This is a genomic window from Streptomyces sp. NPDC036984 (assembly GCF_055607665.1).
The window spans coordinates 112299-168496 of sequence record NZ_JBVJRL010000017.1 but is presented as its reverse complement, the minus strand read 5'-3'; the positions used below and the strand labels follow the sequence as shown (position 1 = coordinate 168496).

General features: G+C 72.0%; 52 protein-coding genes and 1 pseudogene (2 of these 53 cut by a window edge). 23 read left to right on the top strand and 30 right to left on the bottom strand.

Annotated elements, in window-relative coordinates:
* The 4 genes from ilvD to ACZ7DL_RS28080 form a co-directional block, all read right to left on the bottom strand.
* Nucleotides 1-779 carry the beginning of a dihydroxy-acid dehydratase gene (gene ilvD, locus ACZ7DL_RS28095; RefSeq protein WP_470778211.1) on the bottom strand. The gene continues 1075 nt to the left of window position 1, outside the view, so 779 of the gene's 1854 nt are visible here — the first part of the coding sequence; its start codon is at nt 777-779; its stop codon lies beyond the left edge, outside the window.
* Nucleotides 780-890: 111 nt separating this feature from the next.
* On the bottom strand, nt 891-1496 hold the full coding sequence (locus tag ACZ7DL_RS28090) for a TetR/AcrR family transcriptional regulator (RefSeq protein ID WP_470778209.1): 606 nt from the start codon (nt 1494-1496) through the stop codon (nt 891-893).
* Complete coding sequence (locus ACZ7DL_RS28085) at nt 1493-2314, bottom strand: sugar phosphate isomerase/epimerase family protein (RefSeq protein ID WP_470778207.1); 822 nt, start codon at nt 2312-2314, stop codon at nt 1493-1495. Before ACZ7DL_RS28085 ends, ACZ7DL_RS28090 begins: the two co-directional genes overlap by 4 nt.
* A gap of 144 nt (nt 2315-2458) precedes the next feature.
* Nucleotides 2459-3391 (bottom strand): Ppx/GppA family phosphatase, encoded by a 933-nt coding sequence (locus ACZ7DL_RS28080; protein WP_470778205.1) that lies wholly within the window; start codon nt 3389-3391, stop codon nt 2459-2461.
* A gap of 72 nt (nt 3392-3463) precedes the next feature.
* Here ACZ7DL_RS28080 and ACZ7DL_RS28075 point away from each other — a divergent pair, with 72 nt between their 5' ends.
* Nucleotides 3464-4321, top strand: coding sequence for a DUF3109 family protein (locus ACZ7DL_RS28075; protein WP_470778203.1), 858 nt, complete (start codon nt 3464-3466; stop codon nt 4319-4321).
* Nucleotides 4322-4653: 332 nt separating this feature from the next.
* Here ACZ7DL_RS28075 and ACZ7DL_RS28070 read toward each other — a convergent pair whose 3' ends face one another.
* A complete protein-coding gene (locus ACZ7DL_RS28070; protein WP_470778201.1) occupies nt 4654-6474 on the bottom strand; it encodes a BACON domain-containing protein in 1821 nt (606 codons plus the stop codon).
* A gap of 240 nt (nt 6475-6714) precedes the next feature.
* Here ACZ7DL_RS28070 and radA point away from each other — a divergent pair, with 240 nt between their 5' ends.
* Both radA and disA read left to right on the top strand, forming a co-directional pair.
* Nucleotides 6715-8124, top strand: coding sequence for a DNA repair protein RadA (radA, locus tag ACZ7DL_RS28065; RefSeq protein ID WP_470778199.1), 1410 nt, complete (start codon nt 6715-6717; stop codon nt 8122-8124).
* An 80-nt stretch (nt 8125-8204) separates the two neighbouring features.
* Nucleotides 8205-9329 carry a DNA integrity scanning diadenylate cyclase DisA gene (gene disA, locus ACZ7DL_RS28060; protein WP_470778197.1) on the top strand — a complete coding sequence of 375 codons (1125 nt, stop codon included), beginning with the start codon at nt 8205-8207 and terminating at the stop codon, nt 9327-9329.
* A 178-nt stretch (nt 9330-9507) separates the two neighbouring features.
* On the opposite strand, the gene ACZ7DL_RS28055 is transcribed toward disA, so the two are convergent.
* Nucleotides 9508-10323: a hypothetical protein gene (locus ACZ7DL_RS28055; protein WP_470778195.1), complete on the bottom strand. Its 816-nt coding sequence runs from the start codon at nt 10321-10323 to the stop codon at nt 9508-9510.
* A 181-nt stretch (nt 10324-10504) separates the two neighbouring features.
* Here ACZ7DL_RS28055 and ACZ7DL_RS28050 point away from each other — a divergent pair, with 181 nt between their 5' ends.
* The 5 genes from ACZ7DL_RS28050 to cseC all read left to right on the top strand — a co-directional run bounded on the left by ACZ7DL_RS28050 (nt 10505) and on the right by cseC (nt 14938).
* Complete coding sequence (locus tag ACZ7DL_RS28050) at nt 10505-11380, top strand: HhH-GPD family protein (protein WP_470778193.1); 876 nt, start codon at nt 10505-10507, stop codon at nt 11378-11380.
* 273 nt (nt 11381-11653) lie between these two features.
* Nucleotides 11654-12193 carry a SigE family RNA polymerase sigma factor gene (locus tag ACZ7DL_RS28045; protein WP_470778191.1) on the top strand — a complete coding sequence of 180 codons (540 nt, stop codon included), beginning with the start codon at nt 11654-11656 and terminating at the stop codon, nt 12191-12193.
* Nucleotides 12181-12834, top strand: a complete 654-nt coding sequence (locus ACZ7DL_RS28040; protein WP_470778189.1) for a hypothetical protein — start codon at nt 12181-12183, stop codon at nt 12832-12834. The genes ACZ7DL_RS28045 and ACZ7DL_RS28040 overlap by 13 nt, the downstream gene beginning before the upstream one ends.
* 36 nt (nt 12835-12870) lie before the next feature.
* Nucleotides 12871-13572 carry a two-component system response regulator CseB gene (gene cseB, locus ACZ7DL_RS28035; RefSeq protein ID WP_470778187.1) on the top strand — a complete coding sequence of 234 codons (702 nt, stop codon included), beginning with the start codon at nt 12871-12873 and terminating at the stop codon, nt 13570-13572.
* Nucleotides 13573-13585: 13 nt separating this feature from the next.
* The gene (gene cseC, locus ACZ7DL_RS28030) at nt 13586-14938 is read left to right on the top strand and encodes a two-component system sensor histidine kinase CseC (RefSeq protein WP_470778185.1); all 1353 of its coding nucleotides are present in this window, start codon (nt 13586-13588) and stop codon (nt 14936-14938) included.
* A 44-nt stretch (nt 14939-14982) separates the two neighbouring features.
* Here cseC and ACZ7DL_RS28025 read toward each other — a convergent pair whose 3' ends face one another.
* From ACZ7DL_RS28025 to ACZ7DL_RS28010, 4 genes and pseudogenes are all read right to left on the bottom strand, one after another.
* Nucleotides 14983-15834 carry a class I SAM-dependent methyltransferase gene (locus tag ACZ7DL_RS28025; protein ID WP_470778183.1) on the bottom strand — a complete coding sequence of 284 codons (852 nt, stop codon included), beginning with the start codon at nt 15832-15834 and terminating at the stop codon, nt 14983-14985.
* The gene (locus tag ACZ7DL_RS28020) at nt 15831-16265 is read right to left on the bottom strand and encodes a VOC family protein (protein WP_470778181.1); all 435 of its coding nucleotides are present in this window, start codon (nt 16263-16265) and stop codon (nt 15831-15833) included. The genes ACZ7DL_RS28025 and ACZ7DL_RS28020 overlap by 4 nt, the downstream gene beginning before the upstream one ends.
* 10 nt (nt 16266-16275) lie before the next feature.
* Nucleotides 16276-16737: pseudogene (locus tag ACZ7DL_RS28015) on the bottom strand (helix-turn-helix transcriptional regulator); the annotation flags it as partial.
* Nucleotides 16738-16904: 167 nt separating this feature from the next.
* Nucleotides 16905-18479 carry an MDR family MFS transporter gene (locus tag ACZ7DL_RS28010; RefSeq protein ID WP_470778179.1) on the bottom strand — a complete coding sequence of 525 codons (1575 nt, stop codon included), beginning with the start codon at nt 18477-18479 and terminating at the stop codon, nt 16905-16907.
* A 128-nt stretch (nt 18480-18607) separates the two neighbouring features.
* On the opposite strand from ACZ7DL_RS28010, the gene ACZ7DL_RS28005 reads away from it, so the two are divergent.
* A complete protein-coding gene (locus tag ACZ7DL_RS28005) occupies nt 18608-19207 on the top strand; it encodes a TetR/AcrR family transcriptional regulator (RefSeq protein ID WP_470778177.1) in 600 nt (199 codons plus the stop codon).
* A gap of 1 nt (nt 19208) precedes the next feature.
* Here ACZ7DL_RS28005 and ACZ7DL_RS28000 read toward each other — a convergent pair whose 3' ends face one another.
* Nucleotides 19209-19760, bottom strand: coding sequence for a M23 family metallopeptidase (locus tag ACZ7DL_RS28000; protein WP_470778175.1), 552 nt, complete (start codon nt 19758-19760; stop codon nt 19209-19211).
* A gap of 468 nt (nt 19761-20228) precedes the next feature.
* On the opposite strand from ACZ7DL_RS28000, the gene ACZ7DL_RS27995 reads away from it, so the two are divergent.
* Nucleotides 20229-20843, top strand: a complete 615-nt coding sequence (locus ACZ7DL_RS27995) for an HAD family acid phosphatase (RefSeq protein ID WP_470778174.1) — start codon at nt 20229-20231, stop codon at nt 20841-20843.
* Nucleotides 20844-20903: 60 nt separating this feature from the next.
* Nucleotides 20904-23945 carry an NACHT domain-containing protein gene (locus ACZ7DL_RS27990; protein ID WP_470778172.1) on the top strand — a complete coding sequence of 1014 codons (3042 nt, stop codon included), beginning with the start codon at nt 20904-20906 and terminating at the stop codon, nt 23943-23945.
* Between the two features lie 64 nt (nt 23946-24009).
* Here ACZ7DL_RS27990 and ACZ7DL_RS27985 read toward each other — a convergent pair whose 3' ends face one another.
* Nucleotides 24010-26535 carry an ATP-dependent Clp protease ATP-binding subunit gene (locus tag ACZ7DL_RS27985; protein WP_470778171.1) on the bottom strand — a complete coding sequence of 842 codons (2526 nt, stop codon included), beginning with the start codon at nt 26533-26535 and terminating at the stop codon, nt 24010-24012.
* Between the two features lie 430 nt (nt 26536-26965).
* On the opposite strand from ACZ7DL_RS27985, the gene ACZ7DL_RS27980 reads away from it, so the two are divergent.
* On the top strand, nt 26966-27715 hold the full coding sequence (locus tag ACZ7DL_RS27980; protein WP_470778170.1) for an SCO3374 family protein: 750 nt from the start codon (nt 26966-26968) through the stop codon (nt 27713-27715).
* On the opposite strand, the gene ACZ7DL_RS27975 is transcribed toward ACZ7DL_RS27980, so the two are convergent.
* From ACZ7DL_RS27975 to ACZ7DL_RS27930, 10 genes are all read right to left on the bottom strand, one after another.
* Nucleotides 27694-28029, bottom strand: a complete 336-nt coding sequence (locus tag ACZ7DL_RS27975; RefSeq protein ID WP_059251614.1) for a histone-like nucleoid-structuring protein Lsr2 — start codon at nt 28027-28029, stop codon at nt 27694-27696. The genes ACZ7DL_RS27980 and ACZ7DL_RS27975 overlap by 22 nt on opposite strands.
* A 203-nt stretch (nt 28030-28232) precedes the next feature.
* Nucleotides 28233-28766: an amino-acid N-acetyltransferase gene (locus tag ACZ7DL_RS27970; RefSeq protein WP_361694271.1), complete on the bottom strand. Its 534-nt coding sequence runs from the start codon at nt 28764-28766 to the stop codon at nt 28233-28235.
* Nucleotides 28767-28775: 9 nt separating this feature from the next.
* A complete protein-coding gene (locus ACZ7DL_RS27965) occupies nt 28776-29192 on the bottom strand; it encodes a BlaI/MecI/CopY family transcriptional regulator (RefSeq protein WP_470778168.1) in 417 nt (138 codons plus the stop codon).
* Nucleotides 29193-29399: 207 nt separating this feature from the next.
* Complete coding sequence (locus tag ACZ7DL_RS27960; protein ID WP_470778167.1) at nt 29400-29564, bottom strand: hypothetical protein; 165 nt, start codon at nt 29562-29564, stop codon at nt 29400-29402.
* Nucleotides 29565-29899: 335 nt separating this feature from the next.
* On the bottom strand, nt 29900-30565 hold the full coding sequence (locus ACZ7DL_RS27955; RefSeq protein ID WP_470778242.1) for a hypothetical protein: 666 nt from the start codon (nt 30563-30565) through the stop codon (nt 29900-29902).
* Nucleotides 30566-30723: 158 nt separating this feature from the next.
* Nucleotides 30724-31521 carry a type III pantothenate kinase gene (locus ACZ7DL_RS27950; RefSeq protein WP_470778166.1) on the bottom strand — a complete coding sequence of 266 codons (798 nt, stop codon included), beginning with the start codon at nt 31519-31521 and terminating at the stop codon, nt 30724-30726.
* A gap of 5 nt (nt 31522-31526) precedes the next feature.
* The gene (gene nadC / locus ACZ7DL_RS27945; RefSeq protein WP_470778164.1) at nt 31527-32504 is read right to left on the bottom strand and encodes a carboxylating nicotinate-nucleotide diphosphorylase; all 978 of its coding nucleotides are present in this window, start codon (nt 32502-32504) and stop codon (nt 31527-31529) included.
* Nucleotides 32505-32530: 26 nt separating this feature from the next.
* Nucleotides 32531-34228 (bottom strand): L-aspartate oxidase, encoded by a 1698-nt coding sequence (locus ACZ7DL_RS27940; protein ID WP_470778163.1) that lies wholly within the window; start codon nt 34226-34228, stop codon nt 32531-32533.
* Nucleotides 34225-35226 (bottom strand): pantoate--beta-alanine ligase, encoded by a 1002-nt coding sequence (gene panC, locus ACZ7DL_RS27935; protein ID WP_470778161.1) that lies wholly within the window; start codon nt 35224-35226, stop codon nt 34225-34227. Before panC ends, ACZ7DL_RS27940 begins: the two co-directional genes overlap by 4 nt.
* Nucleotides 35223-36188, bottom strand: a complete 966-nt coding sequence (locus ACZ7DL_RS27930; protein ID WP_470778159.1) for a Rossmann-like and DUF2520 domain-containing protein — start codon at nt 36186-36188, stop codon at nt 35223-35225. The genes panC and ACZ7DL_RS27930 overlap by 4 nt, the downstream gene beginning before the upstream one ends.
* 183 nt (nt 36189-36371) lie before the next feature.
* Here ACZ7DL_RS27930 and ACZ7DL_RS27925 point away from each other — a divergent pair, with 183 nt between their 5' ends.
* Nucleotides 36372-37529, top strand: a complete 1158-nt coding sequence (locus ACZ7DL_RS27925) for a threonine aldolase family protein (protein WP_470778157.1) — start codon at nt 36372-36374, stop codon at nt 37527-37529.
* 52 nt (nt 37530-37581) lie between these two features.
* On the opposite strand, the gene ACZ7DL_RS27920 is transcribed toward ACZ7DL_RS27925, so the two are convergent.
* Nucleotides 37582-37788, bottom strand: coding sequence for a hypothetical protein (locus ACZ7DL_RS27920; RefSeq protein WP_470778155.1), 207 nt, complete (start codon nt 37786-37788; stop codon nt 37582-37584).
* Between the two features lie 195 nt (nt 37789-37983).
* Between ACZ7DL_RS27920 and ACZ7DL_RS27915 the strand changes: the two genes are divergently transcribed.
* Entirely contained in the window at nt 37984-39087 is a 1104-nt protein-coding gene (locus ACZ7DL_RS27915; protein WP_470778153.1) for a DUF5937 family protein, read from the top strand.
* A gap of 51 nt (nt 39088-39138) precedes the next feature.
* On the opposite strand, the gene ACZ7DL_RS27910 is transcribed toward ACZ7DL_RS27915, so the two are convergent.
* Both ACZ7DL_RS27910 and ACZ7DL_RS27905 read right to left on the bottom strand, forming a co-directional pair.
* The gene (locus tag ACZ7DL_RS27910) at nt 39139-39810 is read right to left on the bottom strand and encodes a response regulator (protein WP_470778151.1); all 672 of its coding nucleotides are present in this window, start codon (nt 39808-39810) and stop codon (nt 39139-39141) included.
* A gap of 95 nt (nt 39811-39905) precedes the next feature.
* Nucleotides 39906-41111: a sensor histidine kinase gene (locus ACZ7DL_RS27905; protein WP_470778149.1), complete on the bottom strand. Its 1206-nt coding sequence runs from the start codon at nt 41109-41111 to the stop codon at nt 39906-39908.
* A 118-nt stretch (nt 41112-41229) separates the two neighbouring features.
* On the opposite strand from ACZ7DL_RS27905, the gene ACZ7DL_RS27900 reads away from it, so the two are divergent.
* Nucleotides 41230-42546 (top strand): SAM-dependent methyltransferase, encoded by a 1317-nt coding sequence (locus ACZ7DL_RS27900; RefSeq protein ID WP_470778148.1) that lies wholly within the window; start codon nt 41230-41232, stop codon nt 42544-42546.
* Between the two features lie 23 nt (nt 42547-42569).
* Here ACZ7DL_RS27900 and ACZ7DL_RS27895 read toward each other — a convergent pair whose 3' ends face one another.
* Entirely contained in the window at nt 42570-43721 is a 1152-nt protein-coding gene (locus ACZ7DL_RS27895; protein ID WP_470778147.1) for an NADH-quinone oxidoreductase subunit D, read from the bottom strand.
* 31 nt (nt 43722-43752) lie between these two features.
* Here ACZ7DL_RS27895 and ACZ7DL_RS27890 point away from each other — a divergent pair, with 31 nt between their 5' ends.
* Both ACZ7DL_RS27890 and ACZ7DL_RS27885 read left to right on the top strand, forming a co-directional pair.
* Nucleotides 43753-44256 carry a PH domain-containing protein gene (locus ACZ7DL_RS27890; RefSeq protein WP_470778145.1) on the top strand — a complete coding sequence of 168 codons (504 nt, stop codon included), beginning with the start codon at nt 43753-43755 and terminating at the stop codon, nt 44254-44256.
* A gap of 101 nt (nt 44257-44357) precedes the next feature.
* On the top strand, nt 44358-45710 hold the full coding sequence (locus ACZ7DL_RS27885) for a PH domain-containing protein (RefSeq protein ID WP_470778240.1): 1353 nt from the start codon (nt 44358-44360) through the stop codon (nt 45708-45710).
* A gap of 255 nt (nt 45711-45965) precedes the next feature.
* Here the strand turns inward: ACZ7DL_RS27885 and ACZ7DL_RS27880 are convergent, their stop codons facing one another.
* Both ACZ7DL_RS27880 and ACZ7DL_RS27875 read right to left on the bottom strand, forming a co-directional pair.
* Complete coding sequence (locus ACZ7DL_RS27880; protein WP_470778144.1) at nt 45966-47294, bottom strand: hypothetical protein; 1329 nt, start codon at nt 47292-47294, stop codon at nt 45966-45968.
* A 97-nt stretch (nt 47295-47391) separates the two neighbouring features.
* Nucleotides 47392-48519: an alpha/beta hydrolase gene (locus ACZ7DL_RS27875; RefSeq protein ID WP_470778142.1), complete on the bottom strand. Its 1128-nt coding sequence runs from the start codon at nt 48517-48519 to the stop codon at nt 47392-47394.
* A 226-nt stretch (nt 48520-48745) separates the two neighbouring features.
* Here ACZ7DL_RS27875 and ACZ7DL_RS27870 point away from each other — a divergent pair, with 226 nt between their 5' ends.
* From ACZ7DL_RS27870 to ACZ7DL_RS27845, 6 genes are all read left to right on the top strand, one after another.
* On the top strand, nt 48746-50572 hold the full coding sequence (locus ACZ7DL_RS27870) for a phosphatidylglycerol lysyltransferase domain-containing protein (RefSeq protein WP_470778140.1): 1827 nt from the start codon (nt 48746-48748) through the stop codon (nt 50570-50572).
* Nucleotides 50573-50750: 178 nt separating this feature from the next.
* The gene (gene folP, locus ACZ7DL_RS27865; protein WP_470778138.1) at nt 50751-51755 is read left to right on the top strand and encodes a dihydropteroate synthase; all 1005 of its coding nucleotides are present in this window, start codon (nt 50751-50753) and stop codon (nt 51753-51755) included.
* Nucleotides 51752-52297, top strand: a complete 546-nt coding sequence (locus tag ACZ7DL_RS27860) for a nuclear transport factor 2 family protein (RefSeq protein WP_470778136.1) — start codon at nt 51752-51754, stop codon at nt 52295-52297. Before folP ends, ACZ7DL_RS27860 begins: the two co-directional genes overlap by 4 nt.
* A gap of 270 nt (nt 52298-52567) precedes the next feature.
* Complete coding sequence (gene folB, locus ACZ7DL_RS27855; RefSeq protein ID WP_360153914.1) at nt 52568-52927, top strand: dihydroneopterin aldolase; 360 nt, start codon at nt 52568-52570, stop codon at nt 52925-52927.
* Nucleotides 52924-53535 (top strand): 2-amino-4-hydroxy-6-hydroxymethyldihydropteridine diphosphokinase, encoded by a 612-nt coding sequence (gene folK / locus ACZ7DL_RS27850; protein WP_470778135.1) that lies wholly within the window; start codon nt 52924-52926, stop codon nt 53533-53535. Before folB ends, folK begins: the two co-directional genes overlap by 4 nt.
* A gap of 78 nt (nt 53536-53613) precedes the next feature.
* Nucleotides 53614-54102 (top strand): DUF3180 domain-containing protein, encoded by a 489-nt coding sequence (locus tag ACZ7DL_RS27845; protein ID WP_470778133.1) that lies wholly within the window; start codon nt 53614-53616, stop codon nt 54100-54102.
* 25 nt (nt 54103-54127) lie between these two features.
* On the opposite strand, the gene folE is transcribed toward ACZ7DL_RS27845, so the two are convergent.
* Nucleotides 54128-54733 (bottom strand): GTP cyclohydrolase I FolE, encoded by a 606-nt coding sequence (gene folE / locus ACZ7DL_RS27840; protein ID WP_470778131.1) that lies wholly within the window; start codon nt 54731-54733, stop codon nt 54128-54130.
* Between the two features lie 131 nt (nt 54734-54864).
* Nucleotides 54865-56198 carry the 3' portion of an ATP-dependent zinc metalloprotease FtsH gene (gene ftsH, locus ACZ7DL_RS27835; protein ID WP_470778128.1) on the bottom strand. 706 nt of this gene lie beyond the right edge of the window, so only the last 1334 of its 2040 coding nucleotides appear in the window; its start codon lies off the right edge, out of view — the gene reads right to left on this strand; the stop codon is at nt 54865-54867.

Below are 56198 nucleotides of genomic sequence, written 5' to 3'. Positions count from 1 at the left end.
GAGCGGGGCAGGACCGTGTCGTCGTCCTGCTCGTAGTAGCGGCGGGTGATGTCCATCACCGTGCGGGCCGCGTCGACGTAGAGCTGCTTGCGCGCGGTGTGGGTGGCCAGGACCGAGCCGTTGCCGGGGAGGGAGAGGCCGATGGCCTCCGTCAGGCAGTTCATCGAGTTGGCCGTGAACATGCCGGAACAGCTGCCGCAGGTCGGGCAGGCGTTCTCCTCGATCCGGAGCATGTCCTCGTCGGAGATCTTGTCGTTCACGGCGTCGGACATCGCGTCGACCAGGTCGAGCGTGCGGACCGTGCCGTCGACGAGGGTGGCGCGGCCGGACTCCATCGGGCCACCGGAGACGAAGACCGTGGGGATGTTCAGCCGCAGGGCGGCGTTCAGCATGCCCGGGGTGATCTTGTCGCAGTTGGAGATGCAGATCAGGGCGTCGGCGCAGTGGGCCTCGACCATGTACTCGACCGAGTCCGCGATCAGGTCGCGGGAGGGCAGGGAGTACAGCATGCCGCCGTGGCCCATGGCGATGCCGTCGTCCACGGCGATCGTGTTGAACTCGCGCGGGATGCCGCCCGCCTCGCGGATCGCCTCGCTGACGATCCGGCCGACCGGCTGGAGGTGGGTGTGGCCCGGCACGAACTCGGTGAAGGAGTTCGCGACGGCGATGATGGGCTTCCGGCCGATGTCCGCGCCGGGTACACCGGAGGCGCGCATAAGGGCGCGGGCGCCCGCCATGTTGCGGCCGTGGGTGACAGTGCGGGACCTCAGCTCGGGCATCGTCGCTCGCTCCTTCAGACAGATAGGGCTGCTATCGAGCGTACGCCGGTCATCCAGGGTGCGGGACGGAGTGTCCGGAATGCGGGATGCCCGTCTCGTGCGCAGGAGGGCTCAGGCGCGGGTCAGATGCCCCTGTACGACCGGTGCGACCCGCGCGATGATCTGCTCCAGGTCCGCCGAGGCCAGCGGCTCCAGCTTGATCACGTAGCGCATCATCGCCGTCCCCACCAGCTGTGCGGCCGCCAGCTCGGCCCGCAGCTCGGCGTCCGGCAGGTCCAGCTGGGCGGCGATTCGGCGCAGCAGCTGGGCGGCGACCAGACGGCGGAAGACAGCGGCCGCGGTCTCGTTGTTCACGGCGGACCGCAGGATCGCGAGGAGGGGCGCGCGGGTCGTGGGGTTGTCCCAGACACCGAAGACGAAGCGGGTCAGCCGCTCGCCGACCCCGTCCAGGGGTCCGTCGGCCAGCGCGTTCGGCGCGTTCAGCGCGGGCGCGAAGGCGACCTCGACGGCCGCCTCGAAGACCTGCTCCTTGGTGCCGAAGTAGTGGTGGACCAGCGCGGAGTCCACGCCGGCGGCCTTGGCGATGCCGCGTACCGACGTCTTCTCGTATCCGCGCGCGGAGAACTCCTCGCGGGCGGCGTCGAGGATGCGGTCGCGGGTGCCGGCGGACTCGGTGCGCGGGGGACGGCCGCGGCGGCGGGGGGCGGGCTGGGTCATGGCCGGGGCACCCGGACCGCCGAGGCGAGGTGCTTGCGCGTGAACTCCAGGGCCTCGGCGAGGTCGGCCTCGCGCTCGGCGCCGGACATCGCCCGCCGGGTGTTGACCTCGATCACGACGTGGCCGTCGAAGCCGGTGCTCACCAGGCGCTCCAGGAGTTCGGCGCAGGGCTGGGTGCCGCGGCCGGGGACCAGGTGCTCGTCCTTGGCCGAGCCCCGGCCGTCGGCGAGGTGGACGTGCCCGAGCCGGTCCCCCATGCGGTCGACCATGTCCAGGGCGTCGGTGCGGGCCGTCGCCGTGTGGCTGAGGTCGATCGTGAAGTGCCGGTAGTCGTCGTTGGTGACGTCCCAGTCGGGGGCGTAGGCGAGCATCTCGCGGTCGCGGTAGCGCCAGGGGTACATGTTCTCGACGGCGAACCGTACGTCCGTCTCGTTCGCCATCCGCCAGATGCCGTCGACGAAGTCCCGGGCGTACTGCCGCTGCCACCGGAACGGCGGATGGACGACGACGGTGGAGGCGCCCAGCTTCTCCGCCGCCGCCCGGGCCCGCTGGAGCTTCACCCAGGGATCGGTGGACCAGACCCGCTGGGTGATCAGCAGACAGGGGGCGTGGACGGCCAGGATCGGGACGCCGTGGTAGTCCGACAGGCGGCGCAGCGCCTCGATGTCCTGGCTGACCGGGTCGGTCCACACCATGACCTCGACTCCGTCGTAGCCGAGGCGCGCGGCGATCTCGAAGGCAGTCGCTGTCGACTCCGGGTAGACCGAGGCGGTCGACAGCGCGATGCGCACGTCCGTTGGTTCAGCCACGTCCGTCACCTTACGGCGTGGAGTGGTGCCGGTGTTGGGTGCCTATTCGCCGTTGTGACTTTCGCCATTTGCGCGGGCGCGGGTGCGTGGTCGTTCCTCGCGCACACCCGGCGGAGCCGCATAGCGATACAGCCCCGCGCCCCTTGCGGGACGCTAAGCGGAAACCATGTGATCAAGGCGCCGAAGGATCACGCCTTCCCTCAGGGCCCAGGGGCATATCTCCAGGCTCTCCACGCCGAAAAGATCCATCGCGCCCTCGGCGACCAGTGCGCCCGCGAGAAGCTGGCCGGCCCTGCCCTCCGACACTCCGGGGAGCTCGGCGCGCTGGTCGGCCGTCATGGCGGACAGGCGCGGGACCCAGGCCTCCAGGGACTCGCGCTTGAGCTCGCGCTGGACGTAGAGGCCGTCGGCGCTGCGGGCGGCGCCGGCGATGCGGGCGAGCTGCTTGAAGGTCTTGGAGGTGGCGACCACGTGGTCGGGGGCGCCGAAGCGGCTGAATTCGCCGACCGTGCGGGCGATCTGCGCGCGGACGTGCCGGCGCAGGGCGCGGACGTCCTCCGGGTCGGGCGGGTCGCCGGGCAGCCAGCCGGCGGTGAGGCGGCCGGCGCCGAGCGGGAGGGAGACGGCCGCGTCCGGCTCCTCGTCTATACCGAAGGCGATCTCCAGGGAGCCGCCGCCGATGTCCAGGACCAGCAGCTTTCCGGCGGACCAGCCGAACCAGCGGCGTACGGCGAGGAAGGTGAGCCGGGCCTCCTCCGCGCCGGCGAGGACCTGGAGGCGTACGCCGGTCTCGTCGGCCACGCGCGCGAGAACCTCGTCGGCGTTGGTGGCCTCGCGGACGGCCGAGGTCGCGAACGGCAGCAGGTCCTCGACGCCCTTGTCCTCGGCGGCCTGGAGCGCGTCCCGTACGACGGCGATCAGCTTGTCGATGCCGTCGTCGCCGATGGCACCGCTGTCGTCGAGGAGTTGGGCGAGCCGAAGGTCGGCCTTGTGCGAATGCGCGGGCAGCGGGCGCGCGCCGGGGTGGGCGTCCACCACCAGCAGATGCACCGTGTTCGAACCCACGTCCAGGACACCGAGTCTCATGAACGGAAACGCTACTGCCAGATCGTCCGTCCTCGGTCCCCGGAGCGGTCCTGGGCCACTTACCCTGGACGCGTGCCAAAGACGAAAAAGGCGAAATCCGACAAGGCAGCCAAGACGACCAAGGCAGCCAAGGCGGATAAAGGTCGTAAGTCCGCCAAAACATCCAAGGAGGCGAAGATGAGCGACGAGAAGGGACTCGACTTCGCACGCGCCTGGGTGGAGTTTCCCGATCCGGCGGACGACGAGCAGGTCTTCCGCTGCGATCTGACATGGCTGACCTCTCGCTGGAACTGCATCTTCGGCAGTGGCTGCCAGGGCATTCAGCCGGGCCGGGCGGCCGACGGGTGCTGCACGCTGGGGGCGCACTTCTCCGACGAGGACGACGAGAAGCGGGTCGCCGGGCATGTGGCACGGCTCACGCCGGAGATCTGGCAGCACCACGACGAGGGCACGCGGGGCGGCTGGGTCTCCGAGGACGACGAGGGTTCCCGGCAGACCCGGCCCTTCCAGGGGTCCTGCATCTTCCAGAACCGGCCGGGGTTCGCGGGTGGCGCGGGCTGCTCGCTGCACATCCTGGCGCTGAAGGAGGGGCGGGAGCCGCTGGAGACCAAGCCGGACGTGTGCTGGCAGCTGCCGATCCGGCGGACGTACGACTGGATCGACCGGCCGGACGACACACGGGTGCTCCAGGTGTCGATCGGGGAGTACGACCGGCGGGGCTGGGGTCCTGGCGGTCATGACCTGCACTGGTGGTGCACCTCGGCGACGTCGGCGCACGGCGCCGGGGAGCCGGTGTACGTCTCTTACCGGGCCGAGCTGACGGAGCTGATGGGCAAGGCGGGATACGACCGTCTGGTCGAGCTCTGCGAACAGCGACTGGCGTCGCAGCTGCCCCTGCTGGCCCCGCATCCGGCGGACCCGGCACCGTAAGGAACATCCCCTTTCCCGCCCTCCCGTCCCGCCCGGTCGCGAGGTCACCCGAAGCCGCCCCGCACCACCCGGCATCCCAGCGGCCAACGGCATGCGTCCGGGCGGCTTCCACCCACCCGTCTCGCCCGTGAGCGGCAGCGGGCCGGCGCCCGCCCCGGACGACAGGGCCTAGGGGGTTTCGTTTGGATCAGCCCGGGTCCGCGACGCCCGGCACGGCACCTCGCCGCGTTGTCGGACCACCCGAGTACGCCCAGTACGCGGGTGATCCTCCGCCTTGCGATGCACCGCACCATGCGCCGCGGCCTGATCCGACCTGATCCAAACGAAACCCCCTAGCTGCCCGACGGACTCGGCGTCTCCGTGTCCGAGGGCGTCGGGGTCGGCGTCGGGGAGTCCGAGGACGGTGGGGTCGTCGAGGTGGGCGTGGGATCCGTGGGCGAAGGGGGCGGGGTGCTCGGCGGGGCCGTGGGGGGTGTGCTCGGCGGGGCCGTGGGGGGTGTGGAGGACGGGTGGGGGGCCGGGCGGGTGGGGGCCGTGCCGTAGCCGTCGATGGAGACCACCGCGCCCGCCGGGGCCACCGCCACCCGCGCGTGCCACCGGCCGGACGGCTCGCGCAGGTGGTCGACGTACACCTTGATCGTAAGCGTCTGGCCGGGCTCAAGGGTTCCCCCGGACCGGCTGAAGTAGAGCCACGCGGCCGCCGTGGACGCCGACCAGCGGACCGCTGCATCACCGGAGGCCGTCAGGGTGATCAGGGTCGTGTCGCCGTCGTTGGCGGCGCTGACCGCCAGCCGCCCGGCGCCCTGACGGTCCCCTCCGCCGACGCTGACGACTTCCACGGAGACGTCCGCCTTGCCGTCCTTGCCGGTGCGGGCGCCCGGCTTCACGCTCGCGTTGCCCGCGTTCTGGTAGCCACCGGCCGTGTCGCTGCCCAGCGCGTCGGGGCCCTGCGCCTCGCGCGCGGTAGCGGAGCGGCCGTCGTCGTCCCCGGCCGGCCCGCCCCGGTAGGCGGCCCAGAGGGCGATCACCGGCGCGGCGACGACCGTGGCGACGACCGTCGTCGTGACGGCACGCGCGCGGAGACGGTCGCGGCGGGCGGCCCGGTCCTTGGGGTCCATCGGGAAGCCGCGCCGGTCGAAGCGTGGTACGGCCGTGCCCCGCGCGCGTGGATGATGCGCGAGGGCCACATGGAGGGCCGCGCGCGGGGCCTCCAGGACGGGCAGCTCGGCGGGGGTGACCGTGGCCCCGGGCCAGCGGCCGGGGACCGCGCGGGCGGCGGTGCGGCGGCAGCGCGGGCAGTCGTCGACGTGCCGGACCAGCTCGCGGCGCAGGGCCGTACTGAGGACCAGCCGGCTGTCGCCGGTGAGGTGGGCCACGCTCGGGCAGCCGCCGGTCTCGACCACGGCGAGGGCCGCACGGGTGCGCTCGACCTCGCACGCGGCGGACGCGAGCAGCTCGCGCGCGGCGGCGGGTTCCATGCCGAGGACGGCGGCGACCTCGTGGGCGGCGAGGTGGTGGCGGACGGCGAGCTCCAGGGCCTCGCGCTGCTCGGGGGTGGTGCCGGCCGCCTCCGGCCAGGCCAGCAGGGCGAGTTCGCGGCGCCGCTGCTCCTCGGCCTCCGGGACGAGGGGCGGTGCGGGCACCTCGGCCCCGCCGCCGCTGCCGGGTCGCGTCGCGGAGTCTTTCCCCGGTCCGGTCCCCGGTCCTTTGCCGGGTCCGTCTCCGGCCGCTCTGCCGGCCGCTCTGCCGGCGCCGGAGCGGCCCGCCGCGTGCGTGGCCTGACGTTTCTGCTTGGCCTCGGCCAGCTTCCGCAGGCACGCCCAGCGGGCCAGCGCGTACAGCCAGGCCCTGCGGTCGCCGGCGGCCTCCGGGACCCGCTGGCCGCGCCGCTCGGCCAGGGCGAGGACGTCGCCGAGGGCGGCGGTGGCCGCGTCGTGGTCGCACAGGACCGACAGGCAGTAGGTGAACAGGCCGTCCAGGTACGGCTCGTAGCGCGCCGGCGGGCGCTGGGCGAGGGTGCGGGCGGCGGCGCGGTCGCGCGCCTCTCGTGCCTCACGGGCCTCGCGGCGTGCTTCACGCACCTCACGCGCATCGCGGTGCGCCCGATGCGCTCCGGCCGTGCGGGTGGTGGTCTCCGGACTGCTGCTCGTCACCCGTGCGACCGTAGGCGGCTGTGGAGTGCCGCTTCACGAACCTTGAGCACTTTTAATCCGTACGGGTGAAACGATCCCTCATAAGGGGACAGGAACCCTTTCTTCCGCGGCCGGATCCCGCTGAATGGTGGCCGAGACCGAGCCACTCGTACGCGGCCCCCGCGCTCCCGGCACGCGGCTCCCGGCCCCTCGTGCCCGGCCCCCGCCCCCGTTGTCAGTGCCGCGGGCTACGGTTTCCGCATGGCTGCCCGTACCAAGACCACCAAGGACCGCCCGTCCTACCGCTGCACCGAGTGCGGCTGGCAGACGGCCAAGTGGCTCGGCCGCTGCCCCGAGTGCCAGGCCTGGGGCACGGTCGAGGAGTACGGCGCGCCAGCGGTCCGGACGACGGCGCCGGGCCGTGTGAGCAGCTCCGCGCTGCCCATCGGTCAGGTCGACGGCCGGCAGGCCACCGCCCGCCCGACCGGCGTGCCCGAGCTGGACCGGGTGCTCGGCGGCGGCCTGGTGCCGGGCGCGGTCGTCCTGCTCGCGGGCGAGCCCGGCGTCGGCAAGTCCACCCTGCTGCTGGACGTGGCCGCCAAGTCCGCCAGCAGCGAGCACCGCACCCTCTATGTCACCGGCGAGGAGTCGGCGAGCCAGGTGCGGCTGCGCGCCGACCGCATCGGCGCCCTCGACGACCATCTGTATCTGGCGGCCGAGACCGACCTGTCCGCCGTCCTCGGCCACTTGGACGAGGTCAAGCCGTCCCTGCTGATCCTCGACTCGGTGCAGACGGTGGCCTCCCCGGAAATCGAGGGCGCGCCCGGCGGTATGGCCCAGGTCAGGGAGGTCGCCGGCGCCCTGATCCGCGCCTCCAAGGAGCGCGGTATGTCCACGCTGCTGGTGGGCCATGTCACCAAGGACGGCGCCATCGCCGGGCCCCGGCTGCTGGAGCACCTGGTGGACGTCGTTCTGCACTTCGAGGGCGACCGGCACGCACGCCTGCGCCTGGTGCGCGGCGTGAAGAACCGCTACGGAGCGACGGACGAGGTCGGCTGCTTCGAGCTGCACGACGAGGGCATCACGGGCCTCGCCGACCCCAGCGGCCTGTTCCTGACCCGCCGCGCCGAACCGGTCCCGGGCACCTGCCTGACCGTCACCCTGGAGGGCCGCCGCCCGCTGGTGGCCGAGGTGCAGGCGCTGACCGTCGACTCCCAGATCCCCTCCCCCCGCCGTACGACGTCCGGCCTGGAGACCTCACGGGTGTCGATGATGCTGGCCGTGCTGGAGCAGCGCGGCCGGATCAGCGCGCTCGGCAAGCGGGACATCTACTCGGCGACGGTCGGTGGCGTGAAGCTCTCGGAGCCGGCCGCCGACCTCGCCATCGCGCTCGCCCTCGCCTCCGCCGCCAGCGACACCCCGCTGCCGAAGAACCTGGTGGCCATCGGCGAGGTGGGACTCGCGGGCGAGGTCAGACGGGTCACGGGCGTGCAGCGCAGGCTCGCCGAGGCGCACCGGCTCGGCTTCACGCACGCCCTCGTACCGACCGATCCGGGCAAGGTGCCGGCCGGCATGAAGGTCCTGGAAGTCGCCGACATGGGGGACGCCCTCCGGGTCCTGCCGCGCTCCCGTCGCCGAGAGGCCCCACGGGAGGCGGAGGACCGCCGGTAGACTTTGCCCAGGTCTCGCCCGTCCGTACGAACCGCGTGCCGGAACGGGAGCGCGTCAGAACCTGCGACCGGAGGAGTGCAGTGGCAGCCAACGACCGGGCAGCAGCTCCCGGAAAGTCCGGTGGGAGTGCCGGTACCGATGGCCTGATGCGCGCCTCACTGAGCGCCGTGGCTCCGGGCACGCCCCTGCGTGACGGCCTGGAGCGGGTCCTGCGCGGCAACACCGGCGGGCTCATCGTCCTCGGCTCCGACAAGACGGTCGAGGCGATGTGTACGGGCGGTTTCGTCCTGGATGTCGAGTTCACCGCCACCCGGCTGCGGGAGCTGTGCAAGCTGGACGGCGGCATCGTGCTGTCCTCGGACCTGTCGAAGATCCTGCGCGCGGGCGTCCAGCTGGTCCCGGACCCGACGATCCCCACGGAGGAGACGGGCACCCGGCACCGTACGGCGGACCGGGTGAGCAAGCAGGTCGGCTTCCCGGTGGTCTCGGTCTCCCAGTCGATGCGCCTGATCGCCCTGTACGTCGACGGTCAGCGCCGGGTCCTGGAGGACTCGGCGGCGATCCTCTCCCGTGCGAACCAGGCGCTGGCCACGCTGGAGCGGTACAAGCTCCGGCTGGACGAGGTCGCGGGCACGCTGTCCGCCCTGGAGATCGAGGACCTGGTGACGGTCCGGGACGTCTCGGCGGTCGCGCAGCGGCTGGAGATGGTTCGCCGCATCGCCACCGAAATCGCCGAGTATGTGGTCGAACTGGGCACGGACGGCCGTCTCCTCGCCCTCCAGCTGGAGGAGTTGATCGCCGGGGTCGAGCCCGACCGCGAGCTGGTCGTGCGGGACTACGTCCCCGAGCCGACGGCGAAGCGGTCCCGCACGGTCGAGGAGGCGCTCTTCGAACTGGACGCCCTCAGCCACGCGGAGCTGCTGGAAATGGGCACGGTGGCGCGGGCGCTGGGTTACACGGGCTCGCCCGAGACGCTCGACTCGGCGGTGTCCCCGCGGGGCTTCCGCCTGCTGGCGAAGGTTCCGCGGCTGCCGGGCGCCATCATCGACCGGCTGGTGGAGCATTTCGGCGGCCTGCAGAAGCTGCTGGCCGCGAGTGTCGACGACCTTCAGACCGTGGACGGCGTGGGCGAGGCCCGGGCGCGGAGCGTGCGGGAAGGTCTGTCGCGGCTGGCGGAGTCTTCCATCCTGGAGCGGTACGTCTGAGTTCGGCCGGGCGCCTCACGACCCGGGGCGCGTTGCGGTCCGGCGGCCGCGGATCCGTCGTGGCTTGTCGCGCAGTTCCCCGGGCCGCCTGAGGCGGGCGAGCCCCAGCCGGCTCAAGCGGCCCGGGGAGCTGCGCGCACCATGCGGCACCCGAGGACGAACCGCGCCGCCCCGCTCCTCAGTCCGCCGACAGCACGAACGACGTCTGCACCTTGCCGTACCCCGGAGCCTTGGCCTCCAGCAGGTAGGTGCCCGCCTTCGCCGAACCGCCGGACGGCGTCCCGCAGTGCGGAGCGCTCGGCTTTCGGTCCCACTTCACGGTGTAGGTGATGGTGTGCCCGGCCGGCACCCGGAACAGCAGGCTCTCCGCGCCCTTGGGGCAGTCGGCCGACGACCAGTACGTGTCGTCGCCGTCCGCCGGCGTGATCGTCAACACCGCGTTCTTCGGACCGAGATCGACCTTGCAGTCACCCGACGAGCCGTTTTTCGCGGTGAGTTCGAACGTCGGCGTCTGGTCCGGCGAGTAGGTGTTGTGCACGCTGCGCAGGTTCAACGCCACTGCGCCCGAGGTGCAGTTGGGGAGGCTGGAGGAGGCCGGGAGCGTGTCGCCCGTACCGACGCCGCCGGCGCCGGAGCCCGCGCCCGAGTCGTCGCCGGAGCCGTTGGAGCCGTCGGTCGATCCGTTCCCCGAGCCGCTGCCCGCGCCGGAGCCGGAGCCGGAGCCGCTCCCGCCGGTGTCCCCGCCGCCCGACTCGTCGCGTCCGCCGGGGCGTTGGCTGATCGCGGAGCCGGACGGGCTCGGCCCCGGCGTGATGGTGTGGGTGGGATTCTTGCCGTTCGACCCGTCGGCGTTCTTCTTGCCACCCCCGCCGCCGGCGGTGACGATCCACGTGATCACCAGCGCCAACAGGGCGACCACGGACAGCAGTACGACCCTCCGACGCCAGTAGATGGTGGAGGGAAGCGGCCCGACCGGATTGCGCAGAGATCCCACGGCGCAAACTGTACGAGAGATCCACGCGCTTGCTTGCGCCACCCGCCGCGCCGGTGCCAACTTTTCCGGATCATCATCCCGGCAACTTCCCCGGCAGCCATGCTTCTTCATGTTCCGCCACGCTGGGTGACCGCGCTATCACCCGTCATGCCCGCCAACCCATGGCAGGATCGGAAAGGCCATGACTGAGAAGCTGCACGCCCCCGTGATCGCCTGGTTCGACGCCCACGCCCGCGACCTCCCCTGGCGCCGCCCGGAGGCGGGCCCGTGGGGCGTCATGGTCAGCGAGTTCATGCTCCAGCAGACCCCGGTGAACCGGGTGCTGCCCGTCTACGAGGAGTGGCTGGCCCGCTGGCCGCGGCCCGCCGATCTCGCGAAGGACGCGCCGGGCGAGGCGGTGCGCGCCTGGGGCCGGCTCGGCTACCCGCGCCGGGCCCTGCGGCTGCACGGCGCCGCGGTCGCCATAACGGAACGGCACGGCGGTGACGTACCGACGGATCACGGGCAGCTGCTGGCGCTGCCCGGCATCGGTGAGTACACGGCCGCCGCGGTGGCCTCGTTCGCGTACGGGCAGCGGCACGCGGTGCTGGACACCAATGTCCGCCGGGTCCTCGCGCGGGCGGTGACGGGCGTGCAGTATCCGCCGAACGCGACCACGGCCGCCGAGCGGCGCCTCGCCCGGGAGCTGCTGCCGAAGGACGAGAAGATGGCCGCGCAGTGGGCCGCCGCCTCCATGGAGCTGGGCGCGCTGGTCTGCACGGCGAAGAACGAGGAGTGCCGGCGGTGCCCGATCGCCGCGCAGTGCGCGTGGCGGCTCGCGGGCAAGCCGGAGCACGCGGGGCCGCCGCGCCGCGGGCAGACGTACGCGGGTACGGACCGGCAGGTGCGCGGCAAGCTGCTGGCCGTGCTGCGTGAGGCGCACGGGCCGGTGCCGCAGGCGGCGCTGGACCGGGTGTGGCACGAGCCGGTGCAGCGGGCCCGCGCACTGGACGGGCTGGTCGCGGACGGTCTGGTGGAGCCGCTGGCGGGCGGTCTGTACCGGCTGCCGCTGGGCTGACGGACAGCCAGTTCACAGCGGGCGGACGTCCGTTACGAAGGGCCAGGACAGGCGAATCTCGCCATAACGGGACAGAGGGCCCGTTCCCCTTACCCCGTTCCGGCTTCCGTTACACAACCGACGGATAGCCGATTGCCAGCCGCAGGCTGGTGCGCACAGCTCCGTGACAACCACTCCGTAGCTTCTCTTCCGTGCCCGGCAGACCACGGGACACGGGGACAGCGGGACTTCCGGACACACCGGAAGAACAACGGGGAACGGAGGCGGTTGATCATGGCGCACGGCGAGGTGCTCGAGTTCGAGGAGTACGTCCGCACACGGCAGGACGCGCTGCTGCGCAGTGCCCGCCGGCTGGTCCCGGACCCGGTCGACGCCCAGGACCTGCTCCAGACCGCGCTGGTCCGGACGTACGGCCGCTGGGAGGGCATAGCCGACAAGCGGCTCGCGGACGCCTATCTGCGCCGGGTGATGATCAACACGCGGACCGAGTGGTGGCGGGCGCGCAAGCTGGAGGAAGTGCCCACCGAGCAGCTGCCGGACGCCTCCGTGGAGGACTCCACCGAGCAGCACGCCGACCGGGCCCTGCTGATGGACGTCATGAAGGTGCTCGCACCGAAGCAGCGCAGTGTCGTGGTGCTGCGACACTGGGAGCAGATGTCCACAGAGGAGACGGCCGCGGCCCTCGGCATGTCGGCCGGTACGGTCAAGAGCACGCTGCACCGGGCGCTCGCCCGGCTCCGTGAGGAGCTGGAGGCCCGCGATCTGGACGCACGCGCGCTGGAGCGTGAGGAGCGGGAGCGTTGCGCGGCCTGACCAAGGCCGGGCCCGACCGGGTCCGAGGGAGTACACAGGCGGTGATCGCGGTGGGGGCCGCGCTCGCCGCCCTCGCCCTTTTGGTCGCCGCGTGCGGCAGCGGGGGCACGGGCGCCCGGGACGAGGGCCCGGCGCACGCCTCGGCGCTGAAGGGCGTCGGCGCCTCCCCGTCCCCCCGCGCCTCCGGGAGATACCGGAAGGTGGATCCCATCGCACTGCTCAGGAGCGATCCGCAGGTGTCGGCGGCGGTGAAACGGGAGCTGAAGCCGTGCGACGGCGACGAGTACCAGGTCGACGTCTCCTACGGCGACCTGACCGGCGCCCCGGTGGACGATGTCGTCATCAACGTGATGACCTGTGCGGACTGGGTCGGCATCGGCTCGTACGTGTACCGGGACGAGGACGGCGTGTTCAAGAACGTCTTCAAGACCGAGGAGTCCCCGGTCTACGCGGAGATCGACCAGGGCACCCTGTCGGTCACCCGGCAGTACTACGAGCAGGACGACACGATCGCCAGCCCCTCCGGTGACACCGTGACCCCCTACACCTGGAAGGCGGGCCGCTTCGTGCCGGGGAAACCCACCCGCAACGAGTACAGCAACTCCGCCGGCGGGGCCCCGACGCCCGTGCCGGACAACTGATCGCCCACACGACCCACAAGGACTGAGAGCACCGGGATGGCAGACCAGACCCACGTCCTGTTCGTCGAGGACGACGACGTCATCCGCGAGGCCACCCAGCTCGCCCTGGAGCGGGACGGCTTCGCGGTCACCGCGATGCCCGACGGCCTGTCGGGCCTTGAGGCGTTCCGGGCCGACCGCCCCGACATCGCGCTGTTGGACGTCATGGTGCCCGGCCTGGACGGCGTCAGCCTGTGCCGCCGGATCCGGGACGAGTCGACCGTGCCGGTGATCATGCTGTCGGCGCGTGCCGACTCCATCGACGTCGTCCTCGGCCTGGAGGCGGGCGCCGACGACTACGTGACGAAGCCGTTCGACGGTGCCGTGCTGGTGGCCCGGATCCGTGCGGTGCTGCGCCGTTTCGGGCACGCCGGCGGGACCGCGCAGGCGGAGGAGGCCGCGTCCGCCGTCACCGGCACGCTGGCCTTCGGGGATCTGGAGATCGACACCGACGGCATGGAGGTGCGCCGGGCCGGCCGGCCGGTGGCGCTCACCCCGACCGAGATGCGGCTGCTGCTGGAGTTCTCCTCGGCACCGGGCACCGTGCTCTCCCGCGACAAGCTGCTGGAGCGCGTGTGGGACTACGGCTGGGGCGGGGATACCCGGGTCGTCGACGTGCATGTGCAGCGGCTGCGGCAGAAGATCGGCCAGGACCGGATCGACACGGTCCGCGGCTTCGGTTACAAGCTGAAGGCCTGAGCGGAGCGGCGGTATGCGGGGGATCCTTCGGAAGCCGGTCCGGCGCATGGAGCGCGCGGGCCTGCGCACGGGGCTCAGATGGAAGCTGAGCGCGGCGATCGCGCTGGTGGCCGGTCTGGTGGCGATCGTGCTGAGCCTGGTGGTGCACAACGCGGCTCGCGTCTCGATGCTGGACAACACGCGCGAACTGGCCAACGACCGGCTTCTGCTGGCCCAGCGCAACTACGAGCTGAACCGGGGGCCGATCTTCCCCTACATCAAGATCGACGATCCGGAGCTGCCGGCCGCGCTGCGCGAGAAGGTCGAGCAGGGCCGCCGGGCCAGTGACGTCTCCGAGCACGGCGGGGTGCCGGACATCTGGGCGGCCGTACCGATGAAGGACGGGCATGTGCTGTCCGTGCACCTCCATATGCCGGACCGCAGCACCGACATGATGAGGGACCTGGACCAGGCCCTGGTCATCGGCTCGGTCGCGGTCGTGCTCGGCGGCAGCGCGCTGGGCGTGCTGATCGGCGGCCAGCTGTCCCGCCGGCTGCGCAAGGCGGCGGCCGCCGCGAACCAGGTCGCCAAGGGCGAGACGGACGTGCGGGTGCGGGAGGCCATCGGCGGGGTCGTACGGGACGAGACCGACGATCTCGCGCGCGCGGTGGACGCGATGGCGGACGCGCTGCGGCAGCGCCTGGAGGCCGAGCGGCGGGTCACCGCCGACATCGCGCACGAGCTGCGCACCCCGGTGACGGGCCTGCTGACGGCCGCCGAACTGCTGCCGGCCGGCCGGCCCACGGAACTGGTGCTGGACCGGGCGAAGGCGATGCGCACGCTGGTCGAGGACGTCCTGGAGGTGGCCCGGCTCGACGGAGCCTCCGAGCGGGCCGAGCTCCAGGACATCATGCTGGGCGAGTTCGTCGCGCGCCGGGTGGCGGCCAAGGATCCGGACATCGCCGTGCGGGTGGTGCACGAGTCGGAGGTCACCACCGACCCACGGCGGCTGGAGCGGGTGCTGTTCAACCTGCTCGCCAACGCCGCCCGGCACGGCCGGCCACCCATCGAGGTCACCGTGGAGGGGCGGGTCATCCGGGTCCGCGACCACGGCCCCGGCTTCCCCGAGGAGCTGCTCGCCGAGGGCCCGAGCCGCTTCCGCACCGGCAGCAAGGACCGCGCCGGTCAGGGCCACGGCCTGGGCCTGACCATCGCGGCCGGCCAGGCGCGCGTGCTGGGCGCCCGGCTGACCTTCCGCAACGTACGGCCCGCGGGCGCGCCCGCCCACATTCCCGCGGAGGGCGCGGTGGCCGTCCTGTGGCTCCCGGAGCACGCCCCGACGAGCACGGGCAGCTATCCGATGCTGCCGCTGTCCGGGGGCAAGTAGCGGAGCAGCGCGTCGGCGGGCCCGTGAGGGCGGCCGGCGCGCCCTCAGGTGACCGCCACCACCAGCTCCTCCGCTCTCGACGGCCGCAGCCCGTCCGTCCTGTCCGCGAAGTAGCGCCGGGTGAGTTCCTCCGCCGGTATGTGGCGGGCGTCGCGGAAGCCGGACTCCCGGGTCAGGGCCAGCATCTGCGGGGGCGTGAAGTAGCTGAGGAACGGCGTGCCGGAGGCGCGCGCGCCCCGTTCCGCCGCCTGTTGGAAGGGCCGCAGCTCGGGCTCGACGTCGTCGGCCGGCCGCAGGAACGTGGTGGCGAGCAGTGAGCCGGGGGCGAGCGTCGCCAGTCGCCGGAAGCTCGCCGCGATGGCCTCCCGGGTGAGGTACATGGTGACGCCGGTGCAGGCCACGACCGCCGGGCGGCCCGGGTCGAGGCCGGCCGCGAGCAGCCGTCCCCACCAGTCCCCCTCGAAGTCGACCGGCACCAGCCGCAGCCAGTCGGGGACGCCGTACCCCAGCTCGGTGAGCCGCCGCCGCTTCCACTCCTGCGGGCCGGGCCGGTCCGCCTCGAACACCCGCAGGCCCGCGGCGATCTCCGGCCGGCGCTGGGCGAAGGTGTCCAGCCCGGCGCCGAGGACGACGTACTGGTCCACGCCGTGCGCGGCCTGCTCCACGACGAGGTCCTCGACGAAGCGGGCGCGGGCCGCGATGGACGCCCGCACGGGCCGGGTGTCCCGCTCGTCCATGTCCGGGCGGGCGCGCCAGCCGGCGTCGGGGTCCGCGAGCCGCAGCCCGACCTCGTCCTGGATGACGTGCGGCGGCGGATCGGCCTGGACGTGCAGCGCGCGCCACAGGGCCACCCGGACCGCCGTGTGGTCCGGCAGCACGGCGGCCTCCCCGCTCACCCGAAGTCCTTGGAGAAGTCCAGCTCCTCGCTGCGCTCGGTCAGCGAGTACCAGTTGCCGTTGTCGTCGCGGAAGATCGCCTCGATGCCGTACGGCCGCTCCTTCGGCTCCTGGATGAACTCCACTCCGCGGGCCGTGAAGGTCGCGTAGTCACCCCGGCAGTCGTCCGTGTGGAACGCGCCGGCGCCCAGCACCCCCTTGGCGACCAGCTTCTTCAGCGCCTCGGCGGACTCGGGGTCCAGGCCGGGGCCGTCCAGGCTCATCAGCGCCAGCTCCACGCCGGGCTGATCCTTGGCGCCGACGGTGACCCAGCGCATGTCGCCCACGGCCAGATCACTGCGCACCTCGAAGCCCAGCTTCTCGGTGAAGAACGCCTTCGTCCGCTGCTGGTCGGTGGTCCATACGGTGCTGATGCCCAAGCCCTTGATCATGGCTCCGCTCTCCTGTCGCGAGGCTGTCGTCCTGCTCGTCACCGTAGGCAGGGCCGGGCTCGGCGCGCTTCTTCGATGTTGCGGTGTTGAAGCCGCCGGCCCAGAGCATGGCGTAGCAGCCGGGTATGAGGGCGGCGCCGCGGCCCACGTGCTCGGTCCGGTACTCGCTCGGGGTGAGGCCGGTACGCGCCTTGAAGCGGGCGGAGAACGTGCCGAGGCTGCTGAAGCCGACCAGGGTGCAGATCTCGGTCACGGTGAGGTTGGCACCGCGCAGCATCTCCTCGGCGCGCTCGATGCGCCGGTGGGTCAGATACTGGCCGGGCGTCTCGCCGTACGCCTCCTTGAAGGCGCGCAGGAAGTGATACCGCGAGTACCCGGCGTGGGCCGCCACCGCGTCCAGGTCGAGGCCGGGGTCGGCCCAGTCCCGGTCCATGGCGTCCTTGGCCAGACGCAGGCGGCGGAGTTTGTCCATGGGCCGATGGTGGCAGGTGGCACTGACATCGGTGCCGAACCGGCAGGGATCAGCGCCGACAGCCCAGGGGCCGGCCTTGCGGTCGAGAGCTTCGGGCGGGCGGGTGGAAAAAGGCCGAAGGCCCCGTGCGGCGGACACGCACCGGGGCCTTCGAACGCAGGGGAACCTCAGACGGTCTCGGCCACAGCCGCCGGCATCACATCGTCACCGCCGTCCGCGGGAGTCGTCTGCGGCCCGCCCTTCAGCGGCACCTCCTTGACGAACAGCGACGCGATCAGCACCGGCACCGCGATGACCGCGCCGAGCAGGAACGCGGAGTGGGTCCCCGAGGAGACCGCGTGCTGATACGCCTCGCGCGCCACCGCCGGCAGCTTCTCCAGGCTCTTCGCGTCCAGCTGCGCCGACTTCTCGGTGATGTTCTTGCCCAGCGCGCCGGCCCGCTCGGCCATGACGTCCTGGACCCGGTGGTTGAACAGCGCGCCCATGATGGCCACACCGAAGGAGGAGCCGAGCGTACGGAAGAGGGTGGTGGACGAGGAGGCCACGCCCATGTCCTTCATCTCCACGCTGTTCTGCGCGACCAGCATGGTGATCTGCATCAGGCAGCCCATGCCCGCGCCGAGCACGGCCATGTAGATGCCGGAGGTCAGCCGGGTGGTGCCGGTGTCCATCAGGGACAGCAGGTACAGGCCGACGATCATCAGGACCCCGCCGGCGATCGGGAAGACCTTGTAGCGGCCGCTGTTGGTGGTGACCCGCCCGGCGACCATCGAGGTCACGAGCATCGCGCCGAGCATCGGCAGGAGCAGCAGACCGGAGTTGGTCGCGGAGGCGCCCTGCACCGACTGCTGGTAGAGCGGCAGGAACAGCGTGGCGCCGAACATCACGAAGCCGGTGATGAAGCCGATGACCGACATCAGGGTGAAGTTGCGGCTCTTGAAGATGTGCAGCGGCAGCACCGGCTCGGCGGCCTTGGTCTGCCAGAAGACGAACCCGACCAGCGTGGCCACGCCGATGCCGATCAGCTCCATGATCCGCGCGGATGTCCAGGCGTACTCGGTGCCGCCCCAGGTGGTGACCAGCACGATGGAGGTGATGCCGACGGTCAGCAGGATGACGCCGAGGTAGTCGATGCCCGCCTTGGCCCGCTTCTTGGGCAGGTGCAGCACGGCGGTGACCAGCCCGAGCGCGACCGCGCCGAGCGGCAGGTTGATGTAGAAGGCCCAGCGCCAGCCCCAGTTGTCGGTGATGGTGCCGCCGACCAGCGGGCCGCCGATCATCGCCAGCGCCATGACGCCGGCCATCATGCCCTGGTACTTGCCCCGCTCCCGCGGCGGCACGAGGTCACCGATGATCGCCATGACGCCGACCATCAGACCGCCGGCGCCCAGACCCTGCACGGCCCGGAACCCGATCAGCTGGCCCATGTCCTGGGCCATGCCGCTCAGCGCCGAGCCGATCAGGAAGATCACGATCGAACTGAGGAAGGCGCCCTTGCGCCCGAACATGTCACCGAGCTTGCCCCAGATCGGGGTGGAGGCCGCGGTGGCCAGGGTGTAGCCGGTGACGACCCAGGAGAGGTGCTCCAAGCCGCCCAGTTCGCCCACGATGGTGGGCATCGCCGTGCCGACGATCATGTTGTCGAGCATCGCGAGCATCATCGCGATCATGAGCGCGAGCAGCACCACCCGCACGCTTTTGGGCTGTTTGCCCTCTATGAGGTTTTCGACCCTGTCCGCCATCGTCTTCCCGTTTCCCCCTGCGGCGGCTACTTACTTGCCGCCCGGCTAGTTATCACTACACTGGGAAGGTAGACGCGCAACTAGCCGGGCGTCAAGTAAGTTTCCGCGGGAGCGCGAGGAGTACGAGGATGGGCGTCACCATGGACGGCACCAAGCAGCAGCGCCGCGGCAACACCCGCCAGCGCATCCAGGACGTGGCACTCGAACTCTTCGCGGAGCAGGGCTACGAGAAGACCTCCCTGCGGGAGATCGCCGAGCATCTCGACGTCACCAAGGCAGCCCTGTACTACCACTTCAAGACGAAGGAAGAGATCATCGTCAGCCTCTTCGAGGACCTGACGAAGCCGATCGAGGACCTGATCGAGTGGGGCAGGCAGCAGCCGCAGACCCTGGAGACGAGGCAGGAGATCGTCCGCCGCTACAGCGAGGCGCTCGCGGGCGCGGAACCGCTCTTCCGCTTCATGCAGGAGAACCAGGCGACGGTACGGGAGTTGCGCATCGGCGACACCTTCAAGGACCGGATGCGCGGCCTGCGGGACATCCTCATCGATCCGGAGGCGGAGCTGGTGGACCAGGTGCGCTCGGTCAGCGCGCTGTTCACGCTGCACGCCGGGATGTTCTTCATGCAGGACCTGGAAGGCGACTCCGAGAGGAAGCGCGAGGCCGTTCTCGAAGTCGCCCTGGACCTGGTCAGGCAGGCGCACGAGCACACCCGCGAGCGGGACTAGATCAGACGGTCACGCCCTTGGCGCGCAGGAACGCGACCGGGTCGACGGCGGAGCCGTAGTTCGGGGTCGTACGGATCTCGAAGTGCAGGTGGGGGCCCGTGGAGTTGCCGGTGGAGCCGGACAGGGCGATGTGCTGGCCGGTCTTGACGATCTGGCCGATCTTGACATCGATCCGCGACAGGTGCGCGTACTGCGAGTACGTGCCGTTGCCGTGCTTGACGACGACGGCGTTGCCGTACGCCGGACCGTCGCCGGCGCCGTTGGAGCCGGCCTTGACGACGGTGCCGCCGTGCGCGGCGACGACCTCGGTGCCGGTCGGGACGGCGAAGTCCTGGCCGCTGTGCTTGGCGACCCAGTGGCTGCCGGCCTGCGCGAAGCTGGCGGAGAGCGTGTACTTCTTCACCGGGTCGACCCAGGAGGCGGCGGACGCGGTGGCGGCGCTCGCGACCCCGGTCCCCAGTACGGCCGTGGCGCCGATGCCGGCAGCCAGGACGGCCACGCGGTTGCGGTGCGAGGACGGACGGGCGGAGCGGGACGTGAAGCGTCGGAACATGGGGACCTCGTGAGCTCGGGGACAGTCGGCCACCCGGCGCACAGACGTCCAACACAGACGTTCGCCGCAGCGGCCATCCCTTGGTAACCGAACACCCCGGAAGCGCTCAAAGGGCCTATCTACGGCGTCAGATAGTAAGTGCTGGCAAAATCGGGCACTTCTTGACAGATCTCTCGCAGGGCGGACACCGCCTCTGACGACGCGTTTTACCTGCGCCGCATTCAGGAGCAAAAGTCCCTTTTATCCGTCTATTTCCACTCACTATCCCCTTTAGTATGTGACGTAGGTCCTGTGCGGCTTATCACCGGCCGGCCAAACCGGCGAACACGGAAATGTGACGCAGACCTCTAGTCACCTACCGTTCAGTAACCCTACGGTTCCCCTCGCGCCACCCTCGTCGCAGATCATGCCCCTGACACTTCAGGACGCGTACGGACGCGCGTACGGACGTGAGAGGAACCCCCACCGATGACCACACGCCCCTGGGCGCGCCGCATCGCCGTCACCGCCGTCTCCGCGGCCGCCCTGGCCGCGCCGGCCGTCCCGGCCCAGGCCGCGGACACGACGAGCTCCGCCACGGCGGCCGCCAAGGTCGACTACGCCACCTGGCAGCAGGACTGCCGGGCGGTCATGGACCAGGCCCTGCCGTACCTGAAGGGCCGCATCGCCGCCGCCCGGCCCGGCGAGAAGCAGGCCATCGTCTTCGACATCGACAACACCACCCTGGAGACCGACTTCGGCTTCAGCTACCCCCAGCCGGCCAACAAGCCCGTCCTGGACGTCGCCCGGTACGCCCAGGACCACGGCGTCTCTCTCTTCTTCGTCACCGCCCGCCCCGGCGTCCTCTACTGGCCCACCGAGTACAACCTCGAACACGACGGCTACAACGTCTCCGACCTCCGCGTGCGCGGCCTGTTCGACCTCTTCAAGGACGTCGCCGCCTACAAGACCGCCCAGCGCGTCGACATCGAGAACGACGGCTACACGATCATCGCCAACATCGGCAACAGCGCCACGGACCTCTCCGGCGGCCACGCCGAGAAGACCTTCAAGCTGCCGGACTACGACGGGCAGTTGTCGTAACACGAACCGCACGCCCTGGTTAGGCTCCATCCGTACGTCGTACGCACACGGGGGTGGCGGATGGAGCCGGCCGTACTGGGCAGCAAGCTGGCCTCCAGCTTGCTCGGCCCGCTGGTGAAGAGACTGTTCGTCCAGGGCGGACCGGGCGCGGGACTGGTCGACCGGCCGGTGCGGCTTTCGGCGCTGGTGTCGTTCCGGGGTGAGAAGCGGACCCTGGCCGAGAAGGACGTGCACCGGCTGGCCGAGCGGATCGTGGCGCAGGCGGTGGCGTCGCCGGGCGAGCCCCCGTTCCCCGCCGACGAACAGGGGGCCGTGGCCGATGCACTGGCCCGCAGGCTGCTCGCCCTGGGCGACCTGGACATGGACGACGTACAGGCCGTACGCCTGGGCCACCAGGAGCTGGCCAAGCGGCTGAACTACGGCTCCCCCGCCGCCGACGGCCTGTCCGCCGACGCCTGCTACTTCCTCGACTCGGCCACCGAGTGGGCGTGCGTGCAGATACTGGAGTTCTTCACCCGCCGCTCCTCCTTCGTGGCACGCACGCTCGTCGAACAGAGCCGCTACTACGCCGAGCTCATCTCCAAGGTCGATGAGTTGATCTCCCGTGTCCCGCGGCCCGACGCCCGGGACACCGACTTCGAGCGCCGCTACCTGCCCTACGTCGCCGCCCAGCACGACCACATCACCATCTACGGCATCGACCTGCGCGACTCCCCCGACCGCTGGCCGCTGGAGGTCGCGTACCTCAGCCTGGAGGCGACCACCGCGCAGGAGGCTCCGCCGGAGGAACTGCCGGATGAGCGCCCGGCCGTCACCGCAGGTCGGCTGCCCGCCGAGGAAGCGCTGCTGACGGACTCCCGCGTCCTGCTGCGCGGCGACGCGGGGTCCGGCAAGACGACGCTGGTGCAGTGGCTGGCGGTCACGGCGGCCAGGCACAGCGGCCGCATCCCCTACGTGCTGCCCCTGCGCACCCTGATCCGCACGGGTCCCCTCCCGCCACCATCCGACTTCCTCAAGGCGGTGAGCTGCCCGCTGACGCCGCCGGACGGCTGGGCGGAACGCGTTCTGACGGCGGGACGTGGGCTGGTCCTGGTGGACGGCCTGGACGAGATCCCGGCCGCCGACCGCCACCACACCCGCGGCTGGCTCCGCTCCCTGCTCCAGGCCTACCCCGGCAACCGCTGGCTCCTGACCTCCCGCCCCACCGCCGTACGCCCCGACTGGCTGGCCCAGGAGGGCTTCCGGGAACTCACCCTGGCCCCGATGCGCCGCACCGACGTGGCGACGTTCGTCCACCGCTGGCACCAGGCGGCGCGGGCACCGGAGTACGAGCAGCCGCTCCTGGACTCCCTGCGCACCAAGCGGGACTTGGCCCGCCTGGCCACCAACCCCCTGATGTGCGGCCTGATCTGCGCCCTGCACCGGGAACGCCGGGGCTATCTGCCCACCGGCCGCAAGGAGCTGTACGACGCCGCCCTGTCGATGCTGCTCGCCCGGCGGGACCGGGAGCGGGGGATGGGGGTCGAGCCGGGTGAGGAAGTACAGCTGGAGCTGCTCCAGCGGCTGGCGTACGCGCTGGTGCTGAGCGGCCGCACGGAGATGGACGTCGACACGGCCGAGGGGATCGTGGAGCGCTGCCTGCCCGCGGTCGCATCGGCGCAGGGGGACGCGGCGACGGTGCTGCGGGACCTGCTCCTGCGCAGCGGCCTGCTGCGCCAGCCGGCCGAGGGGGTGGTCGACTTCGTCCACCGCACCTTTCAGGACTACCTGGGCGCCCGGTACGCGGTCGAGGAGGGCCACCTGGACGTCCTGGTCGGCCATGCCGACGACACGCAGTGGGAGGACGTCATCCGCATGGCGGTGGCGCACGCCCGGCCTCGCGAACGGGCCGTCGTCCTACGACGGTTGCTGGAGCGGGACACTCCTCGCCTGACCCTGCTGGCGCTGGCCTGCCTGGAGCATGCGGCGGCTTTGCAGCCAGGCGTGCGAGCGGAGGTGGAGTCACGAGCCGCCGCGCTGATCCCACCGCACACGGTGGAAGACGCCCGGGCTCTGGCCGAGGCCGGTCCGCTGGTGCTGGAACTGCTGCCGGGGCCGGAGGGGCTCACGGACGAGGAGGCGCAGGGCGTCGCGATCACCGCCTCACTGCTCGGCGAGGAGGAGCCGGAGGGAGCGATGGCGGTACTGCGGCGGTTCCGCGAGCATCCTGATCTGGACGTGCGGCGACAGCTCGTCGGAACATGGGGCCGGTTTCCCGCCGAGGAATACGCGGCCGAGGTGCTGGACCACCTCTCCCGGGCGGAACTGCGGATGACCTGCGAGTCGGAGGAGCAGCGCGCGGCTCTGGCCCGGATGCGGCCGTGGCCCGACCTCACGATCCGGGGCGCACACCGGTTGGAGGACATCCTGGCCGGGACGCCGACGCCCGAGGGGGTGAGGTCGCTGACCCTTACGGAGAACCCTCACCTCACCGATCTCAGCGCTCTCTTGCCGTTCAGCTCGCTGACCCAGCTGTGGATCGACGACTGCCCGGCGGCATACGGCGTGGAAAACCTTCGTGCTCTGCCGCTCACGCTGTTCGGCTGCTCGGGTCTCACCGATCTGACAGGGCTGCGCTTCCTGCGGTCGCTCACCACGATCACTGTGAGCCAGGAGCTGCCGGGCGACAGTCTCACCGACACCTTGCCGGTCGACGCACCGCTGGAATTCCTCTTCCTCGGCGCGCACAGCACCGATCGAACAGGGTTGCGAGGGCTGCAGAACCTGACGAGTCTGCAAGCGCTGAGCCTCGGGCCGCTGACGAGGCCACTGACGGCCGGCGACTGGCGGGAGACCGCCCGGCTTCCGGAACTGACCGACCTCTACCTGAACGCGAAGATCGTCCGGGATTTCCCCGACTCCTTCGCACAGATGCCGGATCTACCCGGTATCGAGACACTCCGCGTATCCATGATGCTCGGTACCGAGAACCTTTCCGACCTTGCGTCCCGGTTGCCGGGATTGCGCCAGGTGATTCTGACGAACCGGCACGGGCACACCTTCCCGCTCTCCCGTTTCGCCCCCTTCTTCCCCGGAGCGGACGTCACCCTGGACCGCCTCTGAGGACGGCGAAAGGGGCCGGCGCCCAAAGGCACCGGCCCCTTCACTCGGCTGAACCGCCGGAGGCTTACGCGTCCTTGCTCAGGTTGGGCCCAGCCCCACCCGCGGCCTGCTCGATCGGCGGGACATCGGGCAGCGCCGACTTCTCCTCACCCCGGAAGGTGAAGGTCTGGGCGTCGCCCTCGCCCTCGGTGTCCACGACCACGATGTGACCGGGGCGCAGCTCGCCGAAGAGGATCTTCTCCGAGAGCGTGTCCTCGATCTCGCGCTGGATCGTGCGGCGCAGCGGCCGCGCGCCCAGCACCGGGTCGTAACCCTTCTTGGCCAGCAGCTCCTTGGCGGACTGGGAGAGCTCGATGCCCATGTCCCGGTCCTTCAGGCGCTCGTCCACCTTGCCGACCATCAGGTCGACGATCCGCAGGATGTCCGCCTGCGTCAGCTGCGGGAAGACGACCACGTCGTCGACGCGGTTGAGGAACTCGGGGCGGAAGTGCTGCTTCAGCTCGTCCGACACCTTGTTCTTCATGCGCTCGTAGTTGGTCTTCGTGTCACCCGAGGCCGCGAAGCCCAGGTTGAAGCCCTTGGAGATGTCCCGGGTGCCGAGGTTGGTCGTCATGATGATGACCGTGTTCTTGAAGTCCACGACCCGGCCCTGGGAGTCGGTCAGGCGACCGTCCTCCAGGATCTGGAGCAGCGAGTTGAAGATGTCCGGGTGGGCCTTCTCGACCTCGTCGAAGAGGACGACGGAGAACGGCTTGCGGCGGACCTTCTCGGTCAGCTGGCCGCCCTCTTCGTAACCCACGTATCCGGGCGGGGAACCGAAGAGACGCGACACCGTGTGCTTCTCGCTGAACTCCGACATGTCGAGGGAGATCAGCGCGTCCTCGTCACCGAAGAGGAACTCGGCGAGCGCCTTGGACAGCTCGGTCTTACCGACACCGGACGGGCCGGCGAAGATGAACGAACCACCCGGACGCTTCGGGTCCTTCAGACCGGCACGCGTACGGCGGATCGCCTTCGACAGCGCCTTGACGGCGTCGTTCTGGCCGATGACCCGCTTGTGGAGCTCGTCCTCCATGCGCAGCAGGCGGGACGACTCCTCCTCCGTGAGCTTGAAGACGGGGATGCCCGTCGCCGTGGCGAGGACCTCGGCGATCAGCTCGCCGTCGACCTCGGCGACGACGTCCATGTCGCCGGCCTTCCACTCCTTCTCGCGCTTGGCCTTGGCGGCCAGGAGCTGCTTCTCCTTGTCGCGCAGCGAGGCGGCCTTCTCGAAGTCCTGCGAGTCGATCGCGGACTCCTTGTCCCGGCGGACGGCGGCGATCTTCTCGTCGAACTCGCGCAGGTCCGGCGGAGCGGTCATCCGGCGGATGCGCATCCGGGAACCGGCCTCGTCGATCAGGTCGATCGCCTTGTCCGGCAGGAAGCGGTCCGAGATGTACCGGTCGGCCAGGGTGGCGGCCTGGACCAGGGCCTCGTCCGTGATGGAGACGCGGTGGTGCGCCTCGTACCGGTCGCGCAGACCCTTGAGGATCTCGATCGTGTGCGGCAGGGACGGCTCGGCGACCTGGATGGGCTGGAAGCGGCGCTCCAGGGCCGCGTCCTTCTCCAGGTGCTTGCGGTACTCGTCCAGGGTGGTCGCACCGATGGTCTGGAGCTCACCGCGGGCCAGCATCGGCTTGAGGATGCTCGCCGCGTCGATGGCGCCCTCGGCGGCACCCGCACCGACCAGCGTGTGCAGCTCGTCGATGAACAGGATGATGTCGCCGCGGGTGCGGATCTCCTTGAGCACCTTCTTCAGGCGCTCCTCGAAGTCACCGCGGTAGCGGGAGCCGGCGACCAGGGCGCCGAGGTCCAGCGTGTAGAGGTGCTTGTCCTTGAGCGTCTCGGGCACCTCGCCCTTGACGATGGCCTGGGCGAGGCCCTCGACGACGGCGGTCTTGCCGACGCCGGGCTCACCGATCAGCACCGGGTTGTTCTTCGTACGGCGGGACAGCACCTGCATGACCCGCTCGATCTCCTTCTCGCGCCCGATGACCGGGTCGAGCTTGGATTCACGAGCGGCCTGGGTGAGGTTCCGGCCGAACTGGTCCAGGACGAGAGAGGTCGAGGGGGTGCCCTCGGCCGGGCCGCCCGCGGTGGCGGTCTCCTTGCCCTGGTAACCGGAGAGCAGCTGGATGACCTGCTGCCGCACCCGGTTGAGGTCTGCGCCCAGCTTGACCAGGACCTGGGCGGCGACGCCCTCGCCCTCGCGGATCAGGCCGAGCAGGATGTGCTCCGTGCCGATGTAGTTGTGGCCCAGCTGAAGGGCCTCGCGGAGCGACAGCTCCAGGACCTTCTTGGCACGGGGGGTGAAGGGGATGTGCCCGGACGGGGCCTGCTGGCCCTGGCCGATGATCTCCTCCACCTGCTGACGGACCGCCTCAAGCGAAATGCCGAGGCTCTCCAGGGCCTTAGCGGCGACACCTTCGCCCTCGTGGATGAGACCCAGGAGGATGTGCTCGGTGCCGATGTAGTTGTGGTTGAGCATCCGGGCTTCTTCCTGAGCCAGGACGACAACCCGCCGCGCGCGGTCGGTGAACCTCTCGAACATCGTTAATCGCTCCTCAGAGCGGTCAGGCAGTGGGGGGAACTTCCCCTCCCTGTCCTTCCGCAGCTTAGTCCCGCAAGCGGGGACCGCTCATTCCAACTGCCGACACCGTCGATGGCCTCCTGACCCCGAACGCCGACATCTGCTCCAACCCGATGGTGCGAGACGATGTTCCCGCAGGCCAGGCAGTTACCCCAGTCGCCAGTACGCCGATGGCGAACGTGAGACGGCCTGTCCTGCGTGTCGCCCCCTCCCACTAGGCATGTCTTACCCGCAGGGACGGACACTCCATGCGGCGCGCACCGGTTCCCTCCGCTATGGGCGAACAACCTTGCGCCTCCCCGGACCCCCAAGCGCCCCCTTTTCCGGCACTCTGCGCAGCAGACAGGCCACCCAGCGTAACCTGACGGCCGCTCCGGCGGTTTCACTTGGCATGGTTGGCTCCGTCCCCACGACCCCCACCGTCCCTCTTCCCCGCCGGCCCCTCGATCCGGATGCACCCGGCAGCGGCGGTCCGGTCGCCGGTGATCTCTCCGGCGGTGTTTTCCCCACCGGAGCTCTCTGCGCCGGCCCGGACGCACGGGCCCGGCTCTGGTACGAGAACGATCTGGGCTGGCCGACAGTGCCCGGGCGGCCGCTGAGGCTGCTCACGGGGGTGCGGTTCGACGTCCTGGACGTGCCGGCCGAGGCGGGCGCGGAAGCGCTCCGGCATCTCGCGCCGGGCTCTCCGGTGGCCCTGCGGGGCGACCGGATGGAGCTGCTGGTGGCCGCGGGCAGCGCGGAGGAGCTGCCCGGACTGCTGGACTGGCTGGAGTGGGGCGCCGTGGCTCTGGACCTGCGGGTCCTGGGAGCGGGCGACATGCTGGAGGCACCGCCGCCACCTGGGCAGGCCGCGGCCGCCGCGGGACTGGAACCGGTGCGGTCCTCACCCGCACGCGGACGGACCGCGCTCCTTGCCCCCGAAGCCGTGCAGGGGGCCGCTTCGTGGCTGCGGCCCCCCGGGCCGGGAGGCGAGGCCGAGGCCTCGCTGCCGGCGATGCCGGCCGTGGGGCGCGAGGGGAGCGCCCCCGATCTCGTACGACTGGTGGACACGGTGGCAGCTCACTGTCACCGGGTCCGGCTGCGGCGCGTGTGCGCCGGTCATCCCGCCGGCCGGCGGAATCAGCCGTTGGCCTTCTCGTAGGCCTCGCGGATGGAGGCCGGGACGCGGCCGCGGTCGTTGACCTCGTAGCCGTTCTCCTTCGCCCAGGCGCGGATGGCCGCGGTGTCCTGGTTGCCGCCGGAAGCGGCACGCGCCTTTCCACGCCCACCGGAGGCACGGCCGCCGGTACGGCGCCCGCCCTTCACATAGGGGTCGAGAAGGCTACGCAGCTTGTCCGCATTGGCAGTCGTGAGATCGATCTCATACGTCTTGCCGTCCAGCGCGAACGTCACGGTCTCGTCCGCCTCGCCGCCGTCGAGGTCGTCGACAAGAAGGACCTGAACCTTCTGTGCCACCGCATTTCCTTTCATCGATAACGTTGAGGGCCAGGGGTGTGCGGCGTCCGCCGTTTCGCCGCCCCTGTTATATGCAGTACTGCAGTACGTCGGAAAGCAAACCGCTTTTGCCGGAAAAACACAAACCCCCGGGAGTGACTCAGTGGACCGCCCGCGCCCGGAAACATGCGCGTTTCGGACATAGGGCACCGGGGCAATGACGATCACAGATGCAGAAGCATCCGGCTGTTGCCCAAGGTGTTCGGCTTCACTCGTTCGAGACCGAGGAACTCCGCGACGCCCTCGTCATAGGAACGCAAGAGCTCCGCGTAGACATCGGTGTCGACCGGTGTCTCCCCGATCTCCACGAAGCCGTGCTTGCCGAAGAAGTCCACTTCGAAGGTCAGGCAGAAAACCCGGCGAACGCCGAGCCAGCGCGCGGTCTGGAGCAACTTCTCCAGCAACTGATGCCCCACGCCGGCGCCCTTGAGGCCGGGCTTCACCGCCAGAGTGCGCACTTCCGCGAGGTCCTCCCACATGACGTGCAGGGCACCGCAGCCGACCACCTCGGCGTTGTCGTCGCGTTCCGCGACCCAGAACTCCTGGATGTCCTCGTAAAGGGTGACCGTGGCTTTGTCGAGCAGGATCCGGTCGCGGACGTAGGCGTCGAGGAGGTGGCGCACGGCGGGGACATCGCTGGTCCGGGCCCGTCGGACGGTGATGGCTTTTGCGGAGACTTCGGGACGCTCTGCTGACATGAGCGGACGCTATCGCCCGTCGGCCTCCCCCGCCGCGCCGGGGTTCTCCTCTTGCCGGGCTTCGGGGGCTTCCTGTTGCCGCGCAGCTTCCTGGGTTTCTTCCGGGCCCTGGACGATGCGTACGGCGTCCCTGAGGGCCTGACGCTGTTCCTCGCTCATCATCCCGAAGAAGGCGACGAGAGCGGCGGCCGGGTTGTCGCTCTGCGACCAGGCGTCGTTCATCAGGGCGGCGGCGTAGGCGGCGCGTGTCGACACGGCCTCATATCGATAGGCCCGGCCTTCCGCCTCGCGGCGCACCCAGCCCTTCTGATGGAGATTGTCCAAAACGGTCATCACGGTGGTGTATGCGATGGAGCGTTCCTGCTGGAGGTCTTCCAGGACTTCTCGAACGGTCACCGGGCGGTTCCACTTCCACACCCGCGTCATGACCGCGTCTTCGAGTTCTCCCAAGGGGCGAGGCACAGCTCAGAACAATAGTGGGAGATCCCGGCAATGGCGTGCCGGACGTGCGCTAGGACTACAAACGCGAACAAAAAGGGCGTACGACTCGGAAAGCGCCGGAGCGCGGGAGCCGTACGCCAGGACGGGGGAGGGCTTTTGCCGGGGGCTGCCTGAAGTGCGCCGAAGCCCTGCTCAGGCGTCGCCGCGGGCGGCTGCCTCGCGGGCGAGGGCAGCGTCGACGGCCGCGTCCTCCTTGGTCTTGGCGGCCCCGCCCTGGGTCTTCACGATCACCCTGACCACACCGACGAAGAACACAGCCATGACGACCGGCGGCACGAGCGCGGAGACGTAGTCCATGCCTCCAGAGTAGCCAGCCGGGAACGGGCGAAAGGGGCGGGGTGCACGAACCCCGGCGGGGGTCGAGTCGCTTACCGGCGCCAGCAGGGCGCCTCCCCCGGGCTCTCGGCTCACTCGAGCAGAAGGCCCCCCGTGCCACCTGGGGGTCCCCGTGCTCGTGCTCGAAGAGCTGGGGGGAGACACGACTGCCCGCAACGGCGGCGGCGCCGTGACGCCGACGGCACTGCGACCCCCAGCGGCCGCCGACGAGCCCACCGCACGAGGGCGCCCGCCCCCGACCGCGGGAGCCGCGTGGGTGGTGCGGGTGGGAAATGGGGCTCGGTCGGCGGCCGGGGTCAGCCCGCGGCGAGTTGGCGGGGCTCTGTCGGCTCGGCGGGGGGCGAGGGCTTGCGGCGCGGGAAGACCTCACCCGGCGTGGGGATGGGCCGCTTCGGCGCCGCAGGCCCCGGCTCCGGTGCGGGCCGCTCCGCGGGCCCCGGCGCCGGCTTCGTCGCGGGGTTCTGCGGGGGCTGTGAGGGCCTGTCGGGCTGCCCCTCGTCCTGGCAGACCCCCGACTCCCCCGCGCCGCCGGCAAGGGCCAGCAGGCGCGTCCGCGCGGGCGGCACGGCGGGCGCCGGCACCTTTCGCGACCCCTGCGCGAACCGGGCTCGCACGTCCTGCTCCGCCAGCGCCCGGCAGCGGTCCAGCAGCGCGGCCGCCGCGGGGTTCCCGCGCAGCGCCCGGAGCGCGGCGAGGTCGTCCGGCGTCGGCCGGTGCCCGGCTCCGAGCACCTCCTCCAGCAGGGCCAGGTAACCGGCGGCGGTGCCCGGCAGGGCGGCCCGGTACCGGCCCAGGTCGGCCACCAGGAAGGCGCGCAGTCTGGCCCCCTCGCACATCGCCTCGTCGAGCGACTCGGCGAGCCGGAAACAGTCCTGCACGTCCTCGGCGGAGGCGTGGCCGGGGTGGAGGGCGAGGGCGAGGGCGCGGCGGAGCACACGCAGCTCCTCCACGCCGAACGCCATGCCGCCGCGGGATCCATATGGCGTGGGCATGCGGCGACGCTACCGTCTAATCGGACAAAAGTGACGAATCCGGACGTTGTTTCGCCGCGTGTCGCTCCGGGTTTCCCTCGTCCGGGGTCACCGGCGGGGCCGGCGGCCGCGCGGGCGCCGGCCGTCCCTCACAGCCGCGAGACGTTCCGCTCGTACACCATGCGCAGCCCGATCAGCGTCAGCCACGGCTGGTGCTCGTCGATCACCGAGGACTCGCCCAGCACCATCGGCGCGAGACCACCCGTGGCGATCACCGTCACCTCGTCCGGATCGTCCGCCAGCTCCCGCGCCATCCGGCTGACCACCCCGTCGACCTGGCCGGCGAACCCGTACACGATGCCCGCCTGCATGGCCTCGACCGTGTTCTTGCCGATCACGCTGCGCGGCCGGGCCACCTCGATCTTCCGCAGCTGCGCACCCTTGACGCCGAGCGCCTCCACGGAGATCTCGATGCCGGGCGCGATCACCCCGCCGACGTACTCCCCGCGCGCGGAGACCGCGTCGAAGGTGGTCGCCGTACCGAAGTCCACGACGATCGCCGGGCCGCCGTACAGCTCGACGGCCGCGACCGCGTTGATGATCCGGTCCGCGCCGACCTCCTTGGGATTGTCGGTGAGGATCGGCACGCCCGTCTTCACGCCCGGCTCGACCAGGACGGCGGGCACGTCGCCGTAGTACCGCCGGGTGACCTCGCGCAGCTCGTGCAGCACCGACGGGACGGTCGCGCAGATCGCGATGCCGTCGATGCCGTCGCCCAGCTCCTCACCGAGCAGCGGGTGCATGCCCATCAGCCCCTGGAGCAGCACCGCCAGCTCGTCCGCCGTGCGGCGCGCGTCCGTGGAGATGCGCCAGTGCTCGACGATGTCCTCGCCGTCGAACAGACCGAGGACGGTGTGCGTGTTGCCGACGTCGATCGTGAGCAGCATCGCCGTTACTCCGCCTCGCGCAGGTCCAGGCCGATGTCCAGGATCGGCGAGGAGTGGGTGAGCGCGCCGACGGCCAGGAACTCCACGCCGGTCTCGGCGTACGCGCGCGCGTTGGCGAGCGTCAGCCGCCCGGATGCCTCCAGCAGCGCCCGGCCGCCGACGATGCCCACGGCCTCCGCGCACTCGTTCGGCGTGAAGTTGTCCAGCAGGATCAGGTCGGCGCCCGCCTCCACGACCTCGCGCAGCTGGTGCAGGGTGTCGACCTCCACCTCGATCGGCACGTCCGGGAAAGCCTCCCGTACGGCCTTGAAGGCCTGTGCGACGCCGCCGGCGGCGACCACGTGGTTGTCCTTCACCAGGGCCGCGTCGGACAGCGACATGCGGTGGTTGACGCCCCCGCCGCAGCGCACGGCGAACTTCTCCAGCGAGCGCAGGCCCGGGGTCGTCTTGCGGGTGTCGCGCACGCGCGTCTTGGTGCCCTCCAGCGCGTCCGCCCAGGCGCGCGTGGCGGTCGCGATGCCGGACAGGCGGCACAGGATGTTCAGCGCGCTGCGCTCGGCGGTGAGCAGGTCACGCGTACGCGTGGTGACCGACAGCAGCTTCTGCCCGGCCTCGATCCGGTCACCGTCCTCCACGTGCCGCTCGACCTCGAACTCGTCCGTGCAGACCACGGAGAGCACGGCCTCGGCGACCCGGAGGCCGGCCACGACGCCCGCCTCGCGCGCGGTGAAGTCGGCGGTGGCCACCGCGTCCTCGGGGATGGTCGACACGGTCGTCACGTCCACGCCGCCGTCCAGGTCCTCCTGGATGGCGACGTTGGCGATGTCCTCGACCTCCACGGGGTCGAGTCCGGCGGCGGCCAGCAACTCGGCGAGCGCGGGGTCGAGCCCGCACTCCAGGTACTCCTCGTCGCCCTCGGCGCCGCAGGCGCAGCCGTCGCCGCAGCCACCGGTCGGGGCGAGAGGAAGGTCGTCGGTGCTCACGTCTGTCACTGCTCCTGGGGCGCTTGTTACCGGATAGGGGGGAAGTCTGCGGTGTCGGTGGTGCGTACGGCCAGCGACCGGTCCGGGTTGAGCCGTACGACGATGTGGCGCCGCCAGTTCGTGTCGTCGCGCTCGGCCCGGTCCTCGCGCCAGTGGCAGCCGCGGGTCTCCTCGCGCAGCCGGGCGGCGGCGACCAGGACCCGGGCCACGCACAGGAGGTTCGTCGCCTCCCAGGTGTCCACGCCGGGCTCGGCGGTCTTGCCGTTCTCCTCCAGCGCGTCCCGGGCCTCGCTGTGCAGCTTCTGGAGCTGGTCCGCGGCCTTGGCGAGGGACTCCTCGGAGCGCAGCACGCCCGCGCCCTCGGTCATGATCCGCTGGATGGCGAACCGGGACTCGGGGGCGAGCAGCGGGTGCGCGGGCTTGCCCGGGGACGGGACCGGCGCGGGCACGCGCGCGTGGAGGCCGTTCTCGGCCCGCACGGCGGCGATGTCGGCGGCGATCCGCTCGGCGTAGACGAGCCCTTCCAGGAGGGAGTTGGAGGCCAGCCGGTTGGCGCCGTGCACGCCGGTGCAGGCGACCTCGCCGCACGCGTACAGGCCCGGCACGGTCGTCCGGCCCCGGGCGTCGGTGCGGACACCTCCGGAGGCGTAGTGGGCGGCCGGGGCGATCGGGATGGGCTCGGTGACCGGGTCGATGCCGTTCGACCGGCAGGCGGCCAGGATGGTCGGGAAGCGGTGCTCCCACATGTCGGCGCCGAAGTGCCGGGCGTCGAGGAACATGTGCTCCGCGTCCTGCTCCAGCATCCGCCGCAGGATGCCCTTGGCGACGATGTCCCGCGGCGCCAGCTCCGCCAGCTCGTGCTGGCCGACCATGAAGCGCACACCGTCCCCGTCGACCAGGTGGGCGCCCTCACCGCGCACCGCCTCCGAGACGAGCGGCTGCTGCCCCTCGGCCTCCGGGCCGAGGAAGAGCACCGTCGGGTGGAACTGCACGAATTCGAGGTCGCTCACCTCCGCGCCCGCGCGCAGCGCCAGCGCCACGCCGTCGCCGGTCGACACCGACGGGTTGGTGGTCGCGGAGAACACCTGGCCCATGCCGCCGGTCGCGAGGACGACCGCGGGGGCGTGCACGGCGCCCACGCCGTCGTGCTGGCCCTCCCCCATCACGTGCAGGGTGACCCCGGCCGCGCGGCCGTCGGGGTCGGTCAGCAGATCCAGCACGAGCGCGTTCTCGATCGTGCGCAGCCCACGCGCCTGTACGGCCTCCACGAGCGCCCGGGAGACCTCCGCGCCGGTCGCGTCGCCGCCCGCGTGCGCGATCCGGCGCCGGTGGTGGCCGCCCTCGCGGGTGAGGTGGATGCCGCCCTCGTCGTCGGTGTCGAAGTGGGCGCCGGTGGAGATCAGCCGCCGTACGGCGTCGGGGCCCTCGGTGACGAGGATCCGTACGGCCTCCTCGTCGCACAGGCCCGCGCCCGCGACCAGTGTGTCCTCCAGGTGCTGTTCGGGGGTGTCGCCCTCGCCGAGGGCGGCCGCGACGCCGCCCTGCGCCCAGCGGGTGGAGCCGTCGTCGAGGCGCGCCTTGGTGACCACGACCGTGGTCAGGCCTGCCGCGTGGCAGCGCAGGGCGGCGGTCAGGCCGGCCACGCCGGACCCGACGATGACCACGTCCGCGGAGATGGACCACCCGGGGGCGGGTGCGTGCAGTCGTATGCCCGTGCTGGTCACAAGGCGGCTCCGAGGGATCCGAAGGTGAGCGGGATGTTGTCGATCAACCGGGTCGTGCCGACCCGGGCCGCGACGGCGAGGACGGCCTCGCCGGTGAAGTCGTCGCCGATCTCGGTGAAGTCGGCGGGGTCGACCAGCGCCAGGTAGTCCAGCCGGAGCGGCGGGTCGAAGCGGGCGGCCTCGTCCAGCACCGTCCGGGCGGCCGCCCGGACGGCCGCCGGGCCGCCGGGCGCGGCGGTGGCCACCGCGTGCGCGTCGGCCGCCGCGCGGGACTCCCCTATGGCGCTCAGCGCCTCGGCACGCGCGTGCGTGGAGGGCACCTCCCGGGCCCGCGCGCGCAGCGCCTCCTGCGCCGCGTGCCGGTCCCGGCCGGCGAACAGCGCGCGGGACAGCGCGAGCGCGGTACGGCGCTCCTCCGCCGAGAGGTAGCGGTTGCGGCTGGACAGGGCGAGCCCGTCCTCCTCGCGCACGGTCGGTACGGCGACGATCTCGACGCCGAAGTTCAGGTCCCGCACCATGCGCCGGATCAGGGCCAGCTGCTGGGCGTCCTTCTGCCCGAACAGGGCGATGTCGGGGCGGGTGAGGTGCAGCAGCTTGGCGACGACGGTGAGCATGCCGTCGAAGTGGCCGGGCCGCGAGGCCCCCTCCAGGCGCTCGCCCATGGGGCCCGCGGAGACGCGCACCTGGGGTTCACCGCCGGGGTAGACCTCGTCGACGGAGGGCGCGAACACGGCGTCGGCGCCCGCCTGCTCGGCGAGCTTCAGGTCGGCGTCCAAGGTGCGCGGGTAGCGGTCCAGGTCCTCGCCGGCACCGAACTGGAGCGGGTTGACGAAGACCGTGACGACGACCTCGCCGTCCCGGCCGGCGATCTCGCGCGCGGTGCGGATGAGGGTCGCGTGGCCCTCGTGCAGGGCGCCCATGGTCATCACGACGGCGCGGCGGCCGTGGCGCACGCGCGCGTGCAGCTCGTCGGCGGTGCTCAGCAGGGCGGTGGTCATCGGTCGTTCCCCTCGGTGCCGGTCGTGCCGTCGGTGCCGGTCGTGCCGCCCGTTGCGCCGGCCCCGTCGGCGAGCACCCCGAGCAGGTCCTCGGCGAGTTCCGGCTTCAGCAGGCCGTGGGCGAGCGCGCGGTCGGCGGTCGCGCGGGCCATCGCCAGATAGCCCGCCACGGTCTGCGGGGCGTGCCGGCGCAGCTCGCTGACGTGCGCGGCGACCGTGCCCGCGTCCCCGCGCGCGACCGGCCCGGTCAGGGCGGCGTCGCCGGAGCGCAGGGCGTTGTCCAGGGCGGCGCCGAGCAGCGGGCCGAGCATCCGGTCGGGCGCCTCCACACCGGCCGTGCGCAGCAGCTCCATGGACTGGGCGACCAGGGTCACCAGGTGGTTGGCGCCGAGCGCGAGGGCCGCGTGGTACAGCGGGCGGTTCTGCTCGCTGATCCACTCCGGCTCGCCGCCCATCTCGATCACCAGGGCCTCGGCGGCCAGCCGCAGCTCCTCGGGCGCGGTGACGCCGAAAGAGCAGCCCGCGAGCCGCTGGACGTCCACGGGCGTGCCGGTGAAGGTCATCGCCGGGTGCAGGGCCAGCGGCAGCGCGCCCACCCGCAGGGCCGGGTCGAGGACCTTGGTGCCGTACCGCCCGGAGGTGTGCACGAGCAGCTGTCCCGGCCGTACCGCGCCCGTGTCGGCGAGCCCGGCGACCAGGCCCGGCAGGGCGTCGTCGGGGACCGTGAGCAGCACCAGGTCGGCGCGCTGGAGCACCTCGGCGGGCGGCACCAGCGGGACGTCCGGGAGCATGGTCTCGGCACGCCTGCGGGAGGCGTCGGAGACTCCGGAGACGGCCACCGGGCGGTGCCCGGCGAGCTGGAGTGACGCGGCCAGCGCGGGGCCCACACGGCCGGCGCCGACGACGCCGACGGTGAGCCGCGCGGGGCGGTCCTTGAGGTCTTGCTGGTGGACTGTACTCACGCGACGGCGGCCTTCCCGTTCCAGTCCGCTCTGGGTACCGGACGATTTCTCGTCATGTTAACGCTATCGGGTACGGCGGCGGCCGGTTGTCCACAGGCTGTGGGTTTCGCCACGCCCTCGCGGCGGGCCGGCCGCACCGTAATTCGGGTGCCCCCGCTCGGGTGACGCGGCATGATCACGCGCATGAGCGACGCGGTGGGGCAGGACGAGGTGCGGTCGGTGCGGGAGCGGCGGGCGGCCGCCTACCGGACGGCCCGGGTGCTGTCGCGCCCCAGCCTGCGCGACACGATCCGGGAACGGCTGACGGAGCTGATGGACACGGCGCCCGAGGTCTACGACCTGGACGAGCCGGGCGATCTGTACGGCGACCGGATCGTGGCGCATCTGGAGGAACGGGTCGCCGCCCTGCTCGGTATGGAGGCCGCCGCGTTCTTCCCGACCGGCACCATGGCGCAGCAGGTCGCCCTGCGCTGCTGGGCCGCCCGCACCGGCAGCCCGACGGTCGCCCTGCACCCGCTCGCCCACCCGGAAGTGCACGAGCGGAACGCCTTCAGAGACGTAAGCGGCCTGCGCTCGGTCCACCCGACCACCGAACCCCGGCTGCCCACGGCCGCCGAGGTGCACGACTTCGAAGAGCCCTTCGGCACACTCATGCTGGAACTGCCCCTCAGGGACGCCGGTTTCGTGCTGCCCACATGGCAGGAGCTGACCGAGGTCGTCGCGGCGGCGCGGGAGCGCGACGCGGTGGTGCACTTCGACGGCGCGCGCCTGTGGGAGTCCACCGTGCACTTCGGCCGCCCGCTGGAGGAGATCGCCGGCCTCGCCGACACCGTCTACGTGTCGTTCTACAAGTCCCTCGGCGGCTTCGGCGGTGCCGCGGTCGCCGGCCCGAGGACGCTGATCGAGGAGGCCAAGGCCTGGCGGCACCGGTACGGCGGCATGATCGTGCAGCAGTTCCCCACGGTGCTGTCGGCGCTCGCCGGGCTCGACCGGAAGCTGCCCCGGCTGCCCGAGTACGTGCGGCACGCGCGCGTGGTGGCCTCCTCGCTGCGCGAGGGGCTGGCGGGCGCCGGGGTGCCCTGGTCGCGCGTCCACCCGGCCGAACCGCACATCCACCAGTTCCAGGTCTGGGTGCCGTACGACGCGGACGTGGCGGCCGAGGCGGCGGTGCGGCAGGCCGAGGAGTCCTCGGTGCTGCTGTTCGCGAGCGGCTGGGAGCAGGCCGGCCCCGGGCTGGCGTGCACGGAGGTCACGGTGGACGAGGCCGGGCTGGAGTGGACGGCGGAGGATGTGCGGGCGGCGGCCGGCGCGTTCGTGGCGCGGCTGCAGAAGAGGGCCTAGCCGGGAACCCGTGCGTCCGGTTGGGCGCACGGGACTTCCTACGGCGCGTGGATCACAGCGCGCGCGGGCGCAGCCAGCGGTTCAGGGCGCCCCGCAGCCGCCCGCGCGCCGGACGCTCGGCGATGACCGCGCGGAAGCGCCGGTATTCGCTCAGCTCGCGCACCAGATCGAGGTCGTGGCGGCCCGGTGCGGGCGGCTCGGGCTCGCCGTGCAGGCGGGCGCGGTAGCTGTCGAGGTGGTACTGCTGAGTGATGCTCATGGCGGATCGCCTTCTCGGGACGTGAACTGATCACTGTCTGATCGCTGACTGATCACCGACCGCTCGGTGACTGATCGGGCTCCGCGGCTGCCCCGGTGCCTTCAGCCTGCTCCGGTGCGGAGCCGATGTCCCGTGGATTGACGACTGCCGTCAATCGACGCGGGCGATGTCGGTGGGCGGGTGCACGATGGGGTCATGAGCGTGACCATCGACATCACCGGGCTGTCCGTGGAGCGGGTCTCCGTCGTGCCCTCTCCCCTGGCCGAGCTGGGAATGGCGTTGCACGCGCTCAGCGAGCCCGGCCACCACCCCGACCTGCGGGGCTGGGCCACCGCCGTCTCCTCCCGGCTGGACCCCTGCCTGGCCGACCGGCTGTGCGAGGCGGACTTCCTGTGGCGTACGACGTTCTCGGACGTCTTCGCCCCCTTCGGCGCCGTCCCGGGCGGCCGCGCGCTCCCCGGCGCCACACTCGCCGAAGAGCTGGACCTGCTGGACAAGCTGACGGACGAACAGTTCGTCAACGCGGCTCTGGAGTTCACCTGCCAGCTGCGCTACGACGTCCGGGACCCCGGCCCGCTGGCCGACCCGGAGCTGCGCCGCCGCTCCCTCGAACTGGCCGCCGCGCGCGGTGCCGTACAGGAGCGGTTCACGCGCCGGCTGCTGGAGGACCCGCCGGTCGTACGGGCGTGGTTCCGGCAGCTGATGCTCGACTGCGACGAGGCGTTCTTCGCCGACACCTGGGCCCGCCTCGAACCCCAGCTCGCCGCCGACGCCCGGCACAAGACCGAACTGCTGCGCCACAAGGGCCTCGGCGCAGCCCTCGCATCCCTCTCCGGTGCGGTCTCCCTGGACGAGGAGGCCGCGCTGATCACGGTCGACAAGCTGCTGGTGGGGCGCACCGCCACCGGCGACGGCGGCCTGGTGCTGGTGCCGACCAGCCTCGGCTGGCCGCACCTGATGGTCCTGCACCGGTACGGCTGGCAGCCCTCGATCACCTACCCGGCGAGCGGTTCGCGTCCCCAGGCCCCGTCCGTCGAGCAGCTCACCCGCCGGCTGGAGGCGCTGGCGCACCCGGTGCGGATGCGGCTGTGCCGGCACCTCGCGCGCGCCCCGCACACCACCAGCGAGCTGGCGGACGCGCACGGCATGTCGGCGCCCGAGATATCCCGGCACCTGTCGGTGCTGAAGAAGGCGGGCCTGATCACCGGCTGCCGCCGCGGCCGGTACGTCCAGCACCAGCTGGACCTGTCCGCCGTGGGCCGGCTGGGCAGCGACTTCATCGAGGGCGTCCTGCGCTGAGGCCCGGGCCGGCCCGGGCTCCCCGCGCCGGAGCCGGTGCGCGCTGTGGCGTCAGCCGTGGCCGCCCGCCCGCACCAGCCCCGTCTCGTACGCCAGCACCACCACCTGGACCCGGTCGCGCAGGCCGAGCTTGGTCAGGATGCGGCCCACATGCGTCTTCACCGTCGCCTCGCTCAGCACCAGCCGCGCCGCGATCTCGCCGTTGGACAGGCCCTGCGCGACCAGCACCATCACCTCGCGCTCCCGCTCGGTGAGTCGCTCCAGCTCCTTGTGCTGTGGTTCCTTGCCGGCGGAGGGCAGCATCGGCGCGAAGCGGTCCAGCAGGCGCCGGGTGGTGGAGGGCGCCACGACCGCGTCCCCGCTGTGCACGGCGCGGATCGCGGCCAGCAGGTCACCGGGCGGTACGTCCTTGAGCATGAAGCCCGAGGCGCCTGCCTTCAGCCCGGAGAAGGCGTACTCGTCCAGGTCGAACGTGGTCAGGATGAGCACCTTCGGCGCGTCCGGCTCCGAGCAGATCCGCCGGGTGGCCTCCACGCCGTCCAGCTTCGGCATGCGGACGTCCATCAGGATGACGTCGACGGCGGTGGACCGCAGCACCTGGAGGGCCTCCACGCCGTCGCCCGCCTCCGCGACCACGTCCATGTCCGGCTGGGCGGCGAGCACCATCCGGAACCCGGTGCGCAGCAGCACCTGGTCGTCGACGAGCATCACGCGGATCGTCATCGGGTCCTCTTCCGTGTCTTCGGTTGCCGGCCTCGATTTCCGGCTTCGGTTGCCGGCTTCGGTTGCCGTGGGGCGTGCGCGGGTGTGTGGCGGAGTCAGAGCGCCGGTTTGAGCGGCAGCAGGGCGCTGATGCGGAATCCTCCGCCCGGGCGCGGACCGGCGTCCAGGGTGCCACCGACCATGCCGACGCGCTCCCGCATGCCGATCAGGCCGTGGCCCTTTCCGTCGGCGCCGCCCTCCTCGTACAGCTCGTGCGGGGCACCCTTGCCGTCGTCCTCCACCAGCAGACCGAGGCCGTCGTCGAAGTAGACCAGCCGTACGCTCGCGCCGGCGTTGGGCCCGCCGTGCTTGCGGGTGTTGGTGAGCGCCTCCTGCACGATCCGGTACGCGGTCAGCTCCACACCGCTGGGCAGCGGGCGCGGGGTGCCCTCCACCTTGAAGTCGACCGGGAGGCCGGAGCTGCGGCACTGCTCGACGAGGTCGTCGATCTGCTCGACGTCGGGCTGCGGGACGTACTCCCCGGTCTCCTGGTGCTCACCGGTGCGCAGTACGCCCAGCAGGCGGCGCATCTCGGCCAGCGCCTGGCGGCCGGTGGAGGAGATCGTCTCCAGGGCCTTCTTCGCCTGGTCGGGCGCGGTGTCCATGACGTAGGCGGCGCCGTCGGCCTGCACCACCATCACCGACACGTTGTGCGCGACGACGTCGTGCAGCTCGCGCGCGATACGGGCGCGTTCGGCGGCGACCGCGACCTTCGCCTGCGCCTCGCGCTCCTTCTCCAGGCGGGCCGCGCGCTCCTCCAGCTGGGCGAAGTAGGCGCGCCGGGTGCGCATGGAGTCACCGAGCACCCAGGCGAGGGCGAAGGGCACCGTCTGGAAGACGGCTATGGCGATCTGCCCGGCGAAGCTGCTGTGCTCGGCCGGCCAGCGGATCTGGGCCATGGTCGCCGCGCAGAGGCTGACGGCGAGTGCGAGCCGGGAGGCCCAGCGCGCTCCGACCGCCGCGACCGTGTAGGTGATCACCAGCATGGCGAAGTCGGCGACGGTCGTCTCCACGTCCAGGACCACCTGGACCAGCCCGGTGACGAGAGCGACGAGCAGCATCGGCTCGGGGAAACGGCGGCGCAGCGCCACGACGACACACAGGACGGCGGAGACGGCCATCCCCATGGCGATCGTGCCGTGGTGACCGGGCACCCCGTCGAGGTTGACCACGCTCAGCCCGGACACCCCGAGCAGGACGACGGCCCAGAAGGTGTCGACCCATGTCGGGTGGCGGCGGAGGAAGTCATAGAGGCGCTGCACGTAACCCAGAGTAGGGAAACGGGATGCGTGCAGGGGTCAACCGATGGGCCGATCCGTGCCCGGCGCGCGTACTCCGCAAGGTGGAGGCCGTGATCATCTGTGGGCCTAGTCTGGTGCGGTGACGGATGAGACGCGGCGGGAGGGATTCCGCGGGGAGCCCGGCCCGCGCGGCTGGCGCGCCGCGGCCGAAGCGGCGCTGTACGGACCCGGCGGCTTCTACCGGCGCCCGGAAGGCCCGGCCGGTCACTTCCGCACCTCCGTGCACGCCTCCCCGCTGTTCGCGCGGGCCGTGGCCCGGCTGCTGTGCCGGGTCGACGCGGCGCTCGGCCGGCCGCCGGTGCTGGACTTCGTCGACATGGGTGCCGGACGGGGCGAGCTGGTCACGGGGGTGCTCGCCGCCCTGCCGCCGGACGTGGCGGCACGCGCGCGTGCGTACGCCGTCGAGATCGCCGACCGCCCGCCCGGCCTGGACGCACGGATCACCTGGCTGACCGAGCTCCCGGATGCCGTCACCGGGCTGCTGTTCGCCAACGAGTGGCTGGACAACGTCCCCGTGAACGTCGTGGAGGTGGACGCCACGGGCGTGCCCCGGCTGGTCCTCGTGGCGGACGACGGCGCCGAGCGGCTCGGGGAGCCCGTGACGGGCGCGGAGGCCGACTGGCTCGCGCGCTGGTGGCCGCTGCCGGCCGACGAGGGACTGCGGGCGGAGATCGGACTGCCCCGGGACCGGGCCTGGGCGGCGGCCGTGGACCGGGTGGTGCGCGGGCTCGCGGTGGCCGTGGACTACGCGCACACCGTGGACACCCGTCCCCTGTTCGGCACGCTCACCGGCTTCCGGGAGGGCCGCGAGACGGCGCCCGTGCCGGACGGTTCCTGCGACATCACGGCACACGTCGCCCTGGACGCGTGCGCGGCAGCGCCCGGTACAGCGCGCACGCCTTCCGACGAGGCGGGCACGCAGCCCCGAATGCCCTCCCGCACGGCGCGGGAGACCTCCGGCACGGCGCGGGAGACCTCCGACACGGCGCACACCTCACTCCACGCTGCCCCCGACACGGCCCACGCCCCCACCAACGCGCCCTCGGACACGGCGCAGGCGCCCGCCAGTACGGCGCAGGAACCCTCTGGCACGGCGCAGGAACCTCAGAGAGCGCGCGAGCTGGCCAGCGCGCGCCTGCTCACGCAACGCGCCGCTCTGCGCGCCCTGGACATCACCGGCGCACGCCCCCCGCTCGCGCTGGCCTCCACCGACCCCTCCGCCTACGTGCGCGCCCTTGCGAGCGCCGGCGAGGCCGCCGAGCTCACGGCGTCGGGCGGCCTCGGCGACTTCGGCTGGCTGCTCCAGCCGGTGGGCATCCAGGACCCCCTGGAGCAGAGTCCCCACGACTCACAGGACCCAGACGCACAGGACCCGCGGGACCCCCGGGGCCGGTAGACCGCCCCCGGGCCCGGCGCGGCTTACTTGTCGATGTCGCCGACCACGAAGAACATCGACCCCAGGATCGCCACCATGTCCGCCACCAGCGTGCCCGGCAGCAGCTCGGTCAGCGCCTGGATGTTGTTGTACGAGGCCGAACGCAGCTTCAGCCGGTACGGGGTCTTCTCGCCCTTGCTGACGAGGTAGTAGCCGTTGATGCCGAGCGGGTTCTCGGTCCACGCGTACGTGTGGCCCTCGGGCGCCTTCAGCACCTTCGGCAGCCGCTGGTTGATCGGCCCGGGCGGCAGGTCCGCGAGCCTGTCCAGGCAGGCGTCGGCGAGGTCCAGGGCGTTGTGGGTCTGCTCCAGCAGGACCTCGAAGCGGGCCAGGCAGTCGCCCTCGCTCCGGGTGACGACCTTCAGGGTGTCCTGGAGATCGCCGTAGGCAAGGTACGGCTCGTCGCGGCGCAGGTCGAAGTCGACGCCCGAGCCGCGCGCGATGGGGCCGCTCACGCCGTACGCGTGCACCGTCTCGGGTGCGAGCGTCCCGACCCCGCGCGTACGCCCGCGGAAGATCTCGTTGCCGAGCACCAGGTCGTCGAAGACGTCCATGCGCGAGCGCACGACGGCGACGGCCTCGCGCGCGCGTGCCGTCCAGCCGGACGGCAGGTCCTCCTTGAGGCCGCCGACGCGGTTGAACATGTAGTGCATGCGCCCGCCGGAGACCTCCTCCATGACGTTCTGGAGCACCTCGCGCTCCCGGAACGCGTAGAAGACCGGCGTGATCCCGCCCAGCTCCAGCGGGTAGGAGCCGAGGAACATCAGGTGGTTGAGCACCCGGTTCAGCTCGGCGAGCAGCGTGCGCGTCCACACCGCCCGCTCGGGCACCTCCATGCCGAGCATCCGCTCCACGGCGAGGACCACGCCCAGCTCGTTCGAGAACGCCGACAGCCAGTCGTGGCGGTTGGCGAGCACGATGATCTGCCGGTAGTCGCGCGCCTCGAAGAGTTTCTCGGCGCCCCGGTGCATATAGCCGATCACGGGCTCCGCGCGCACGATGCGCTCCCCGTCCAGCACGAGCTTGAGCCGCAGCACGCCGTGCGTGGACGGGTGCTGAGGCCCGATGTTGAGCACCATGTCGGTGCTCTCCGCCGCGCCGCCGATGCCGACCGTGGTCTCCGCCGTAGGAGTCATGGCCCCAGTTTCCCCTACGTACGCTGGCCTCATGGAAACGGGGAGCCTGGAAGGGACCGGAGCGCTGGCGGACCAGCCGGTGTGGCGCGGGCTTCAGCCCGGGCTGCTGCGGGTGCGCCGGCTGCTGCTGGTCGTGTGGACGGGGATCTTCGCGGTCGCCGCGGGGCTGCTGCCGGGGCTTCTCGCGGGGCCGGGGTGGGCCGCCTGCGCGCTGCTGCCGCCGGCGTTCGCCGCCTGGTGCTGGCGGCTGCTGGAGCGCAACTGGCGCTCCTGGCGGTACGCCGAGCGCGCCGACGACCTGCTGATCAGCCGCGGGGTGCTGTGGCGCGAGGAGACGGTGGTGCCGTACGGGCGGATGCAGCTGGTGGAGGTGACCTCCGGGCCCCTGGAGCGGCGCTTCGGGCTGGCCACCGTGCAGCTGCACACGGCCGCCGCCGCGACCGACGCGACCCTCCCCGGCCTGGACCCGGCCGAGGCGGAGCGTCTGCGCGACCGGCTGACCGAGCTGGGCGAGGCACGATCGGCGGGCCTGTGACGCCCCCGGACCGTGCGAACGGCGCGGATGGCACGGACGGCGCGGCCAACGCGGCCAACACGGCCGGCGCAGCGGCCGGCGCGAACGGCGCGCACGGAACGGTGGACGGGGACGGCGCGGGCCGTGCCGACGGTCCGGCCGCCGGCATACCGGAGCGCCCACCCGTCACCGAGCGCCGGCTGCACCCGGTCACGCCCCTGCGCCGGGCGTGGGCGCCGCTCGCCGTGCTGGCCGGCTGGGCGGTGCACGACCCGAGCGGCGCGCAGGAGCAGGTCGAGCGGCTGACCGGCGCGATGCTCCTGCTGGGGCTCGCGGTGCTGGTGCCGGCGGCCGGTCTCTACGGCTTCCTGTCGTGGTGGTTCACGCACTACTCGGTCACCGACACCGAGCTGCGCATCCGTACGGGGCTGCTGTTCCGGCGCACCGCGCACATCCGGCTGGAGCGCGTCCAGGCCGTGGACGTCTCCCGCCCGCTCCTCGCGCGCGTGGCGGGCGTCGCCAAGCTGCGGATCGACGTCGTAGGCGCCGACGACAAGGACGAGCTGGCCTTCCTGAGCGAGCGGGAGGCGCGCGCCCTGCGGGCTGAGCTGCTCGCGCGCGCGGCGGGATTCGCGCCCGAGACAGCGCGCGAAGTCGGGGAAGCACCGGCGCGCGAGCTACTGCGCGTGCCCTCACGCGAGCTGGCGCGCTCCCTGGTGCTGACGGGCGCCACCTGGGGCACGCTATGCGCCGCGCTCGTCGTACCGACCGTGCTGTGGCTCACCACCCACAACCTGTGGACGGTCCTCGCCACCGCCCTGCCCCTGCTCGGCGCGGCCGGCGCGAGCAGTGCGGGCCGGTTCGTCACCGAGTACGACTGGACGGTGAGCGAGTCCCCGGACGGGCTGCGCATCGACCACGGGCTGCTCGACCGTACGCACGAGACGGTGCCGCCGGGGCGGGTGCAGACCGTACGGATCGTGGAACCGCTGCTGTGGCGGCGGCGGGACTGGGTGCGGGTGGAACTGGACGTGGCGGGGTCCGCCAACTCGGTGCTCATACCGGTCGCCCCGCGCGCGGTCGCCGAGTCGGTCGTCGCGCGCGTGCTGCCCGGCGTGACCGTGCCGCGGGAGCCGGCGCGGGTGCCGCGCCGGGCCCGGTGGTGCGTGCCGGTGTGGTGGCGCGGACACCGGCTCGCGGTCACCGGCGCGGTGGTCGCCGCCCGCAGCGGCCTGCTGTGCCGCCGGCTCTCGCTGGTCCCGCACGCCAAGGTGCAGAGCGTACGGCTCACCCAGGGGCCCTGGCAGCGCCGCTGGAGACTCGCCGACGTGCACGTGGACACCGGGGCCGACAAGACCGTGACGGCCCGTCTGCGGGACGCCGAGGAGGCCGAGTGGTTCCTGGGCGAGCAGGCGGAGAGGTCGCGTACGGGACGCCGGGACGCCCTGCCGGACCGCTGGATGACCACCGGCTGACGACCGGATCCCCGCACCACCACACCGCCTGCCGACCACCGGACCGCCGCGCCCCCGCACCACCTGCCGATCACCGGACCGCCGCACCGCCGGACCGCCGCACCGCCGCACAACCTGACCGCCGCACAACCGGACCGCCGGCTGACCACCCGACCACAGGCCTGTCGCCAGCCGCGCGGCGCGCCAACGCGTCGGGCCCGGCTCCCCTCGCGGGAAGGCCGGGCCCGGTGCCTGGTGCGGCCGGCTGACGGCGGCTCAGGAGGCCGCGCTGCGCAGCCCCTGGACGTCGATCTGCTCGGTCTCGTCGTGCGCCGTCAGGTCGATGACCTGGCCGACCCCCCGGGACCGCGCGTCGGCGGGCTTGAACCCGGCCTCGGCCTCGGCCTTGTGCACGGCGAGGGCCTCCGGGCCGACGACGTCGGCGAGGTCCTCGTTCTGCATGGAGTCCAGCGTGGCCTTCGGCGCGCCCTTCTGGGTGCCGAAGAAGTCGAAGCCGCCCTCGACCACCGGGCGCCGCGCGGGCGCGGCCGGTACGACGGCCACCGCGGTCGGCACGGTGAAGTGCCCGGCGGGCGACTGCCCCGCGGGCCGGGCGGGCTCGGCCGCGGGCGGCGCATCGGCGCCGTCCTTCACGCCTCCCTCGGCGCCCTCTCCTTTGCCGACGGACCCGGCCTCGGCCACCTCGCTCCCGGCGGCCTCCGGCGCGTCGACCGCGGACTCGGCGGGCTCGACCGTGCCGACGGGCTCGTCCGTGCCTACGGGCTCGTCCGTGCCGACGGGCTCGGGGTGCGCGGCCGGAGCCTCAGTTGCTTCCGGCGGGTCCCCCTCAGGCCCGGCCTCGGACGCCGTGCCGGCCTCCGGCTCGCCGCCATCCTCACCCTCGTCCTCGCCCTCAGGTTCGACCGGTGCCTCCCGGCCGAACCGGACCAGGGCCGTCAGAGCCTGCCGGTACAGCCGGGCGCCTTCGGGCGAGAAGACCGCCGGCTTGTCCGCAGGCGCGTTGGGGTCCGTGGCGCCCTCGGGGCCTTCGGCGGCTTCGGCGTCCGGCGCGCCGGCCGTCTCCGGCTCGGCGCTCCGCGCGGCCGGCAGCGCGAGCGACGACGAGGGCGCGGATCCCGGCTCGGGCGCGCCCGCTTCGAGCTCCAGCAGCCGGCGCCCCTCCAGGGCGCTCGCGCGCTCGGTCTCCGCGGTCGCGTACCGGCGCAGCAGGGCCGCGTGCTCGTTGCGCAGGCCCGCCAGTTCGGCCCGCTTGGCGCGCAGCCGCTGCTCCAGCTTCGCGCGCAGCTCGCGGGACTCCTCCAGGTCGGTCTCCAGTTCGGCGACCCGCTCCTCGTACCGCCATTCGTCACCGGCACGCGCGCGCGTGAGTTCGGCGACCCGCTTGCCCGCCTGCGTGTCCCAGCGGCGCATCACGACCGCGCCGACGACCGCCGTCGCGGCGGCCGTGGCGGCCAGCACGCGCAGCACCGTGGCCTCGGAGAACACCCAGGGACCCAGCGCGCAGGCGACGGAGACGCCGGCGATCGCCGACGGAGGCAGCAGCCGGTGCAGAGGCGGGGAATGGCGGTGGCGTCCACGTGGCATGGCCAGAAACTTACCGCGCGTAGGCGAATCGCGGACCCCCGCCCCGTAAAAACCCGGCCACGCCGCGGACTTCACGGAGCGTCAGGGGCCCGACGGCTCATCGGTCGGTGAGCCGTCCGCTGATCCACTGGAGCGTCGGCGGGATCTCGCGCCGCCAGGTGTTGAAGTTGTGCCCGCCGCTCTCGAGGATGATCGACGAGATCCGGGTCAGGTTCGTGGCCTGCACCTGCTGTATGAACTTCAGCGTGCTGTTGTAGTTGTGCTCGCCGACCTTGCTGCTGGTGACGAGCAGCGAGGTGTCGGGCGCGGGCTCGTGCTGCAGGAGCCAGAACAGGTCGGCGCGGTTCTGGAGCTTCGTGTCGCCGTGGAAGAGGTCACCGGTCGTGGGGTCGATCGGCGCCTTGTAGTACGGCGAGAGGCCGGCGCCGGCGGCGTACACGTCGGGGTGGTGCATGGCGAGCTTGAGCGCGCAGTAGCCGCCCGTGGAGTCGCCGATGACACCCCAGCTGCCCGGCCGCTTGCCGGCCCGGTAGTGCCCGAGGACGGCGTCCGGCAGATCCTTCGCAAAAAACGTTTCCGCTTGCGGGCCGCCCGGGACGTCCACGCACTCGGTGTCCCGCGGCGGCGCCACGGTCGGCCGCAGCATCACCAGGATCATCGGCTGCATCCGCCCGTCCTTGGCGAGCTGCTGCGCGGTACGCGGGTAGTCCAGCTTGTCCACCAGCGACCGCGCCGTGCCCGGGTAGCCGGTCAGCACGACCGCCGCCGGGAACGTACGCGTCCGGTACTGCGGCTGGAAGTACTCCGGTGGCAGGTAGACGTACGCGGGTGTGGCGATGTGGGTCGTACGGCCGATGATGTCGACCTTCTGGACCTGCCCGCCCGTCTCCGGCCGCGATGCGCGCACGCCCGGCACGTCGGACGTGGAGACCACCTGGAGCGGGCCGCCGGTGCTGCCGTTGACCGAGTGGTCGACGACGACCCCCTGGGCGGTCTCCTTGCCGAACAGGTCCGCCCAGCTGGCGTAGAAACCGAAGGACTGGTTGGCCGCGAGGCCCAGGGAGACGAAGAGCGCCAACTGGGTGGACAGCAGCAGGCCGACCCGGCCGCTGACGGCCCGCCAGCTCCGCCGGGCCAGGCGCGGCCACAGCCAGATGGTGCCGATGAACAGCAGGGCGGCGATCGCAATCGCCAGCACCAGCACTTTGTTGCTCGTGAGACCCATGGCTGTTTCCTGCCTGCGCTTTCCGCCCGTGCCGCACCCACATGTCGTTGCGAGGACTTGCCCGGGGCTTTCCTTGGCCTTTGACCCGACTTTCCGGCGGGGAGTGAACCTCTCTCCCCGAGACACCGTCCTAGAGGGCGCAATGTCGCCGGATGCCCGATCGGGCCCGGGTTCAAGGTCTCTCGCAGAACTACGGGATGCGATGTCTGTCAGGATAGATGGGGAAATGTCGGGCGGGGTTCCGAGCCGATCAAGCCGGGCGCGGCGCATACTGCGCGGCCCGCGCCCCGAGGCCGTTCCGGCTCTCGTCGGCAGGGCGGCCGCGCTCGTGGGTGTCCTGGACATCGCCGCAGGCGTGTTCCCGCGCTTCCGTCACAGCCGTATGCACGCCCTGGCCGAGGTGCTGCCGGGCTCCTTCGGCCCGTTCGCGGCGGCGCTCTCGCTGAGCGCGGGTGTGCTGTTGCTGCTGCTCGCCCACGGGCTCAAGCGGCGCAAGCGCCGGGCCTGGCGCGCCGCGGTCGCACTGCTTCCGGCGGGCGCGGCGGCGCAGTTCGCCTACCGGCACTCGATCGTCGGCGTGCTCATCGCGGTCGCGCTGCTGGTGCCGCTGCTGCGCCACCGGAGCCAGTTCGCGGCCCTGCCCGACCCGCGCAGCAGGTGGCGCGCGCTCGCCAACTTCGTCCTCATGAGCGCCGGTTCCCTCATGCTCGGCCTCGTCATCGTCAGCGTTCACCCGAACCGGACGATCGGCGACCCGAGCCTGGCCGACCGGCTGACGCACGTCATCTACGGCCTGTTCGGTTTCGAGGGTCCCGTCGACTACCAGGGCAACACCTCCTGGACGGTCGCCTTCTCCCTCGGCGCCCTCGGCTGGATCACCGCGGTCACCACCGTCTACCTGGCCTTCCGCCCCGAGCACCCGGCCGCCCGCCTCACCGAGGAGGACGAGAGCCGGCTGCGCGCCCTGCTGCAGAAGCACGGCGGGCGCGACTCGCTCGGCCACTTCGCGCTGCGCCGCGACAAAGCGGTCGTGTTCTCGCCGAGCGGCAAGGCCGCGGTCACCTACCGGGTCGTCTCCGGCGTGATGCTCGCCAGCGGCGACCCCATCGGGGACGTCGAGGCCTGGCCGGGCGCCATCGAGCGCTTCATGGACGAGGCCAAGGCCCACTCCTGGACGCCCGCCGTCATGGGCTGTTCCGAGACCGGCGGCGAAGTCTGGACCCGCGAGACCGGCCTGGACGCCCTGGAGCTCGGCGACGAGGCGGTGGTGGACGTGGCGGATTTCTCGCTCGCCGGACGCGCGATGCGCAACGTGCGCCAGATGGTCAAGCGCATCGAGCGGGCCGGCTACGAGACGCGAGTGCGGCGCGTCCGTGACCTCGGCGAGGCCGAGCTGGAGCGGATACGTCAGGCCGCGGAGGACTGGCGCGGCACGGACACCGAGCGCGGCTTCTCCATGGCGCTCGGCCGCGTCGGCGACCCGGGCGACGGCGACTGCCTCATCGCCACCGCGCACAAGGCCGACGACGCATCGGGCGAGTACGGCGACCTGAAAGCGATCCTCCACTTCGTGCCCTGGGGCAAGGACGGCGCATCGCTGGATTTGATGCGCCGGGACCGCAGCGCCGACCCCGGCATGAACGAACTGCTGATCGTCGCCGCCCTCCAGGCCGCCCCGAAGCTCGGCATCGCCCGCGTCTCGCTGAACTTCGCGATGTTCCGCTCCGCCCTCGCGCGCGGGGAGAAGATCGGCGCCGGCCCGGTGCTGCGCGCCTGGCGCGGGCTGCTGGTGTTCCTCTCGCGCTGGTTCCAGATCGAGTCGCTGTACAAGTTCAACGCCAAGTTCCAGCCGCGCTGGGAGCCGCGGTTCGTGGTGTACCGGGCCTCCGCCGACCTGCCCCGCATCGGCTTCGCCGCCATGCAGGCCGAGGGCTTCGTCAACCTCGCCCTGCCGGCGCCGCGTTTCCTGCGCCGGCGCCGGGCGCGTGCCCAGCGCCCGTGCGCGCACGCCGTGCCCGAACACGATGTACGAGCAGACGCTCGCGCGGCCTGAGCCGGCACACGCGCGGCCCGAACCGACCGCACCGGCACCCGCGCGGCCCGAGGACCGGACGCGCCGAGTGATACGGCCCGAGGACCGGCCCGGGTGGAAGCCCCTCCCCCTCCAGCACCGGGGCTTCCACCCGGGCCGCCGCGCGTTCCCGGTGCCGCCCTGGGCCTACGCTGAACGTATGAACAACCACAGCGGGCGCGGTCGAGTGGCCGGCCTTCCGGCATGGGACCGGTGCGCGGTCATGGGGGTCGTGAACGTGACCCCCGACTCCTTCTCCGACGGCGGCCGCTGGTTCGACACGACCGTCGCCGTCAAGCACGGCCTGGACCTGGTCGCCGAGGGCGCGGACCTGGTCGACGTCGGCGGCGAGTCCACCCGCCCGGGCGCCACGCGCGTGGACGAGGCCGAGGAGCTGCGGCGGGTCATCCCCGTGGTGCGCGGCCTCGCCTCCGAAGGCGTCGTCGTCTCCGTCGACACCATGCGCGCCTCCGTCGCCGAACAGTCCCTCGCGGCCGGCGCCGCCCTCGTCAACGACGTCAGCGGCGGCCTCGCCGACCCCGCGATGATCCCGGTGGTCGCCGCCGCGGACGCCCCCTTCGTCGTCATGCACTGGCGCGGCTTCCTCCAGGGCGGCAACGTCAAGGGCGCCTACGAGGACGTCGTCGCCGAAGTCGCGGACGAACTCCACGCGCGCGTGGAGGCCGTTCTGGCGGGCGGCGTCGCCCCCGACCACATCGTCGTCGACCCCGGCCTCGGCTTCTCCAAGGAGGCCGAGCACGACCTCACCCTCCTCGCCCACCTCGACCGCCTGCGCGCCCTCGGCCACCCCCTCCTCGTCGCCGCCTCCCGCAAGCGGTTCCTCGGCCGGGTCCTCGCCGGGCCGGAAGGGGCGCCCCCACCGGCCCGGGAACGCGACGCGGCCACGGCCGCCGTCTCCGCGCTCGCGGCGCACGCCGGCGCATGGGCGGTGCGCGTACACGAGGTGCGCGCCACCGCGGACGCCGTCCGCGTGGCGCGGGCCGTGGAGGGAGCGCGCACAGCGGGCTCGGCACCCGGCGCGGAGAGCGGGCGCAGTCCGCAGGAGGCCGAGCGCGCGCTCGGCGCGGACGCCGAGCGCCGGGCGCACGGCACCGGACATGCGCCGGGCACCGACAGCGAGCACGGAGCGGAAGGAGACCGGTGAGCGCCCCGCACACCGACGTCGAGCAGGTGGAGGCCGCCAACACCGCCTTCTACGAGGCACTCGAACGCGGCGACTTCGAGGAGGTCTCCGCCCTCTGGCTGACCCCCTCCGAGCTGGGCGTGGACGAGACGTACCACGACCCCGCGGACACCGGCGTGATCTCCTGCGTACACCCCGGCTGGCCGGTGCTCACCGGCCGCGGCGAAGTCCTCAGGTCGTACGCCCTGATCATGGCCAACACCGACTACATCCAGTTCTTCCTCACCGATGTGCACGTCTCCGTGACCGGCGACACCGCACTCGTGACCTGCACGGAGAACATCCTCAGCGGCGGCCCCGCCCCGGCGGAGGGCGCGGAACTGGGGCCGCTGGTCGGCCAGCTCGTCGTCGCCACGAACGTGTTCCGGCGCACCCCCTCCGGCTGGAAACTCTGGTCGCACCACGCCTCCCCCGTCCTGGCGGAGAGCGACGACGGCGACGACGGCGACACCGGTGTCGATGGCGTCAATGGCGTGAATCCGGACGACGGCCCGCTCGCCTGAACGGGTAGACGCACCTCAGGACACGGACCGCACCCGGCGGGGCGCGAGGAGTGGTTGGAATCACCTACCCCCGGGTAGAAGCGGCTACCAGCCCATGCCAGCGCCGGGTTCCCCAGGGGAAACAACCGGTGAACCCTCCGGGTACCGGCCCGAGTCCGTGCCCCCATGGCCCGGCTTTGCCGGTGCCCGCAGGTAGATTCGACTGAGGCCGGTGTGCCGCCCGCACGCGGTACGGTCCGGCCGTTCCCGACGATTGCAGGAGTGATTCGCGTGGATCGTGTCGCGCTGCGCGGCCTCAAGGCCCGCGGGCACCACGGTGTGTTCCCCAAGGAACGCGAAGAGGGCCAGACCTTCATCGTGGACCTCGTCCTTGGCCTGGACACCCGACCGGCCGCGGCCGACGACGACCTGGCGAAGACCGTGCACTACGGCATCGTGGCCGAGGAGGTCGTGGCCGTGGTCGAGGGCGAGCCGGTGAACCTCATCGAGACGCTCGCCGAGCGGATCGCCCGTACCTGCCTGAAGCACGAAGGGGTTCAGGAGGTCGAGGTCTGCGTCCACAAGCCGGACGCGCCGATCACCGTCCCCTTCGACGACGTGACCGTCACCATCACCCGGAGCCGAGTATGACCCGACCTTTCCGCCAGGGTCACAGCGACCCGACCGTCCAGCCGGTGCCCGCCTCGGTCGTCGAGCAGGTGGACGCCGCCGACACGACCCTCAGCAACCCCAAATGGGCCGTGCTCTCCATCGGCTCCAACCTGGGCAACCGCCTGGAGACCCTCCAGGGCGCCGTCGACGCCCTCGAAGACACCCCCGGCCTCCGCGTGAAGGCCGTCTCCCCCGTCTACGAGACGGAGCCGTGGGGCGTCGAGCCCGGCAGCCAGCCCTCCTACTTCAACGCCGTCGTGCTCCTCAAGACCACCCTGCCCCCGTCCTCCTTGCTGGAGCGGGCGCACGCCGTCGAGGAAGCCTTCAACCGCGTCCGGGACGAGCGCTGGGGCCCGCGCACGCTGGACGTCGACATCGTCGCCTATGCGGACGTCACCTCCGACGACCCGCAGCTCACCCTGCCCCACCCGCGCGCCCACGAGCGCGCCTTCGTCCTCGCGCCCTGGCACGACGTGGACCCGCAGGCGCAGCTGCCCGGCCGCGGCACGGTGGCCGATCTGCTGTCGGTCGTCACCCGTGAGGGTGTGGCGCCGCGCGCAGACCTGGAACTCCGGCTGCCCGAGTAGTCGTTAAGGTCGAGGCGGGTCACGACCGACCCACGACGACTACACACCGGGACGGTCCGGGGTAACCGAAGGGACACCGTGAGAGAGCTGCGCATCAGGGTGCTGGCGGGCGTGTTCGTCGTGGCCGGTGTCCTGTCCTGGGCGGGCGCCCGCCTCTGGAACTCGATCGGGACCCTTCCCAGCGTCCCCCTGGCCGCCCCCGTCGTCCTCGCGCTGATCGCGGTGGTCCTGCTCGCGACGGCGCTCTCGCTGCGCGCCCGTCTCAAGGCCCAGCGCGAGCGCCGGCCGGGCGCCAAGGGCGTGGACCCGCTGATGGCCGCCCGGGCGGCCGTCTTCGGCCAGGCCAGCGCCCTGGTCGCCGCCCTCGTCGCCGGCATGTACGGCGGCACGGGCGTGCTCCTGCTGGAGCTGCTGGACTTCCCGGCCCGCCGCGACCAGGCGATCTACGCCGGCTTCTCGGTCCTGGCCGGCCTCGGCGTGATAGCGGCCGCCCTGTTCCTGGAGCGGGTCTGCAAACTCCCGGAGGACGACGACCAGAACCCCCCGGGAGCGGAGCCGGCGGCCTGAAGGCCGGCTCCGCCCACCGGCATGGTCAGTGAGCCATGATGAGGCTCATCGCCTCGTTCCGCGTGGCCGCGTCCCGCAGCTGCCCGCGCACGGCGGACGTTATGGTCTTCGCGCCCGGCTTGCGGATGCCGCGCATGGACATGCACATGTGCTCGCACTCGACGACGACGATGACGCCCCGCGGCTCCAACATATCCATCAGGGAGTCCGCGATCTGCGTGGTGAGCCGTTCCTGCACCTGCGGCCGGCGGGCGTAGACGTCGACCAGGCGGGCCAGCTTGGACAGGCCGGTGATCTTGCCGGTCACGGACGGGATGTAGCCGACGTGGGCGACGCCCCGGAACGGCACCAGGTGATGTTCACAGGTCGAGTACACCTCGATGTCCTTCACCAGGACCATCTCGTCGTGCCCCAGGTCGAACGTGGTCGTCAGCACGTCCTCGGGCTTCTGCCACAGACCGGCGAAAATTTCCTTGTAGGCCCGCGCCACCCGCGCCGGCGTCTCCCGCAGACCCTCACGATCCGGGTCCTCGCCGACCGCGATCAGCAGCTCCCGTACGGCGTTCTCGGCGCGCTTCTCGTCGAACTCGCCGATGGAGCCTTCACCGTCCAGCGTCACCGGGTCGGTCATCTGGTTCCTCGTTCCTGTGCCTTACACACGCGTTCGACGCGTGTTCTGTCTGCGGACATGCGAATGCCGCGCCCCCCAGGCTAGAACCTGAGGGGCGCGGCATTCATTCCGGCCCTGTGGCCGAAAGGCGCTCAGCTGTCGGAGCGGTCCTCCGGGGTCTGCTCCGTGACCGGGGCGGACTCCGCGGCCGTGGACTTGGCCGTGCTGATCGCCGCCGTCGCGCCGTTCGCACCGTTGGTCAGTGCCAGCTCCTTGGGGGAGAGCACCGGCGGGCGGGTGGACGGGGTGCGGCGGGAGGAGCCGGTCCAGGCGGGCCGCGGCGGGCGCTTGACGATGGGGGCGAAGATCTCGGCGATCTCCTCCTTGCCCAGCGTCTCCTTCTCCAGCAGCTGGAGAACGAGGTTGTCGAGCACGTCGCGGTTCTCGACCAGGATCTCCCAGGCCTCGTTGTGCGCGGTCTCGATGAGCTTCTTTACCTCTTCGTCCACCAGCGCGGCGACCTCTTCCGAGTAGTCGCGCTGGTGAGCCATCTCACGGCCGAGGAAGGGCTCGCTGTTGTCGCCGCCGAACTTGATCGCGCCGAGGCGCTCGGTCATGCCGTACTGCGTGACCATCGCGCGGGCCAGGTTGGTGGCCTTCTCGATGTCGTTCGCGGCGCCGGTGGTCGGGTCGTGGAAGACCAGTTCCTCGGCCGCGCGGCCGCCCAGCATGTAGGCGAGCTGGTCGAGCATCTCGTTGCGCGTGGTCGAGTACTTGTCCTCGTCCGGCAGGACCATCGTGTAGCCGAGGGCGCGGCCGCGGGACAGGATCGTGATCTTGTGGACCGGGTCGGCGTTCGGCGAGGCCGCCGCGACCAGGGCGTGACCGCCCTCGTGGTACGCGGTGATCTTCTTTTCCTTGTCCGACATGATCCGGGTCCGCTTCTGCGGGCCCGCGACCACGCGGTCGATCGCCTCGTCCAGCGCCTTGTTGTCGACCAGCTTCTGGTCGCCGCGGGCGGTGAGCAGCGCGGCCTCGTTCAGCACGTTGGCGAGGTCGGCACCGGTCATGCCCGGGGTGCGGCGGGCGACGGCGGACAGGTCGACGTCGGGCGCGACCGGCTTGCCCTTCTGGTGGACCTTGAGGATCTCCAGTCGGCCCTGGAGGTCCGGCGGGTCGACCGCGATCTGGCGGTCGAAGCGGCCGGGGCGCAGCAGGGCCGGGTCGAGGATGTCGGGACGGTTCGTGGCGGCGATCAGGATGACGCCGCCCTTGACGTCGAAGCCGTCCATCTCGACGAGGAGCTGGTTCAGGGTCTGTTCGCGCTCGTCGTGACCGCCGCCGAGGCCGGCGCCGCGGTGGCGGCCGACCGCGTCGATCTCGTCGACGAAGACGATCGCCGGGGCGTTCGCCTTGGCCTGTTCGAACAGGTCACGCACCCGGGAGGCACCGACACCGACGAACATCTCGACGAAGTCGGAGCCGG

Coding starts and splice junctions, on each gene's coding strand:
- ACZ7DL_RS28090 (WP_470778209.1), bottom strand. CDS start 1,496: ATGACCCAGCCCGCCCCCCGCCGCCGCGGCCGTCCCCCGCGCACCGAG.
- ACZ7DL_RS28080 (WP_470778205.1), bottom strand. CDS start 3,391: ATGAGACTCGGTGTCCTGGACGTGGGTTCGAACACGGTGCATCTGCTG.
- radA (WP_470778199.1), top strand. CDS start 6,715: ATGGCTGCCCGTACCAAGACCACCAAGGACCGCCCGTCCTACCGCTGC.
- ACZ7DL_RS28050 (WP_470778193.1), top strand. CDS start 10,505: ATGACTGAGAAGCTGCACGCCCCCGTGATCGCCTGGTTCGACGCCCAC.
- ACZ7DL_RS28045 (WP_470778191.1), top strand. CDS start 11,654: ATGGCGCACGGCGAGGTGCTCGAGTTCGAGGAGTACGTCCGCACACGG.
- cseB (WP_470778187.1), top strand. CDS start 12,871: ATGGCAGACCAGACCCACGTCCTGTTCGTCGAGGACGACGACGTCATC.
- cseC (WP_470778185.1), top strand. CDS start 13,586: ATGCGGGGGATCCTTCGGAAGCCGGTCCGGCGCATGGAGCGCGCGGGC.
- ACZ7DL_RS28020 (WP_470778181.1), bottom strand. CDS start 16,265: ATGATCAAGGGCTTGGGCATCAGCACCGTATGGACCACCGACCAGCAG.
- ACZ7DL_RS28010 (WP_470778179.1), bottom strand. CDS start 18,479: ATGGCGGACAGGGTCGAAAACCTCATAGAGGGCAAACAGCCCAAAAGC.
- ACZ7DL_RS28005 (WP_470778177.1), top strand. CDS start 18,608: ATGGGCGTCACCATGGACGGCACCAAGCAGCAGCGCCGCGGCAACACC.
- ACZ7DL_RS28000 (WP_470778175.1), bottom strand. CDS start 19,760: ATGTTCCGACGCTTCACGTCCCGCTCCGCCCGTCCGTCCTCGCACCGC.
- ACZ7DL_RS27995 (WP_470778174.1), top strand. CDS start 20,229: ATGACCACACGCCCCTGGGCGCGCCGCATCGCCGTCACCGCCGTCTCC.
- ACZ7DL_RS27990 (WP_470778172.1), top strand. CDS start 20,904: ATGGAGCCGGCCGTACTGGGCAGCAAGCTGGCCTCCAGCTTGCTCGGC.
- ACZ7DL_RS27985 (WP_470778171.1), bottom strand. CDS start 26,535: ATGTTCGAGAGGTTCACCGACCGCGCGCGGCGGGTTGTCGTCCTGGCT.
- ACZ7DL_RS27980 (WP_470778170.1), top strand. CDS start 26,966: ATGGTTGGCTCCGTCCCCACGACCCCCACCGTCCCTCTTCCCCGCCGG.
- ACZ7DL_RS27970 (WP_361694271.1), bottom strand. CDS start 28,766: ATGTCAGCAGAGCGTCCCGAAGTCTCCGCAAAAGCCATCACCGTCCGA.
- ACZ7DL_RS27965 (WP_470778168.1), bottom strand. CDS start 29,192: ATGACGCGGGTGTGGAAGTGGAACCGCCCGGTGACCGTTCGAGAAGTC.
- ACZ7DL_RS27960 (WP_470778167.1), bottom strand. CDS start 29,564: ATGGACTACGTCTCCGCGCTCGTGCCGCCGGTCGTCATGGCTGTGTTC.
- ACZ7DL_RS27955 (WP_470778242.1), bottom strand. CDS start 30,565: ATGGCGTTCGGCGTGGAGGAGCTGCGTGTGCTCCGCCGCGCCCTCGCC.
- ACZ7DL_RS27950 (WP_470778166.1), bottom strand. CDS start 31,521: ATGCTGCTCACGATCGACGTCGGCAACACGCACACCGTCCTCGGTCTG.
- panC (WP_470778161.1), bottom strand. CDS start 35,226: ATGACCACCGCCCTGCTGAGCACCGCCGACGAGCTGCACGCGCGCGTG.
- ACZ7DL_RS27925 (WP_470778157.1), top strand. CDS start 36,372: ATGAGCGACGCGGTGGGGCAGGACGAGGTGCGGTCGGTGCGGGAGCGG.
- ACZ7DL_RS27920 (WP_470778155.1), bottom strand. CDS start 37,788: ATGAGCATCACTCAGCAGTACCACCTCGACAGCTACCGCGCCCGCCTG.
- ACZ7DL_RS27915 (WP_470778153.1), top strand. CDS start 37,984: ATGAGCGTGACCATCGACATCACCGGGCTGTCCGTGGAGCGGGTCTCC.
- ACZ7DL_RS27910 (WP_470778151.1), bottom strand. CDS start 39,810: ATGACGATCCGCGTGATGCTCGTCGACGACCAGGTGCTGCTGCGCACC.
- ACZ7DL_RS27895 (WP_470778147.1), bottom strand. CDS start 43,721: ATGACTCCTACGGCGGAGACCACGGTCGGCATCGGCGGCGCGGCGGAG.
- ACZ7DL_RS27890 (WP_470778145.1), top strand. CDS start 43,753: ATGGAAACGGGGAGCCTGGAAGGGACCGGAGCGCTGGCGGACCAGCCG.
- ACZ7DL_RS27880 (WP_470778144.1), bottom strand. CDS start 47,294: ATGCCACGTGGACGCCACCGCCATTCCCCGCCTCTGCACCGGCTGCTG.
- ACZ7DL_RS27875 (WP_470778142.1), bottom strand. CDS start 48,519: ATGGGTCTCACGAGCAACAAAGTGCTGGTGCTGGCGATTGCGATCGCC.
- ACZ7DL_RS27870 (WP_470778140.1), top strand. CDS start 48,746: ATGTCGGGCGGGGTTCCGAGCCGATCAAGCCGGGCGCGGCGCATACTG.
- folP (WP_470778138.1), top strand. CDS start 50,751: ATGAACAACCACAGCGGGCGCGGTCGAGTGGCCGGCCTTCCGGCATGG.
- folK (WP_470778135.1), top strand. CDS start 52,924: ATGACCCGACCTTTCCGCCAGGGTCACAGCGACCCGACCGTCCAGCCG.
- folE (WP_470778131.1), bottom strand. CDS start 54,733: ATGACCGACCCGGTGACGCTGGACGGTGAAGGCTCCATCGGCGAGTTC.